This window comes from Bifidobacterium sp. wkB338, from assembly GCF_003688325.1.
GTDB classification, from domain to species: domain Bacteria; phylum Actinomycetota; class Actinomycetes; order Actinomycetales; family Bifidobacteriaceae; genus Bombiscardovia; species Bombiscardovia polysaccharolytica.
Genome location: NZ_NPOR01000020.1, coordinates 1 through 40,824, shown reverse-complemented (window position 1 = coordinate 40,824; position 40,824 = coordinate 1). Strand labels below are relative to the sequence as shown.

General features: G+C 59.7%; 29 protein-coding genes. 16 read left to right on the top strand and 13 right to left on the bottom strand.

Going from position 1 to position 40,824, the window contains the following annotated elements; genetic code table 11:
* Together CI603_RS04640 and CI603_RS04635 are read right to left on the bottom strand one after the other, a co-directional pair.
* On the bottom strand, nucleotides 1–2,630 hold a 2,630-nt coding region (locus CI603_RS04640; RefSeq protein ID WP_183122245.1), incomplete at its 3' end, for an InlB B-repeat-containing protein.
* Nucleotides 2,631–3,259: 629 nt separating this feature from the next.
* Nucleotides 3,260–6,019 carry a phosphoenolpyruvate carboxylase gene (locus CI603_RS04635; RefSeq protein WP_121913229.1) on the bottom strand — a complete coding sequence of 920 codons (2,760 nt, stop codon included), beginning with the start codon at nucleotides 6,017–6,019 and terminating at the stop codon, nucleotides 3,260–3,262.
* A 306-nt stretch (nucleotides 6,020–6,325) separates the two neighbouring features.
* Between CI603_RS04635 and CI603_RS04630 the strand changes: the two genes are divergently transcribed.
* Entirely contained in the window at nucleotides 6,326–8,263 is a 1,938-nt protein-coding gene (locus tag CI603_RS04630; protein WP_395947969.1) for a threonine/serine exporter family protein, read from the top strand.
* On the opposite strand, the gene trpS is transcribed toward CI603_RS04630, so the two are convergent.
* A complete protein-coding gene (gene trpS / locus CI603_RS04625; RefSeq protein ID WP_121913227.1) occupies nucleotides 8,260–9,345 on the bottom strand; it encodes a tryptophan--tRNA ligase in 1,086 nt (361 codons plus the stop codon). The genes CI603_RS04630 and trpS overlap by 4 nt on opposite strands.
* 153 nt (nucleotides 9,346–9,498) lie before the next feature.
* On the opposite strand from trpS, the gene CI603_RS04620 reads away from it, so the two are divergent.
* On the top strand, nucleotides 9,499–9,882 hold the full coding sequence (locus tag CI603_RS04620; RefSeq protein WP_046322133.1) for a DUF3073 domain-containing protein: 384 nt from the start codon (nucleotides 9,499–9,501) through the stop codon (nucleotides 9,880–9,882).
* 27 nt (nucleotides 9,883–9,909) lie between these two features.
* On the opposite strand, the gene CI603_RS04615 is transcribed toward CI603_RS04620, so the two are convergent.
* Both CI603_RS04615 and CI603_RS04610 read right to left on the bottom strand, forming a co-directional pair.
* A complete protein-coding gene (locus CI603_RS04615; protein ID WP_121913226.1) occupies nucleotides 9,910–10,329 on the bottom strand; it encodes a sterol carrier family protein in 420 nt (139 codons plus the stop codon).
* A gap of 133 nt (nucleotides 10,330–10,462) precedes the next feature.
* Nucleotides 10,463–10,693: a hypothetical protein gene (locus CI603_RS04610; RefSeq protein WP_046322139.1), complete on the bottom strand. Its 231-nt coding sequence runs from the start codon at nucleotides 10,691–10,693 to the stop codon at nucleotides 10,463–10,465.
* A gap of 154 nt (nucleotides 10,694–10,847) precedes the next feature.
* On the opposite strand from CI603_RS04610, the gene CI603_RS04605 reads away from it, so the two are divergent.
* Nucleotides 10,848–11,609: a rhomboid family intramembrane serine protease gene (locus tag CI603_RS04605; protein WP_121913225.1), complete on the top strand. Its 762-nt coding sequence runs from the start codon at nucleotides 10,848–10,850 to the stop codon at nucleotides 11,607–11,609.
* 378 nt (nucleotides 11,610–11,987) lie between these two features.
* Here CI603_RS04605 and crgA read toward each other — a convergent pair whose 3' ends face one another.
* Nucleotides 11,988–12,434, bottom strand: a complete 447-nt coding sequence (gene crgA / locus CI603_RS04600) for a cell division protein CrgA (RefSeq protein ID WP_046322141.1) — start codon at nucleotides 12,432–12,434, stop codon at nucleotides 11,988–11,990.
* Nucleotides 12,435–12,524: 90 nt separating this feature from the next.
* Between crgA and CI603_RS04595 the strand changes: the two genes are divergently transcribed.
* Both CI603_RS04595 and CI603_RS04590 read left to right on the top strand, forming a co-directional pair.
* Nucleotides 12,525–13,280, top strand: coding sequence for a DUF881 domain-containing protein (locus tag CI603_RS04595; protein WP_046322142.1), 756 nt, complete (start codon nucleotides 12,525–12,527; stop codon nucleotides 13,278–13,280).
* Nucleotides 13,281–14,396 (top strand): class E sortase, encoded by a 1,116-nt coding sequence (locus CI603_RS04590; protein ID WP_046322144.1) that lies wholly within the window; start codon nucleotides 13,281–13,283, stop codon nucleotides 14,394–14,396.
* Nucleotides 14,397–14,855: 459 nt separating this feature from the next.
* On the opposite strand, the gene pknB is transcribed toward CI603_RS04590, so the two are convergent.
* From pknB to CI603_RS04555, 7 genes are read right to left on the bottom strand one after another with little or no spacing between them, the layout of a single operon-like run.
* Nucleotides 14,856–17,015, bottom strand: a complete 2,160-nt coding sequence (gene pknB, locus CI603_RS04585) for a Stk1 family PASTA domain-containing Ser/Thr kinase (protein ID WP_121913224.1) — start codon at nucleotides 17,013–17,015, stop codon at nucleotides 14,856–14,858.
* Entirely contained in the window at nucleotides 17,012–18,004 is a 993-nt protein-coding gene (locus tag CI603_RS04580) for a serine/threonine-protein kinase (RefSeq protein ID WP_046322149.1), read from the bottom strand. Before CI603_RS04580 ends, pknB begins: the two co-directional genes overlap by 4 nt.
* On the bottom strand, nucleotides 18,001–19,464 hold the full coding sequence (locus CI603_RS04575; RefSeq protein WP_121913223.1) for a penicillin-binding protein 2: 1,464 nt from the start codon (nucleotides 19,462–19,464) through the stop codon (nucleotides 18,001–18,003). The genes CI603_RS04580 and CI603_RS04575 overlap by 4 nt, the downstream gene beginning before the upstream one ends.
* On the bottom strand, nucleotides 19,461–21,002 hold the full coding sequence (locus CI603_RS04570; RefSeq protein WP_121913222.1) for an FtsW/RodA/SpoVE family cell cycle protein: 1,542 nt from the start codon (nucleotides 21,000–21,002) through the stop codon (nucleotides 19,461–19,463). The genes CI603_RS04575 and CI603_RS04570 overlap by 4 nt, the downstream gene beginning before the upstream one ends.
* The gene (locus CI603_RS04565) at nucleotides 20,999–22,573 is read right to left on the bottom strand and encodes a BofC C-terminal domain-containing protein (RefSeq protein ID WP_121913221.1); all 1,575 of its coding nucleotides are present in this window, start codon (nucleotides 22,571–22,573) and stop codon (nucleotides 20,999–21,001) included. The genes CI603_RS04570 and CI603_RS04565 overlap by 4 nt, the downstream gene beginning before the upstream one ends.
* Before the next feature lie 6 nt (nucleotides 22,574–22,579).
* Nucleotides 22,580–23,095: an FHA domain-containing protein gene (locus CI603_RS04560; protein ID WP_395947968.1), complete on the bottom strand. Its 516-nt coding sequence runs from the start codon at nucleotides 23,093–23,095 to the stop codon at nucleotides 22,580–22,582.
* Between the two features lie 36 nt (nucleotides 23,096–23,131).
* Nucleotides 23,132–23,836, bottom strand: coding sequence for a DUF3662 and FHA domain-containing protein (locus CI603_RS04555; protein WP_015021121.1), 705 nt, complete (start codon nucleotides 23,834–23,836; stop codon nucleotides 23,132–23,134).
* A 230-nt stretch (nucleotides 23,837–24,066) separates the two neighbouring features.
* Here CI603_RS04555 and CI603_RS04550 point away from each other — a divergent pair, with 230 nt between their 5' ends.
* From CI603_RS04550 to CI603_RS04500, 11 genes are all read left to right on the top strand, one after another.
* Nucleotides 24,067–26,481: a prolyl oligopeptidase family serine peptidase gene (locus CI603_RS04550; protein ID WP_121913219.1), complete on the top strand. Its 2,415-nt coding sequence runs from the start codon at nucleotides 24,067–24,069 to the stop codon at nucleotides 26,479–26,481.
* Nucleotides 26,482–26,747: 266 nt separating this feature from the next.
* Nucleotides 26,748–27,053: a hypothetical protein gene (locus tag CI603_RS09260; RefSeq protein ID WP_147438282.1), complete on the top strand. Its 306-nt coding sequence runs from the start codon at nucleotides 26,748–26,750 to the stop codon at nucleotides 27,051–27,053.
* Between the two features lie 54 nt (nucleotides 27,054–27,107).
* Nucleotides 27,108–28,514: a chloride channel protein gene (locus CI603_RS04545; protein WP_121913218.1), complete on the top strand. Its 1,407-nt coding sequence runs from the start codon at nucleotides 27,108–27,110 to the stop codon at nucleotides 28,512–28,514.
* Between the two features lie 333 nt (nucleotides 28,515–28,847).
* Nucleotides 28,848–31,445 carry a YhgE/Pip domain-containing protein gene (locus CI603_RS04535; protein ID WP_121913216.1) on the top strand — a complete coding sequence of 866 codons (2,598 nt, stop codon included), beginning with the start codon at nucleotides 28,848–28,850 and terminating at the stop codon, nucleotides 31,443–31,445.
* The gene (locus tag CI603_RS04530; RefSeq protein WP_121913215.1) at nucleotides 31,442–33,775 is read left to right on the top strand and encodes a YhgE/Pip domain-containing protein; all 2,334 of its coding nucleotides are present in this window, start codon (nucleotides 31,442–31,444) and stop codon (nucleotides 33,773–33,775) included. The genes CI603_RS04535 and CI603_RS04530 overlap by 4 nt, the downstream gene beginning before the upstream one ends.
* A 143-nt stretch (nucleotides 33,776–33,918) precedes the next feature.
* Nucleotides 33,919–35,031, top strand: a complete 1,113-nt coding sequence (locus CI603_RS04525) for an alpha/beta fold hydrolase (protein ID WP_121913214.1) — start codon at nucleotides 33,919–33,921, stop codon at nucleotides 35,029–35,031.
* 62 nt (nucleotides 35,032–35,093) lie between these two features.
* Nucleotides 35,094–35,765 carry a YesL family protein gene (locus CI603_RS04520; protein ID WP_121913213.1) on the top strand — a complete coding sequence of 224 codons (672 nt, stop codon included), beginning with the start codon at nucleotides 35,094–35,096 and terminating at the stop codon, nucleotides 35,763–35,765.
* Nucleotides 35,766–36,051: 286 nt separating this feature from the next.
* Nucleotides 36,052–37,668: an extracellular solute-binding protein gene (locus CI603_RS04515; protein ID WP_121913212.1), complete on the top strand. Its 1,617-nt coding sequence runs from the start codon at nucleotides 36,052–36,054 to the stop codon at nucleotides 37,666–37,668.
* Between the two features lie 185 nt (nucleotides 37,669–37,853).
* Nucleotides 37,854–38,744, top strand: a complete 891-nt coding sequence (locus CI603_RS04510; protein ID WP_232350660.1) for a sugar ABC transporter permease — start codon at nucleotides 37,854–37,856, stop codon at nucleotides 38,742–38,744.
* A gap of 45 nt (nucleotides 38,745–38,789) precedes the next feature.
* Nucleotides 38,790–39,740 (top strand): carbohydrate ABC transporter permease, encoded by a 951-nt coding sequence (locus tag CI603_RS04505; protein ID WP_121913231.1) that lies wholly within the window; start codon nucleotides 38,790–38,792, stop codon nucleotides 39,738–39,740.
* Nucleotides 39,741–39,785: 45 nt separating this feature from the next.
* On the top strand, nucleotides 39,786–40,823 hold the full coding sequence (locus CI603_RS04500) for a LacI family DNA-binding transcriptional regulator (protein ID WP_121913210.1): 1,038 nt from the start codon (nucleotides 39,786–39,788) through the stop codon (nucleotides 40,821–40,823).
* Nucleotide 40,824 lies beyond the last annotated feature (1 nt).

Sequence of the window (40,824 nt, the reverse complement as noted above, 5' to 3'; positions counted from 1 at the left end):
GAATGATCTTCTCCGCCGCTGACCTGTATGGCTTTCAGTCCTTTGCTTGCGTCGGTTGGGCTGTCCGGGTCGCGTACGCGTACGGGAACAGACGAATCCGTTCTGGTGTTGTTGCCGAGTCGGCCACTGCCGTTGTTTCCCCAGGCGTACACGTATCCATCGCTGCCCACGGCCAGCGAATGATATCCTCCGCCGCTGACCTGTATGGCTTTCAGTCCTTTGCTTGCGTCGGTTGGGCTGTCCGGGTCGCGTACGCGTACGGGAACAGACGAATTCGAAGAGGCGCCGCTGGTGTTGTTGCCGAGCTGGCCAGTGCTGTTGTTTCCCCAGGCGTACACGTATCCGTCGCTGCCCAGGGCCAGCGAATGATCTTCTCCGCTGTTGACCTGTATGGCTTTCAGTCCTTTGCTTGCGTCGGTTGGGCTGTCCGGGTCGCGTACGCGTACGGGAACAGACGAATTCGAAGAGGCGCCGCTGGTGTTGTTGCCGAGCTGGCCATAGTAGTTCCATCCCCAGGTGTATACGTATCCGTCGCTGCCCAGGGCCAGCGAATGATCTTCTCCGCCGCTGACCTGTATGGCTTTCAGTCCTTTGCTTGCGTTCTCGGGGCTGGCGGGGTCGCGCACCCGGACAGGGACAGGATTCGGATCGAAGAAGTCGCTTCTGGTGTTGTTGCCGAGCTGGCCATGGTAGTTCCATCCCCAGGTGTATACGTATCCGTCGCTGCCTAGGGCGAGTGAATGCTGGCCTCCAGCGCTGACTTGTACATAGGTGAAATCCGACGACACGCCTGCAGGCTTCCTCACCATGACCGGCGTATGTCGGTCGGTGGTCGTCCCGTCGCCGAGCTGGCCATACCTGTTGGCTCCCCAGGCGTAGGCGTTCCCGTCGCTGCCCACAGCCAAGGAAAAACCGTAGGCAGGTTCTTTTCCTCCGCTGACCTGGTTGAATCTGATGCCGTTGGTGCTGTCTGCCGGGGTGATGGTGGTGGCTTCGTTGCCCAGCTGGCTGCCCTTGTCGGGGTTGATGCTCCACGTGTTGTTTCGGCTTTCGGGTGTCCAGTGGGCGGTGAGGGTGAGGTTCTGGGTGACAGGTTTGCTGAAATCGTAGGCGACCTGTCCGGTGAACCAGCCGTCGAACTGGTAGCCTTGGCGAGCCGGGTCGGGGGAGGGGCGCTTGGCCCTGCCGTATGGGTAGGGGACCTGCTGGTCTGCGGGTTTGGGGCTTCCCTCTCCTGCGTCGAAGTGAACCGTAAATGCAGAGCTTCGTTCGGCGTTCCTGGTCAGGGTCTGGTCGACGGTGTAGTTGAGGTTCCTGGTGAAGGGCTGGCTGTCTTGTTTGCCGGTGATGGTGATGGCGGCTGGTCCGGGCTTGTGTGCGGGTATGTCCGTCTGCCAGGTGTCGCCGGTCTTGGTGAGTGTGAGCGGCTGGCTGTCCAGGCTGGCTGATTCCAGTGTGGGCGCCTGGGTGGTGTCGAGCCTGGATGGCTTGCCGGGCTTGCCTTGAGCGTCCATGTTCCACGTGAATATGGCGCCCTTCCTGTTGGTGGCAGTGATCCTGCCGCCGGCTTCGGCGGCCTGCGTGTAGGCTTGGCTGCCGTCGTCCGCCCGGACGGGTTTGCTGCCGGGCTTCCAGGCCCAGAGGCGGCCGTCCGTGCCGGTGATGATGGCCTGGCTGTCGTTGCCGGCGATCCTGCTGGCCTGCACGCCGTCCGGCATGTTGACCTGGGTCATGGCGGTCGTGCTGTCGGCCAGGTACCGGGCCTGCCCGTCTGCGTTAAGGAGGAGGAGCCCTTGGCTGAGTGCTTGGGCTTGGATGATGCGCATGCCCGCTTCCTGCTTGACGCGTGAGGGTTCGGCGTTTCCAATCTTGCCTGCGTCCCATGTCCAGGCCTGCCCGTCTGCGTCCACGATGAGGATCCGCTTGTCGGAGGCGACGGCGGTGACGGCCTGCGCCTGCCCGGGCAGGCTGGCCGTGGCCTTCTGGGTGAATTCCGGGTTCAAGCTCTGGCTGGCGGCATGGCCGGACTGATAGGCGTGGACCTGGCCTTGCCGGTCCACCGCCAGGAGAAGGTCATCGTGCATGCTGATGCTGGTGAACCCGGTGTTCTGATCAGTGTTGAGGATGGTGGGCGTGGCCTGTTGGCTGGTCCAGGTGTAGACCTGCTGGTCGGATCCGAGGGCGGCCTGCAATCGGCTGCCGGCTGCGGCTTGCAGGTAGTGGAACCCTGTGGGGGCATGGGCGGGGAAGGGCGCCTGTTTGGGAGTGTCCTCCTGCGTCCATGTGTAGATGCTGCCGTCGCCGGTCAGGCCGACGGTCTGCTCGCCTGCGTTCTGGATACTGGTGTAGCTGGGCTCCTGCTTGTCGGGCGGGCTGATGGTCAGGTGGGCGCCGGAGGCGGACCCATGGTTCGGGCTCAGTGTCCAGTCCGTGATCCTGGTCCACTGGGCTTTCAGGGTCATATTCCGGAAAACCGGGGTCTGCAGGTCATAGGGCTGGCCGTCAAGCATCCACCCGTCGAACCGGAAACCATCACGCCGGGGATTGTGTTCCGGAGCAGAGACAAGAGTCCCGGTCTTTATGCTCGCCTGGGTTGGCTTGCTCCCGTCGACCGGGTCGAAACGCACCATATGCGAGGCTTGATCATCCGTCTGATCGGATGGCTTGTCTGAAGCGGAGTCTGTGTTTTCTGGTGTGCCCGTCGGCGATGACGATGTTGTAGCGCTCGGCGTGTGGTTCAGCGGCGAGGCGGTTTCCAGAGGCGAGGGTGAAGGCAGGGGAGTATTGGTTGCGTTGCTGGGGAGAGAGGCGGGATTTTGTTCAGCTACGCGAGGGGTCTGACGACCCCCCCCCCCCCCGGAAAATTGGAGCATCCCGCCTGGGCGGATGCGACGCCCAGGCCTGTCAGCAGGCTGATCAGGACGATCGTCATTGCCAACGTGCGACGCAGACGGGAAACCAGATGCATGAAATCAAAACCCCTTCACCAAACACCAAGCGGTGGCAATGCCGCCTGCCTTGCAACATCTTAACGTCATTCCTGTCGGAAAGCCCTACCGCTTGCCTACGCCAGTCCTGCATCCCCGATCGCAGGAACCAATAGCAAAAGCCAGCCGTCTTCCCGACACCCCTGCCTCTCACTCTACCACCCAGCCCACCAACAACACACGACAGTATCGGGGCACTTGAACACGGCGAAGCCCCGCCTCCTGCTGTTTGCAAGAGAACGGGGCCCCATCCTTAATCCGTCAAGAAGAGATCAGCCGGTGTTCTGCAGGCCGGCGGCGACTCCCGAAACAGTGCAGAGAATCAGGTAGATGAAGTCGGCCTGCTGGCTCTTGCTGAGCTCCTCCTTGTCGTTGCGACGACGCAGGGCCCGCAGGGCGCGCACCTGGGTCACCGACAGGGCGTCCACATAGGGAGAGCGGATCCGGATGGCCTGGCCCAGTACGTGACGATGCTGCAGGGGCCACTCGTCGCCTACGATCTGCAGAACCCACTTGCGGGTCAGCTCCATCTCCGAGAGGACCTTCTGGCTCAGGTCGTCCCGGTCTCCCAGGGAGAGGTACATCTTGGCGATGCGCTCGTCGGTCTTGGCCAGGCTCATTTCGATGTTGTCGATGAAGGTGCTGAAGAGCGGCCATTCCTCGTAGGCCTGACGCAGGGTCTCCAGGTCGCCGAACTTCTCGCAGGCGGTGCCCAGGCCGTACCAGGCGGCCAGGTTGATTCGTGCCTGCGCCCAGGAGAAGACCCAGGGTATGGTCCGCAGATCGTCCAGGGACTTGGCGCCCAGACCGCGCTTGGCCGGCCGGGAGCCGATGGGCAGCAGGCCGATTTCGTTCAGAGGCGTCACGATGGAGAACCAGGGGGCGAAGTCCGGCGTGTGCAGCAGGTCCAGGAAGCGCTCGTGGGCGGCCTGGTCCAGCTTGTCGGCCATGTCCGCGTACTTCTCGGTCATGGTGGTGTTGCGCTCCTCCACGCTGGGCGCGGACTGGAGCAGGGTGGCTGCAGCCACGGACTCGATATGGCGGATGGCCAAGACCGGGTTGCCGTAGCGGGCGAAGATGACCTCGCCCTGTTCGGTCAGCTTGAACCGGCAGTTGACCGAGCCCACAGGCTGGGCCAGCACGGCACGGTTGGCAGGGCCGCCGCCACGGCCTACGGCGCCGCCGCGTCCGTGGAAGAGGGTCAGGTCGATGTCATGGCTCTCGGCCCACTTGGCGATGCGCTCCTGGGCGGAGTGCAGGGCCAGGGTCGCTGAGACAGGACCGGCATCCTTGGAGGAGTCGGAGTAGCCCAGCATGACCTCCATCTTGTTGCCGGTCTCCTTGAGTCGGGCCTGGACCTCGGGGATCTTGATGATCTCCTCCAGCACGTCCACCGAATTCTGCAGGTCCTCCAGCTGTTCGAACAGGGGGATCACGTCGATGACCGGCACGTCTTCGGCATGCTCGAAGGCCAGCCGGTTGAGCTCGTAGACGTCCTTGACGTTCTGGGCCGACTTGGTGAAGGAGATGATGTAGCGGCGGGCGGCCTTCTGGCCGTTGCGCTTCTGGATGGCTCCCAGGGCACGGAAGGTGTCGAGCACCTCGTGGGTCATGGGCTGCAGCTCGCCGCGCTCGCCATGCAGGCCGTGCTCGCGGATGTCCTCCAAGGCGCGGGCGTGGACCAGAGAGTGTTGGCGGAACTCCATCTCCACCATGTGGAAGCCGAAGGTCTGGGCCTGCCAGATCAGATCCTGCAGAGGGCCGTAGGCCTGACGGACCGCGCCCGCCTTGGCCAGGGAGTCCTGGACCACGCGCAGGTCGGCGATGAAGTCGTCGCAGTCGGCATACATGAGGTCGGCGTCACGCTGAATGGTGGCCTGCAGACGGTCGGCGATGACCAGGACCACGGCCCGGTGCAGCTCGTTATGTGAGATGGTGGTGGCCCTATCGGTCAGACGCTCGCTCATCTCCTTCTGATGGCTCCACAGGCTCCTCAGCTCGGAGCTGGGAGGGGTGGTGGTCACTTCCATGGTCATATTGCGGCCCACGGTGGTGGTGGCCCTGACCAGTGCCTCAAGCATGTGGTCTGAGAACTTGCGCGCCACCTTGCGAGAGACCTTGGCGGTCACGTTGGGGTTGCCGTCGCGGTCGGAACCGATCCAGCTGCCCGGGTGGAAGAAGGCAGGGCAGACGGGCTTGACCATGCCGGCCTTCTTGCCCAGCATCCAGTCGTCGAAGCGGCGGTAGACCTTGGGAATGGTCTCGAAGAGCGTGGCGTCGAAGATGTCCAAAATAGTGTTGGCCTCTTCGACGGGCGTCGGCTTCTTGGCTGCGATGGGCGAAGTGCGGAAAAGGGCGTCGATCTCGTTGTGCAGCAGACGCTCATTCTCCTCCAGCTCGGAACCGCCCAGGCCGCGGCGAACGGCCAGCAGGTTGGCGATGCGCCGGATCTTGCCCTCCACGGCCTTGCGCCGCGCCTCGGTGGGGTGGGCGGTGAAGACGGGGTGGAACTCCAGCTTCTCCAGCAGCTCCGAGGCCTTGGCCGGGCCCATCTCCTGAAGGAGCTGGCTGTAGGCGCTGGTCATCTCGTTGATGGGGTCGGTGCCCTTGACCTTCAGGTCCACCTTGCCCTCGCGCTCATGCAGGACCTTCACCCGGTAGTTCTCCTCGCAGAGGTTGGCCAGATGGAAGTAGGTGGTCAAAGCGCGGGCCAGCAACTGGGAATCCTTGACTGAGGTGTCGTCGATCAGGGCTACGGCCTTGGACAGGCCATCCTCGTCAGGCACGGGGTCCGAGGGGTGGCGGTTGAAGTGCTCGGCGCTGGCCGTCATCACGTCCTCGCGTAGGGAGTCGAAGCGCTTGAGCAGCTGTTGATCGAATTCCCCCAACACATCCCTGAGCAGCCGCAGGCACAAGGCCATGTCCTCATCCAACGATTGAGGCAGCTTGCGTTCCTCCGGCCCCTTGGTCCCGGTGCCGGATGTGACCAGGGTCGCATCGGCAGCCGTGATTTGCTGATTACTATCTGTCATCAGTCCTCCTTGTCGAATCGCAGGTTGCCCGGTCTTCGGCCATTCCACGGCTCCTCCGCGGTTATTGGTGGTCGGCGTTGCAGGCCCACAGCCTTCGGTTCGATGGCTCGCGGCCCATTCTAGGACGCTTCCGGGTCGAATACGTTTCATGGTCCCATGCGGCGGTGCAAGGGCACGTGACCCGGGTGGAGTATGAATGTGGGTGTGAAATTCAAGAGCAGGAGTTCCAAGGACAGCTATCGCGGCAGGGCCGCAGCCGAGGTCAGACGGGTAAGCAAGTACCACACCCATTCCATCCCACTGGATATGGAGGATATTGAACGCGACTACGACAAGCCCATCGTCGAGGCCTGCATCGCGGCCAAGACCAGCCTGATTGTGCGGGTGGGCATGCTGGAGCTGGGGGCTGGAACGGGAAGCTTCCGCGTGCGCGAGATGATGCACAGGATTGCCTACCCCATGGGCGTGCATGTGCGGGCCGACGTGAACCTGACCGACATCGAGGCCACCTGCACGGATGGTGTGTCTCGGATCACCGAGGTGGTGGACCTGCCCACCACCGGGGTCAACACCGAGCGGATCTGGCTCCTGGAGCACTTCGCGGACTGGCTCAGCGTCAAGTGCGGGCAGGCGGGGACCTACCACGCCATGTCGGTGGTCTCCAGGGAGCTGGTGGACAACCTGGACGAGCCGAACGTCTACGCAGCGGCCCGCAAGGCGGTCAAGGAGGTGCTGGCCCAGGACCAGGATGCGGCCAAGGTGTTCAAGGATGCGGTGGCCACTGCCGTACACAACGAGGACGAGATCAGCCAGAGCCGGATCGATGCGGCGGCCATAGACACCAGGACAGCCGCCGGTCTGGGCACCGTAGGCTCCACGCCTCGGCCGGAGGCCACGCCGACCGCCGCAGCCTCGGGGGATTCCGAAGATTCCAAAGCTGCTTCTGTTTCTGCTGCCTACGCGATTGAGAATTCAGATTCGAGTGCCGCTGGTTGTGCAGCCATTGGATCATCTGCAACCAGCCAAGGGCGCGACTCCGCGTCTGAGCAGCCTGGGCCTGGGCGGCCTGCGTCAGCCCAAGGCCAAGCACATGAAAAGGCCAAGTCTTCCGAGGGTGCGGCACCCTCCGAACAGCCGGTGTCTTCCGACGGGTCTGCATTGCTCAGAGAGGCAACAGACTCCGCAAAGGCTGCATTTTCCGATGAGCCTGCCTCCTCTGACAAATCCGCGTCCCCAAAGCCGCAGGCAAGGGGTGGCATCACGGTCCGGCAGGCGCATGAACGTCTGGACCTGATCGAGCGACGCAAGCCCCTCTACTCGCCCCTCTTCTCAGGCTTCGCTTCGGCCGTGGCCTGCGCGGCCTTCGTCTTCCTGCTGGGCGGCGGTCCCTACGACATGGCCGGGGCTTTTGTCGGCGCTGGCATAGGCCAGTGGGTGCGTCGACAGATGCTGGGCAGGCGGATCAACCAGTTCTTCGCTACCGGGGTGGCGGTCATCATCGCCGCACTGGCTTGCGTCGGCACGCTGAGACTGGTGGGTATCTTCGACCCGGTGGCTCTCAAGCACGACACGGCTTATATCGGCGCCATCCTCTTCGTCATTCCCGGCTTTCCCCTGGTCACCGGCGGCCTGGACATCGCCAAGCTGGACTTCCCTTCGGGGGTGCAGCGCATCACCTACGCCTTCTCGATCATCCTGGTGGCCACACTGGGAGGCTGGGCCGTGGCGCGGATGGTCATGCTCAACCCCCAGGGCTTTGAACCGATGAACCTGAGTCCCATGCTGATGGCCGGACTGCGCATGATTGCAGCATTCTGCGGGGTCTGGGGCTTCTCGGTCCTCTTCAACTCACCCCAGCGCATGGCCCTGGTGGCCGCCGTCATCGGCGCTCTGACCGACACCATGCGCCTGGAGATGCAGGACCTGCTTCATGTCCCTCCGGAGATGGCCGCTTTTCTGGGTGCCTTCCTGGCCGGCATGCTGGCTACGGTCTGGCGCTCCTCGGTCCGTCACGGCCTGCTGCCGCCTCACCTGGGCTATCCAAGAATCAGCCTGACCGTGCCATCCATCGTCATCATGGTGCCCGGCCTGTATATGTACCGGGCCATGTTCTACCTGGGACAGTTCAATACGCTCAACGCCTTGGACTGGGCCTTCCGGGCCTTCATGGTCATCATCTGCCTGCCCATCGGCCTGGTCACGGCTCGGGTGCTGACCGATCGCTCCTGGCGGTACGACGTCTAGTAGCGCATGCCCATGGCCGAGCGGACCTGATCAAGGGTCTCCTCGGCTATCTGGTTGGCCCGCTTGTTGCCCTCGACCAGGATGTCGCGCACGGTGTCCATGTCCTTGGCCAGCTCGGCACGGCGCTCGCGGTGGGGTGCCAGGAACTCGTTGACGGACTTGGTCACGTAGGCCTTGAGGGCGCCCGAGCCGGCATTGCCGATCTCTTCGGCGATATCCTCGGGCTTGCGGTCGGTCACCAGGCCGGCCGTGGTCAGCAGGGCTGAGACCTGCGGGCGGTTCACAGGGTCGAAGGTGATCCTGCGTTCGGAGTCGGTGGGCGACTTGCGGATCAGCTTGGCTGTCTCCTCGGCGGTGGCGCCCAGCATGATGGAGTTGCCATAGGACTTGCTCATCTTGCGTCCATCCAGACCAGGAATCTCAGAGGTGTCAGACAGGATGGCATCAGGTTCTGGGAAGACCGGAGCTTGGCCAGGGTAGCGCTCGTCGAAGCGGCGGGCGATGGTCCGTGTCAGCTCAACATGCGGCAGGTTGTCCTTGCCGATGGGGACCACGTTGGCCTTGCAGAAGAGTATGTCGCAGGCCTGGTGGACCGGATAGGTCAGCAGCAGACCGGTCAGGGCATGGCCGCTGGCCTCCATCTCGGCCTTGACGGTGGGGTTGCGGTGAAGTTCGGCTTCGGTCACCAGCGAGAGGAAGGGCAGCAGCAGCTGGTTCTCTGCAGGGGTGGACGAATGGGTGAAGATCATGGTCTTCTTGGGGTCGATGCCCGCAGCCAGATAGTCAAGCACCAGGTTGAGCACGTTGTCGCGGATATGCTCGGTGGTGTCCCGGTCGGTGATGACCTGGTAGTCGGCGATGACGATGTTGGTGTGCACACCGCGATTCTGCATCTGGACACGTTCGCGGATGGAGCCAAAGTAATGACCCAGGTGGAGCCTTCCGGTCGGGCGGTCGCCGGTCAGCATGGTGTAGCGGCTCGGATTCTTGGCCAGCTCGGCCAGCACCTGGTCGGACCGATGCTTGGCGGCTCTGAAGCTGTCGCTGATCTCGTTGCCTGCCGCTGTGACTTCTTCCTGCATGGTCCCACCCTCGTCGTCGTGCCGAATGTCCTTCTGGGAATTGCTTTTATGGTAAAAGTCCGAGCCGACAAGATGCGTAGGTGGTACTCTCATAAATGATGCAAATTCACATTCAAGTTGCCTAAGTGCACGTTACCTGGCGAAGGGGGTCGGATGGGCCGCGGACGTCAGAAGGCTAAGCAGACGAAAATAGCCCGGAAGCTCAAATATCTGACAACGGACACGGATTACGACGAGCTGGCCAAAGAGCTCAGCAGCAAGGAACCCGGAACCAGGGGCAAAGATCCCTTCAAAATGGTTGAAGAGGAGTACTCCAAACCGGATTCGCGCAAATCGGGGGGCCAGGACCCCGAGGATTCCCCGGACGATGATCTGAGCGATTACGCCCGGTGGGCCGCCGAGGCTGCTGCCAAGGCCACCTCTGGGGAGATGCCGGCTACGCCCAAGCCGCACAAGCGCATACCCATCCCCGTGCCCAGCGCGCTCAAACACCATAAAGATCAGAAGACCGCAGCAAAGGGGTCGTCGAGCAAGTAGCCGACCGCAGAGGTGGCCGACTATTGGTCATACCAGTGGCAGTAGCTCGTGCAGATCGTCGCGCTCGCCCACGGCGCTGATATGCCCGGCGGCGGCTTCTTCACTCCAGCTGGTGATGCCAGCGGCCAGCCGCAACCAGACATCCGGATCCAGTTCGATTACGTCAGGCGGAGTCAGGTTATGCGGGTCGGACGCAGGCCCGTCCAAAATCTTGATGGCTCCCCAGGGGGCTACCCTGACCTCTACGCCGGGACCGGGGGCCTTGATCTCCAGCATGTGCAGGGAATAGCGGACGGCCATGGCCTTGCTGCGCCTATCGGTTTGCGGGGCCACTGTCAGGCGGTTGCCCTCCGGGCCTAAATTGCCTGCAGCCTCCTTGGCCGCATCGCGCCAGGCCAGAAAATCCCGGCGGCCTTCCTCCATGTCTGCTTCCCGTATGGCACTCATAGCTCCATTGTGACGCGCCGCCCCAACAGGTGTGTCCGGCAGGCTGCGATCAAGCCAAAATCAGGCATGAAAAAAGGAACCCGTTGCCCTCACGTTCTTGACGCTGGGTCGGATTCCTTCCCGACCGGAACGGTCAGGCCTGTGCGCCCGCTTGCAGAGGGGCTTCGGGATCCTCAGACCCCTTGTCCTCCTCATCCTTGGCCAGGCCCAGGTCGACTGGCGATGAGCTGTTCTCCCAGGGCTCCTCCCAGGGATCATAATCCGGGTTCTGCTGCTTGTATACGAACAGAGCGACAACGCCGGCCAGCAGCGTGCCGAAGAGCAGTGCAAAGAACTTCCAGCCGTTTGAAGATGAATTCTCCATGTTTGGCTCCTTTCGACGACTTTCGTCGGTCCTGCCCACTTCGACCGACCTAGTCAACATCCTAGTAGAAAGCGGTGAACTGTGGGGCACATCGGTGCCATTGCGGCACGGAAACCGCACACCCCGGGCCGGACGGTCAGGTAAGGTATGGTTCATGGTCAATGGCACGGGCACCGGTTTCACAGGCGGAGGAAACGGTCGGGGGCCGCTGGGATGGGTCCGGCGGCACTGGGGCGACCAGGCTCCGGTGGTGACGATAGCCATCACCCTGATCTGCATAGCGGCCTGGGTCATCCAGATGGTCCTGTATCTGCTGGCTCCGCTTCGCTACCAGCGGCTTTTGCTGGGCTACTGGGCCTTCGTGCCGATCACAGCCATTCATGAGCCCTGGATGTTTGTGACCAACATATTTCTGCACGCCACCAATGTCTCGCATATCCTCTTCAATATGATCACCCTCTGGGTTGTGGGGCCGGTGCTGGAAAATCTGATAGGGCATGGGCGTTTCCTGGCGCTCTATATGATCAGCGGGCTGGGCGGAGACCTGGGGCTGATGGTCTATGCAGTCCTGTCGCCCAATGGCTGGGGCACGTCGGCCATCGGGGCCTCGGGCGCGCTTTTCGGAATTTTTGCCGCCATTCTGGTGGTCTATCGTCGTTTGGGGATTGACATCGTTTCCATGGTGGTCTGGATGGCCATCAACTTCTGCATGCCCCTGTTCGTGCCCGGCATTGCCTGGCAGGACCATGTGGGCGGTTTCATAGTCGGCGGCCTCTTCATGCTGGCCCTGCTGCACATGGGCCGGCCCGGCTCGCGGGTGCATGGCCTGCTCTCCTGGTTGCTGCCCACGCTGATCTTCCTGGTGGTCCTGGTCCTGCTGGCTCTGGGCTGCAACGTGTTCAACCCCATGCGCTGACAATCAGCAGCTGTCTGCTGCTTTACACCTTCCGTGATAGATAAATGACATGGATGTCACCTATCCACATTTGTTGACAATCGTGTGGATAACCTGGGAATAAGTAACCAGAACTGGTGCATATATATCGGCAAAAAGTGGATAAGTAAACACAGAACCCAATCAGCAGTAGGGTTGTGGACAGGTGTCTTAGGCTGTCCACGATAAAGCCGGGCGATTGTGGATAACTTTGGTTTGAGTCTCGAAACAGTGGATGAAATAGGTGGAGCCGGGAAATTGAATCCACACATGCCTGACGCTCAGGGGTGGATGGATATGCAAGAACCCCACATCCGCGCCTGGGCGGTTGCAGGGTTCCTGAAGAGTAAAGCAGCTGGGTCAGTGCCACCACATGGTCATGAGGAAGCCGACCAGCAGGATGCCGAAGCCTACGGCCAGGTTCCAGTTGCCGATGCCGGGGATTGGGAAGACATTGCCCCTGGTGGAAGCGATGTAGTAGACCACGATCCAAATCAGGCCCACTACCATCAGCGTGACGAAGAGAGGCACAAACCAGCGCGGATTGGCCTTGGTGCTTTTGATGGTGTCTTCCACGCGGCGGGTGTTCTCTTCCTGACGCTGCACGATGCGGCGCATCTGCGGAGTCATGTGCTTTTTGTCAACGCTCTCGTTGAGCACGGCCTCCACCTTGTCCATGGACAGGCCGTACTCCTCGTCTTCTGCATCCTCGCCAGCGCCAGCGGTCTTGTTCTCGGCCTCGGCCTGGGTCTTCTTGGCCTCGTCCACCGCCTCGTCCTCGTCATCATGGAGTTGATGCTCTGCCATGAGGTTATTCTCCTTCATTAGATCTACTAAGCCATAGTAGCGGTTAGACTCGAACGTAATACTATCGCAGATGAGGATGAGGGTATGCCTATGACCAGACGGACGGGACGGCACGGAGCGCGCAGGTCCCTGGTCGGCACATTGTCCGTGGCTGTGGTGCTGGCCCTGGTCGGGTACATGCTGACCACCAACATCCGTGTCAACAGGACGGTCACGGTCACCTCGGATACGGCCGGGCTGGTGGAAGAGCGCGAGAACAAGGCTGCGGAGCTGCGCAAGGACATCAATGATATGAGCTCGCAGATCAACGCTCTGAAGACCATCACCGACGACGACAAGGGCAACTCGGACCAGGCCCGTGAGGACCCCGGTTCGGGCACGGTGCTCAAGGCCGTCCAAGGGCCGGGACTGACGGTAACCCTCGATGATTCCCCGCTCTGGAAGCAGAAGGTGGGGTCCGACGGATCGACGGCCAACATCAATGATTACGTCATCCACCAGCAGGATGTGGAGAGTGTGGTCAACGCGCTCTGGGCCGGGGGAGCCGAGTCCATGAGGATCCAGGACCAGCGTGTCCTGCCCACCACGGCCGTGCGATGCGTGGGCAATGTGCTGCTGCTGCACGGTCGAAAGTACTCGCCGCCATATAAAATTTCGGCCATAGGACCAGTCGATCGGATGACCAAGTCCCTGAATGCTTCGCCATCCATCCAGATTTACAAGGAGTACGTGAATACGGTAGGTCTGGGATGGAATGTCGAATCTTCGGGCAATCTGAGATTCCCTGAGACGACGGCTGTCCTGCAGCCACTCCAGTATGCATCTCTAGATGAGAAGGCACGGTAAATGACGACAGAAGACTCGGAGAATGACTGGATGTCGGTTGATAAACCTGCCGACAAGCGACGAAAGTGGCCGGTTGGGATAGCAGAAATCGTGGGGGAGCTGCTGATGACGCTGGCCGTCATCTGTGCCCTCTACGTGGTTTGGCAGCTTTGGTGGACCGGTGTGCAGTCCGAGCATCAGCAGTTGGAGACCCGTGCCTCGACCGCTTGGAGCGACCCGGGATCGGGAGATACCCGAAAGGTGGCCAAGCCTCAGAGCGGAATGCCGCCGGTACAGCCCGAACACGCCTCAGAGGGCGATCTGATGGCCCAGATCTACATTCCTCGTTTTGGACAGCATTGGGAACGCAACGTGGTTCAGGGCACGTCGCCCAGGGATCTGGCCTACGCGGGACTGGGACACTACTCCAATACGCAGATGCCGGGCGAGCTGGGCAACATGGCTATTGCCGGACACCGCGCCGGCTATGGTGAGCCGCTGGGCCATGTGGACCAGCTGCGTGTGGGCGATGCCATCGTCCTGCGCACCAAGGATTACTGGTACGTCTACCACTACACCCGCTACAAGATCGTGGCTGCCAACGAGGTCAGCGTCATCGCCCCCAACCCTTATTCGCCCAACGAGGCTCCAGATCGGCGCATGATTACACTGACCACCTGTGAGCCCAAGTACACCACGGCCACCCACCGCTGGATCAGCTGGGGCGAATTCGGCTACTGGGCCAAGGTATCCGACGGGGTGCCTAAGGAACTGCTTGGTGACCGAGGCAGCAAGGTGGCCTTTGCAGACGACAAGGGCTCGGTCATAGCCAGGGTGGGTTCCCTGCAACCGGTCTTCCTGGTTTTAGTAGCAGCCTATCTGATTATCTACCTGGCGGCCCTGGTCGCATGGCGTTACCCCTTGCTGCGGCAGATTCGCAAGGGCGAGAAGCCACAGCCCATGATCAGCCTCTACGGCTGGCTGCTGCGGCACCAGTCCGGCATAGCTCCGATTCGCTGGCTTCTGCTGATTCTGCTCCTGCTGGCTCTGACCTGTGCCTTGATGGAATGGGGCTTCCCATGGCTGGCCAGCAACGTGCCCTGGCTCAGACAGATATCCAACTACTCCGCCTTCTGATCTAGGCGGCATGGAAAAGCGGCGGGGCCGCAGGATCCAGTGTGATTCTGCGACCCCGCCGCTTATTTATAGTCATGTCTTGCCGGCTGTCAGAAGTAATTGCCAAAGATAAAGGCAAAGGTCTTGTCTACGTCTCTCCAGCGGCCATGGTCCTGATGACGCAGTGTTGCAGCCGATGCGGGTTTGTTGCAATTTGGCGACGCGACTTGGCAAGCGGCCAGTCCGGCAGTTATGGGTCAACCATTATGGATTGGTTGATGGGTCCTGGCGTTTAACGCTTGGAGCTCTGGTCTGTCAGCAGAAGTCATGACTGATGTTTGTGACCGAAAGTCTCGGTTCTCAGCCTAATGACGCGGACTAATAGCCATCGCTCTAATTCATCCCGTATTCACTCTGCCTGGCTCTTTATGACCCAACTATATGACCCGGCGGCAAGGCTGTGGCCGCCGGGTCATACGATCAGTTGGTGGAGCTGACGGTGGTCACAGTTATGGGGGTGTTGTCGTCCACCTTGCTGCCGGCTCCGGGACTTACAGCGGTCACCTTGTCCGTGTCCTTGCCGACAGAAGTGATTCTGTCGGCGCTGACACCGCTGTTGGTCAGCTTCTGCCGGTAGCTGCCCAAGGTCTCGCCCGGGGCGATGACTGGGACGCTGATAGCCGTGGTCAGGGTGATGGTGTCCTTGGACTTGTCGAAGGAGGCGCCTGAGGTGGGATCCTGGCCGGTGACCACGGCGTTGTCGTTGTTGGGGCCGTTGACCTTGATGTTGACCCCCTGGCCCAGGTTGCGCTTGGCTTCGCCCAGGGTCATGTCGATGTAGTAACCCAGCTTCATGCCGCTGCTGACGGTGACTGTAATCATGGCTCCCTGCTGGATGGAGGATCCGGCAGCCGGGTCGGTGCTGATGACCACGTCCTTGGCCACGGTGTTGGAGGCCTGCTCGTGGATGGTGATGTTGAAGTGCAGACTCTGCAGGGTCTTGGTCGCGTCGTCCTTGCTCTTGCCAGACAGGTCAGGCACCTTGGTCATGCCCGAGGAGATGTAGAGCAGGATGCTGGTTCCTTTGGCCACGCTCTGGCCGGCGGCGGGATCCGTGCGGGTCACATGGTCCTTGGGCACGTCTTGGCTGTCTTCTACCGAGGCGGCGGGAGAGGCCTTGAATCCGGCCTTCTCCAGGGTTCTGCGAGCCTCCTGCTGATTCATGCCCTTGACGTCGGGAATGGCCGTATCCTTGGGTCCGGAGGAGAACCAGACGGTCACTGTGGAGCCTTTGGGAGCCATGCTTCCGCCCTTGGGGCTCTGCTTGGTGAAGGTCCCCTTGGGCTCGGCCGAGTCATGGTCCTCCTTCTCCTGGTAATTGAAGCCTGCGGCGGTGACCTTCTCACGGGCGAGAATTCGCGACATCTGAGCATTGATGGTGGGTACCTCGGCCATCTGATGGCGGTTTCGGCTCATATAGGTCACGCCGAGTCCGGCGGCCACCAGAAGCAAGGCTGCCACGATAGCGGCGATGATGATCTTCTTGCGCCGTTTGGACTTCTGCTGGGCCGCCTTGGTGGCCGTGCGCTCAGCTGTGGCGAGATCGGTGGCAGCGGCCGGATTGAGTGGGTCCTGAACAGGGTTGAAGGCCTGGGTGGCGGCCGTCTCCTCTTCGGTCAGCGGCATGGTGGCCGTTTCGGTGCCCTGCTCGGCATCCTTGCGGGCCTTGACGTTGGCCAGGTCGGTCAGCGGGTTGAAGGCGGCAGCCACCGGGGTCCCGCCGTTCATGAAGGCCAGGATGTCGCTCTTGAAGGCGGCGGCCGTGGCGTACCGGTTCTGACGATCCTTGGCCATGGCCTTGGCGCAGATGGAATCCCACATCTTCGGCAGGCCAGGCACGATGGTGCTTGGCGGGGTGGCCACCTCGGTGACATGCTGGTAGGCGATGGCCACGGCCGAATCCCCGTTGAAGGGCGGCCGTCCGGTCAGCATCTCGTAGAGGACGCAGCCGGCCGAGTAGAGGTCGGAACGCATGTCCACGCTCTCGCCGCGGGCCTGTTCGGGGCTCAGGTACTGGGCCGTGCCCACCACGCCCTGGGACTGGGTCATCGTGGCGGCCGAATCGTCCATGGCCCGGGCGATGCCGAAGTCCATGACCTTGACGATGCCCTGCTCCGAGATCATGATGTTGCCGGGCTTGATGTCCCGGTGGATGACCCCCATGTGGTGGGAGTAGTCCAGGGCGCTTAGCATGCCCAGCATGACCTGCTCGCTGTCGCGCTGGCTCAGGGCCCCGTTCTCCTTGAGGATGGACCTCAGGGTCTGCCCCTTGACGTACTCCATGACCAGGTAGGGCACCCGCTCATGGTTGCCCTGGTCGTCGGTCAGTATCTCCTCGCCCGAGTCGTAGATGGAGACGATGTTGGGGTTGTTGAGCAGGGCGACCGAGTGAGCTTCTCGCCGGAACCGCGATAGGAAGACCTCGTCGTTGGCCAGATCGGACCGCATGATCTTGACCGCGACCGTCCTTCCCAGACGCGTGTCCACAGCCTTGTGGACCTCGGCCATGCCACCGCGTCCGATCAGCTGTCCCAGACGGTAACGTCCGTCCGCTAGGGACGGCGGCAGTGTGATGCTCATAGGGTATCCCCTCCGTTCGTCGCTTCAAGGCCGCGCTGTGCGCTTCCTTCTCCATAGTGCCCCCAGAAGGGCCTGAAGATGTCTTTTGCCGCGTGTGGCCTGCTCACAATGCGTCGAGGCATGGGTGCGCGCGGGTCGATGACCTCCGTCTCACCCAGCTGCTGGTCCAGCAGCCGCTGCTCGATCCTGGCCAGCGTGTGCGAGACCACCAGGGCATTTGCCGGGCGGTCTCGCGGGTCCTTGGCCAGCATGGACATGACGAAGTTCATGAGTTGATTGTCCACCGAGTCGGGCAGTGGCGGCACAGGGTCGTTGACGTGTGCTGCGGCGATGTCCACCGGGGTGGCGCCGGTGAAGGGCCGGTGTCCGCAGAGCCCCTCGTAGGCCACCACACCCAGGGAGTAGATGTCGGACTGGGGGGTGGCCTGGAGACCCTGGGCCTGCTCGGGCGAGATGTACTGGGCTGTGCCCACCACCATGCCGTCCTGGGTGATCTGCCCCTGGTTGGTGGAGTAGGAGACCCCGAAATCGGTGATCTTGACCTCGCCGGTGTCGGAGACCATGATGTTGGCCGGCTTGACGTCCCGGTGGATGACCCCGTGGGAGTGGGCCACGTAGAGCCCTCGGGCCGTCTGTATCAGGATGGGCAGCAGCTCGATGGGGTCCAGGGCGCCCCGGTCCCGATAGATGTCTGCCAGGGATTGGCTGGGCACGTATTCCATGATCAGGAATCCGATGCCGTCGTGCTCGTAGTACTCGAAGAGGGCGGCGATGTTGGGGTGGGCCAGGTTGGCGGAATTGTGCGCCTCGGCCCGCAGCCGCAGCAGCTTGGACTCCTCGTTGGTCAGATCCTCGCGCAGGGCCTTGATGGCCACAACTCGTCCCAGTTCGATGTCATAGCCCTTCCAGACTTCGCCCATGCCCCCTTGGGCCAGGCGACGGTCCAGACGGTACCGTCGATGGATGAGCTGTCCTTGTACCAGTTTCACTTGGCAGCCTCCTGCATGATGCGTTTCATAATCGGTCCGGCAATGTCTATGCCATAGGAGGAGATTCCATGCACCACGACGGCTACGGCTACCTTGGGTTTGTCGGCCGGAGCGAATCCTACCATCCACCCGTCATTTGCCGTATTGCCCGTGCCGATCTGGGCTGTGCCGGACTTGGAGGCCACCTGTACGCCTGGAATCTCAAGCTCCGGATAGCTCTTGGTGGTTACTGCCTCCATCATGGTGGTCAGGGCCTTGGCGGTGTCCGATGAGAAGGCCTGTGAGTAGACCGAGGGAGTTGTCTCACTGATGACGCTGAGGTCGCTGGAGCGCACCCGGTCCACCAGGGTCGGTTGCATGAGCTTGCCGCCGTTGGCCACGGCGGCGACCGTCATGGCAGCCTGGAGTGGGGTGGATAGGGTGTCTCCCTGGCCGATGGAAGCTAGGGCGATCCGGTCCTGGGACTGGTCCTCGGGGAATTTGGAGGCCACGGCCTTCATGGGCCGTCCTGTGGAGGTGGTCCCGTCCAGGGTGATGGTGGAGCCGTAGCCGAACTTGCGGGCCTGCGCTGCCAGCGTCTTGCCGCCCAGGGCGACCCCTAGCTGGGAGAAGGCCGTGTTGGATGAGTAGGCCAGGGCATTCTCCAGGCTGATCTTCCCGTTGACCCCGCCGGCCGCTGTAGTGGTGTTGGTCAGATTGTAGTTGGTGCCGGGCAATGTGTATGAGGCCCCGGCCGGCAGTTGGCTATCGGGGTGATACTGGCCGGACTCCAGGGCGGCGGCGGCCACAACCACCTTGAAGGTGGACCCGGGCGGATACAGCTGCGAGGTGGCCCGGTTGAGCATGGGGTTGTCGGAACGGGAGGCCAGCTTCTGGTAGGCCTGGGAGGCATCGCCGCTGTCGTGGGCGGTCAGGTCTTCGGGGTTGTAGCTCGGTGTGCTGACCATGGTCAGGATGCGGCCTGTGGAGGGCTCGATGGCCACCACCGAACCGGACAAGTTGCCCAGCATGGCGTAGGCGGCCTCCTGCATCTTGGGATTGATGGAGGTCTCGATGGAGGCGCCCTTGTTCTGGGTGCCGGTGAAGAGGGACTTGACCCGGTCCATCCACAGGCTGTCCGACTGGCCGCTCAGCAGACGGTCGCGCGAGGCCTCGATTCCTCGGTCTGCCGGGCTGGTGATGGAGTAGTAGCCGGTGATGGGCGAGTAGACGGGCCCCTTGTGGTAGTGCCGCTGGTACTGGAAGGAGTCGTTGATGGGGTCGGACTGGGCCATGACGGCGCCGTCCGAGGTCAGGATGGCTCCCCTGGGTGCCGCATACTCGTGGTACAGGGCACGCAGATTGCGAGGGTCCGAGTTAAGGCTCTCCGCCCGGATCACCATGATGATGGAGCTGGAAAGCCCCAGGATGACGAAGAGGACGATGACGGCGTTGAAGAGTTGACGCAAGGCCTTGTTCACTGTCCACCTCCTCGGACCTGACGGACGGGGATGCGGCCGGTGGCTGGCAGGTCGGTCTCCTCGTCCTGGTCGGTCTGCTCGATCGGCCCGGCATGACGATCATGGGACTCTTGGTCGTCAGAGTCTGAGTCGGGGTCCGAGTCGTCCTGGCTGTTGCGCTTGCTGGTCTCCTGCTGGCGCAGGACGGCCAGAGCCTCGTACTTGAAGGTGTCCGAGCTGACCTCCGGCGCAGGCTTGTTGGCCGCGTTGGAGATGATGATCAACAGGACGGCCAGGATGCAGTTGGCCACCAGACTGGAGCCGCCCGCCGCCATGTAGGGCATGGTCAGTCCGGTCAGGGGGATGACCAGGGTGATGCCGCCCACCACAGTGAAGACCTGGAAGGCCATGGTGAAGACCAGACCGGAGGCCAGGAGCTTGCCGAAGCCATCCTTGATTTTCATGGCCGTGATCATGCCCGAGGCCACGATGACCAGGTAGAGGGCCAGGACCACCAGCAGGCCGCTCAGCCCCAGCTCCTCGCCCACCGATGTGTAGATGAAGTCGGAGTTGGCCAGGGGGGTGATCCAGGGGCGTCCCTGGCCCAGGCCGGTGCCTGTCAGCCCGCCGGCGGCCAGGCCGAAGATGCCGCGTACCAGCTGGCCGGACCCGCCGAAGGCCTTGCTGAATTCAGCATCGCTGAAGGGGTGCAGCCAGGCGTCCACACGGGCGCCCACATGGGCGAAGATCATGGAGGCGGCCACAGCCCCGATGACGAAGAAGACCGCGCCTATGGCAATCCAGCTGGTGCGGCCGGTAGCCACATAGAGCATGGAAACGAACATGGCGAAGTACATCAGCGAGGTGCCCAGATCATGCTGGATGACCAGGACGGCCAGCGAAATAAGCCAGACGATGATAATGGGGCCAAAGTCCTTGATTCGGGGCAGCCGCATGCCCAGGAACTTCTTGCCGCCCACGGCTAGCTGGTCTCGGTGGTCGAACAGGTAGGCGGCGAAGAAGAAGGCCAGGAAGAGCTTGGCGAATTCGCCGGGCTGCAGGGTGTGAGACCCTATGCCTATCCAGATGCGGGCGCCGCCGATCTCGCGGCCGATGCCGGGAAGCATGGGCGATAGGAGCAGGACCAGGCCCACCACCATACTCACATAGGAGAAGCGGCGCAGCAGCCTATAGTCCCTGAGCAGCACCACCAGCAGCCCGCACAGGACCAGGGCCAGACACAGCCAGATCAGCTGGGTGAAGCCCACTCGTGTAGGCTGGCCGATCCGGGCGTTGCGCAGATCTATGCGGGTGATCAGGGTTATGCCCAGGGAGCTCAGGATGACGATGCTGGGCAGGATGGACTGGCTACCGTAAGGCTGAAAAATCTCCAGCAGGACCCAGAGGGCGATGAAGAGGGCGGCGGTGACCGCCAGCAGGGCTGCGTAGTCACCGGGGAAGCGGCCCGCCGCACGGGCGAACATCTGGAAGAATCCGATGAACCCCACCAGCAGGGAGAAGAGCAGAAGGCCTATGCGGCGCAGACGGGTGATGATCATGATTGCTGCCGCCCGCTCTGGTCGGTTTTCGACGGTGAGGGCGAGGCTGAGGGGGAAGTCGTCGCCTGGCTGGATTCGTCCTTGGCTTCCTTGGCCTGCTGGCGTTTGAGGTCGCCGGCCTCCTTCCGGATCAGACGCGCGTGCTCCTTGGCGTCATCCATGCTGGAGACGGTGATGCCCTCTTCCAGTTGGTCACGCCAGGACTGGGGAAGCCCCTTGACGGCGATATCCGTGGTCTGCACCGGGTGGGACAGAGAGAGGGCGAAGGCCTTGGTGGGCACGCCCTGGTAGATGACCACACGGCCCTGGTCCGTGCCCAGATAGTACTGTTCCTGGCTCCAACGATAGGCAGCCGCCGTGCCTCCGGCCAGGGCAAGGATCACCAGGGTGATGATGCCGGCCAGGATCAGCCGAATCCGCCGATGCCGGGCGCGCTGGCGTTTGCGCTGCTCCAGGTGCTCCTTGTGGATGGCGTCGGCCACGTCTGGATCATAGGGATCGGCAGAGTCTGAGCCGTCCTTCTTGTGGACGATGGGGATCTCGCTGGTGTCGGGCACATGCCGTTCGCCGCTCTCCTCGCGGGCAGCCGAGGGCTGGGCGGTGCGGCCGTCGCCATCCTCGTCCTCCTGCTTGTCGGCGTCCCGGTCCTGGGCCAGGTCGGCAGCCCGCTTGGCGGGGGACTCCCGGGACTCGTCACGCAGGCGCGGTGCGGCCGCTACGGGCTCATCCAGGATGTCGGCCAGGGCCTCCAGGTTGGAGCTGGCTGCGCCACCGACCAGAGGAGTCTGATGGGGCAGGTCGAAGGCATCGGCATCCAGGGCCAGCGTGGCATCGGCGATGACTACGGTCACGTTGTCGGTGCTTCCGGCCTTCAGGGCGAAGGTGACCAGCTGCTGGGCGCACTCCGCCTGGTCCGAGACCGAGGACAGCACTTCGGCGATGGTCGAGTCCTCCAGAACGCCGCAGAGACCATCCGAGCAGATCATCCAGCGGTCTGCTGGCAGGGCCTTGGAAATGGAGATGTCCGGGCGGGGGTCGATGTCGAAGTCCCCCAGGACCCGCATGACCACGTTGCGCTGAGGATGGTTGCGGGCCTCGGCCGGGGAGATGCGGCCGGTGTCGATCAGGTGCTGCACGTAGGAGTGGTCCTGGGTCATCCGGATCAGCTTGCCCTCCCGCAGGAGGTAACCCCGGGAGTCCCCGATATGGGCCAGCACCCAGGAGTCGTTGGCCAGAGCCAGGGCCGTGACCGTGGTGCCCATGCCTGACAGCCGGTGTTCGCGCTTGGCCTTGCCCACGATGGCGTCATGGGCCGCGATGACCGAGGTCTCCATCATCCGAGCCAGGGATTGCACGTCCTGTTCCCGGTCGTCGCGTTCGATGTGGGCCAGGGATCGGATGGCTATGGTCGAGGCCGTATCCCCGCCTGCGTGGCCGCCCATGCCGTCGCACATGGCCACCAGGCGCTCGCCGGCGAAGGCCGAATCCTGGTTGTTGCTGCGCACGTACCCCACGTCTGAAACCGCCGTGGAGTAGAGGAACAGCTTTTGGCTCGCATCGTTCCTGGTCATGGGCGGCTACCTCAACTCGAAGGTGGTGGCTCCGATGCGTACAGGAACCTCCGCCGGTAAGATTGTCGGCGCTGTGATTTTCTGCCCCGAGACGACGGTGCCATTGGTGGACCCAAGATCCTCGATGGCCCATCGGCCCGATGCAGGATCCTGGTAAACCCGTGCATGATGGCCGGAGACGAACTCGTCGTCCAGCACCAAGGTGTTCGAGGAGGAGCGGCCCAGGGTGATGGGACGTCCGGACAGCGGCGTGGAGGAGCCGGCCAGAGGTCCGTCGATGACCACCAGCAGGGAGGGCTCGTTGTTTGCATGCTCTGTCTTGCTGACTGGGGCGATAGGCACGGATCTGGCGGCCGCCGGCAGCTTGCGCTGGGCTGCGCGTTCACTGCGTCGGCGGGTATGAGAAGTCTTGGGGCTGAAGGTCTCGATATCTTTGCGGAGTGAACGGACGGCCAGCCAGACGAATACCCATAGCAGAGCCAGGAATCCGTATTTGAGGATGGCGAATGTCAGTTCAGTCAGCATAATGATTCGACCTTACTTCAAGGTCTGGGCGACTTACGAATCCTGTTCCTGCGACGATGCCCAGTAGAGGATGCGGGTACGGCCGATGGTGATGGTATTGCCGTCCAGCAGGGTGGCCGCGGGAACCTGATGTCCCTCTACATAGGTGCCGTTGGTGGACCCCAGATCGCGGGCTACCACGCCCTTGTCGGTGATCTCGATCTGGAGATGTCGGCGGGAGATGCCTGCATCGTCGATGACGATGTCGCAGGAGGATCCACGGCCGATGGTGGTGATGGGGGCGGTCAGCAGGTACTGGCGGCCGTTGATCTCCAGCACCGGGCAGTCCTTGGACTCTTCGGGAGTGGTAACGGGCGCCGCGTTGCCCTGAACCGACTCGGCAGACAGGTGGAAGTCACCCTTGTTCAGGTTGAGGTCCTCTTCGAATATGACCACAACCGGGCCGACGAAGGCATAATGCTGGCTTTCGGCGTACTTGGTCAGGTTATCTGCAAGCTCGTTGGCCAGAGCCTCCGAACCCCACTGCTCGATGCGGTCGAAGTCCGGGGTGGATAGTCTGAATCGATACTCGTTGGGCGCCACAGTGCGGTCGCGACCAACGGGCATGGCCTGTGAGTCTATCTCACGCTCGAGGGCGCTCGACAGGTCGACGGGCTGCAGGTCCTTGGAGCCGAACTTCGAGAAGACACCGTTAACGGCGCCTTCCACGCTCTTCTCGAAACGATCGAGAACGCTCATAGTCATCCCTTTCCATATAACCCTTTCATAGTACGTGACCTTGCCGGAAGGGGGTAATGAGCGGTCGGATGCTTGCAATTTCTCCAATGAACGGGTTCGAACGACCCGCGACCGTCAGGATGACAAATCGGGGTTGAGGCTGATCGAATTCCCCTTTGGCGCTTGGGCGCTTATCATCGTGGCAGACGCATGGTCATGGGGATCATGTCAGAGATATTCGAGGAGCGAGCATGGCCGAAGAGGTGGATCGGGCGATGGAGGCATATCCGCGGGCCAAGGCCCGGACCCTGCGGTTTACGTTGGGTGCGCCGCGGTCGGCCCTGGCGGTGGGGGATGGTTCACGGGCCGTCTTCCTGCGCTCCGACGGGCCTGAGGACCTGGTGACCGGGCTCTGGCTGTCCGTCTTTGACCAGGAAGGCCGCCACCATGAGGTGCTCTTGGCCGACCCCAGGGCCCTGCTGGAGGATGCGGACCAGGAACAGGTGCCAGCCGCTGAGCTGGCCCGCAGGGAGCGCTCGCGAGAAGGCGGCGAGGGCATTGTTGATTACAGCGTGGATGCTGCCGGGGATCGGGTGGTCTTTGCCCTGGGCGGTCGGCTCTGGCTTTCGCTGATAGCCCCTGATGGTCTCACCGCCTCCACACGGGCTCTGAGCTTGGAAGACAGTGATTCGGCTGTGCTTAATCCCGCCATCAGCCCGGACGGCACCATGGTGGCCTATACGACTGGCGACCGTCTAATGGTGGTCACCATCGGGCAGGGTGCCGAGCAGGACCATGAACGGGCTGTCCTGGCCCTGCGCCCCGGCACTGATGATCGGATGCAGCTGGGGCTGGCCGAGTTCGTGGCCGGCGAGGAGATGGATCGCTACCAGGGGTTCTGGTGGTCGCCGGATTCCCGGGCTCTGCTGGTCGAGCACACTGATTCCTCCGATGAGCCGATCTGGTACATCAGCGATCCGGCCAATCCCCAGGTCGGGCCGCGCGCCAGGCGGTATCCCCAGGCTCTGACTACCAACGCCCGCGTTGGGCTGAGCCTGGTCCTCCTGGGCCAGGATGACGCCGACCCCTGGGTGGGCGAGGTGGACTGGGACCATCAGGCCTTCGAATACTTGGCCGTGGTCCGCTGGCAGGAGGGGCATCGGCCCCTGCTGCTGGTTCAGAACCGCCGACAGACCGAGGACAGGATCCTGGATGTGCAGGTGCCGGATGCCCGTCAGGATTTGGACCCGGGGCGGAATATGACCCTGCTTGATCCCGAGGCGGCACCCAAGGTGTCCACCATGGTGCTGCAGGAGCATAGCAACGACCAGTGGATCGACCTGGTGCCCGGGCTGCCGGCCTACCGGCCCCAGGGCGGGCTGGTGGATGCCTTCATCGACACAGAAGCCGACACCACGCGGCTGCGCCTTGACGGAAAGGTCTTCTCCCCAGCGGGTTGCCAGATTCGGCAGGTGCTGTCTGTGGAGGACCACGATGTGCTGGCGGTGGTCTCCACTGACCCCCGCAGTTTCGATCTGATGCGCCTGAGCTATGACGGCTCCATCCATGTGCTCAACCGTCTGCCTGGAGTGTGGACTGCCTCGCGAGCTGGCCATGGCATCGTGGTCAGCGGCCGGACCATGGCTTCGGCGCAGGGACAGGTGCGCCACTGCTATCTGGGGGCTGACGGGGATTTGGACCGCCTGGGCGCTGAAGGGCTGGGCCTGGTGGGCGAAGCTCGCCCCGACAGCAGCGCTAGGCAGACTGGCGAACCTGTACGGCCGGAGCATCAGGATCGTCCTGATCGTCGGGCTGTGGATACAGGTCATATCAATAGCCAGGGGGCTATGAGCGCTGTCCTGGCCGACACCAGCAGCGATCCCGGGTTCACTCCCAACGTGGACTTCGTGCGCATGGGGCAGCACGAGCTGTTCGCAGCCATCGTCAGGCCCTCTGAATCCAGCCCCTACGCCAGCGCCGACAGCCTGCCCGTTCTGCTCAAGCCCTACGGCGGGCCAGGTGCCCAGCAGGTGGTCTTTAACCAGTCCTACTACTGGGAGTCCCAGTGGTGGGCCGATCAGGGCTTCCTGGTCCTGACCGCCGACGGCCGAGGCACGCCTGGTCGTGGTCCTGCCTGGGATCGGGCCATCTTCGAGGACATGGCCCAGGTGACCCTGGATGACCAGCTTGAGGCTCTGGAGGCCCTGCCGGACTTCGCCCCTGAGGCCGACTTGGGGCATGTGGCCATGATCGGCTGGTCCTATGGAGGCTTCCTGTCGGCCCTATCGGTTCTGCGGGCTCCCGACCGGATCCATGCGGCCTGCGCGGGTGCCCCGCCCACAGACTGGACTCTTTATGACACCCACTACACCGAGCGCTATCTAGGTCTGGACCCGGCCGTCTACCGCCGCAACGGGATCATTGATGACGCCCCCTCGCTGCGTCGCCCGCTGATGCTGATCCACGGGTTCGCGGACGACAATGTCTCCGTGGCCAACACCCTGAGGCTCTCCAACGCTCTGATGGCGGCTGGACGCCCCCATACGGTTCTGCCGCTGACTGGCATCACCCACATGACCAACGACCCCACAGTCTCCAGCAACCTGTTGACCCTCCAGCGGGACTTCCTTTACCGGGCCCTAGGGGTGCAGCCAGTCCAGGCTTGATCCGGGCTGACATTCAACGGAAACCAACCAGATGGATATTGATGACTTCTGCTGCTAGTCGCGTAAGGCTAGTGCGAAGATCATGCTGGGTGTCGGCATAAGGACCAGGGGAATGAAGGAGGCCCTGGAGGAGCTGGAGTATCTCAACGGGTAAGATAGGTACAGCCCTGGTTTATCGCTAGGTAGACAATGGGATTGCAGAGCCTATGGGCGTATCCATATGGTGTATCAGCTATGAGATGGATGGCCCTTGGCAGGTGTGCCGTATGAGTCCAGAAGAATATGCGTCAGCAGCGGACTGGACAGCCCAAACTATGAAACTGGCCGAACCTGGTCTCGAACTCGTGATCCGCGGCTCATCCAGTGCCTGCGTGCCTACCTTTGGTAAGTGGGAGAGTACGGTTCTGACCAAGGCCTATGAAAATGTGGACTCCGTCTTCTGTCATGCCTACTGCTATGAGCGTGGCGTTGCCAGCCAGCAGGAGGCGGATCTAAAAGTCCATCAGAGCCTAGGTGCCAAACCTTGGCCGAAAGCCTCTCCACTCCTGGCTTATCGCCCATGGGTTCCATAACTCTAGCGGCCCTACAGCCCCTGGGTCCGGGTATCCGCTAGATTAAGCACTGTGATGAGTGAGCAGGATACAGAGGAGCATGCAGACCGACAAGGCCTGGGGCAGGTCGGCAGCCCGGGTGCGGCTCCAGTACGGCTGACAGGATCAGTCAGACGACTGCTGGGTCTGGCCATCTCAGTTCTGGTGCTGGGCCTGGGAGTAGGGCTGTCCTCAGGTCTGCTCTCCCTCTTTTTTGCGGGATCAGAAAAGCTCATGTTGGGCTTTGTGGAAGGCCCCCATCAGGCCGGGGCCTTCCAGACCCCTGCCTTGCGCCGGTTCATATCGGTCAGTCTGGCCGGTCTGGTCACCGCCATCCTCTGGTGGCTGCTGCGCAACCGTACCCGTCCGGTTCCCTCTGTCAAAAGGGCTGTGAGGGGAGCCGATATGCCTGCCTGGCAGACTGCGACCCATGTGCTCTTACAGATTTTTCTCGTAGCTTCGGGCGGCTCTATCGGTCGTGAGGTGGCCCCCCGGGAGGCCGGGGCCATGCTAGCCACTTACTGGACACGCCTTCTGGGCCGCCTAGGCCTGCGGAAGGCAGACCGGACCATGCTGGTTGCAGCTGCCGCCGGCGCCGGGTTTGCCGGTATCTACATTGCCCCCCTGACCGGCGCCTTCTTCGGTATCGAGGTCCTCCTAGGCCAGGTCAGCATCACGGTGGTCATGGTCAACTTGGGTATGTCCGCCCTGGCTACCCTAGTAGGAGGGGTCATTAAGGGCTTCGGCCCCTATTATGCCCTCCCTAACCAGGCTTTTTCTCCCTGGATGATGGGCCTCTGCCTGCTCATAGGTCCCCTGATGGGGCTAGTGGGAACCGGCTTCCGCAGGCTGACCAGCTGGGCCGAACAGCACCAGAGCACGGGTAATCCTATTCTCTTCCAGCTGCCCGTCGCCTGTATCCTCACCGGCCTGGTTGCCATCTGGATGCCACAGGTCATGGGCAATGGTCGTTCCATGGCCCAAACCGCCATGAACCAGACTTTGCAGGGCATAACGGACGCTCATGCCTTGGTCATGGCCCTGGGGACCCTCTGCCTCTTCGCCTTGGTCAAGGCCGTATTCACCGTGGCCACCATCCGTTCTGGTGCCTCTGGCGGCACCCTGACTCCCTCGATAGCCATCGGGGCCAGTCTCGGGGCCGGGGTGGGCCTGGTGGGTGCCTGGTTTCTACCGGCAGTGCCGGTCTGGCAGTGTGCCCTGATCGGGGCTACTGCCCTCCTGGCAGCCTCTCAGCAGGCCCCCCTGATGGCCTTGGCCATGCTGATGGAGGTCAGTCACCTTCCCATTACCGCCATCATGCCCCTGGGCTTTGCTGTAGCTCTCTCCATTTTGGTTTCACAGGTGCTGTTGAGCCTGAGCCAGAAAGCCGGACATGAGCTAGCGGCCGCACCATGCAACCATACGGTCGGGGGAACAGGCTGACAGGCCATAGGTACCAGGAGTAGGGGATGTTCTTGTCTAAGCTAGGGGGAGGAGCCCTCCCGATGATGCAGGTGCGGGTCGGTTCCTCTGGGAGGGGGCAACTTCACGACCAGCTGACTGGATTCGCTGGTAAGAGAAGATGGCTATACTCAGGCGAGGCATTGGCGGGCAGCTATTTTTGGTCTGTCTCTAGGCAGTCCCAGCTTCAGTCACTGTCGTAGACATACGATAATCGATACTGTAAGGAAGTAAAGGTCCTGTCACTGGTAGGGCCAAATAAGGTAGGGCCTCATCTGTCAGGGTCATACAGGTACCCAGGAGGTGGAGTAGGTCGTGAAAGTTGTCTTACAGATCTTTTCACGGGATCTCCTGCGCCTACTGCGCAACCCAGTGGCCTTAGTGGTCACTATTGGGGTAGCTGTTCTGCCCTCACTCTATGCCTGGTTCAATGTCATTGCTCTCTGGGACCCCTATGCCAACACAGGCAATATTCCCGTGGCTATAGTCAACCTAGACCGGGGGGCTGATTCTCATCTCACCGGTAGGATCAATGCTGGCAGGGAGGTCACTGACGAGTTGCGCAAGAACACCAGCTTAGGCTGGAAATTCATAGATGATCAGCAAGTGGCCATTGATCAGGTTCATGCAGGTGAATCGTACGCAGCTATCATTATTCCCCAGCACTTTAGTCAGGACCTGATCGGGGTTATCAACGGGTCTCATACCAAACCAAAACTGAATTACTACGTCAACGAGAAGAAAAATGCCCTGGTACCTAAGGTCACTGATACTGGAGCTTCTACGATTGATGAGCAGATCAATTCCACCTTTATATCCACGGTCAGTGACACCTTAGCAAATAAGGTGCTGACCAAATATCATGATGCCAAAGGTTCAGCTGATCAAACCCGGCAGTCTGTAGTGGATGACCTGGGTAAGACCATGGATGATGTCCAAGAGATATCAGATTCCCTGGGACGAATTCAGAACACAGTAGGCCAGGCTAAGCAAACGGTGGCTGAGTCCCAAAAGACCCTGGACTCCCTCAATAAGCAGATCAGTTCGGTTCAGAAGGCCCTGTCTGAGACAGATGCCAATTTGGGCACTGTGCGTACAGGATCCCTAGAATTTTCTACTGCCCTCAATCAGGCCCTGTCAGATGGGTCCATGAAGTTGGCGGGTACAGCCAGTGATGTAAGTCAGGCTGCTGGAACCTTGCAGGATGGCTTTAATACGACCCAGGATAAGGTAGATCAGGTTACCTCCAGCCTGGGCCAGATTGTAGACGACAGCGGGAAGGCTATTGACCGCCTGCAAAACGGCTTAAATCAGTCTGGTCTTCAGCCGGGAGACCCCTCGTATGACAGTATTCAGGAACAGCTCAATAAGCTGAAATCCGCGCATGACAACCAAAAAAAGGCCTTGGACGGTTTTACTAAGAATTCGACGCAAATCCTACAAGCAGGCAAGCAGGCAACGAAGGATCTCAGTGGTGCTATTACCGGTTCTGCCCAGGCTGGACTAGGCAGGCTAAACCAGACCAGTAGCGCTCTGACTGGCACACTCATGCCCAACCTGATCACCGGCATAGATGGTCTTTCCACGATGACAGGTACCTTGCAGGGGACCCTCAATGGTCTGACGACCACAGTCTCCCAGTCCAAGAGCCTCCTCGACCAACTTGACAGCACCCTGGACCGGGCTGACTCTACACTTGCCACCACAAGTACCTCCCTGGATGGGGTACACACTGATTTGGACAAAGTGCGTACAGATGTGGCTGCCTTGGGTAGCTCCTCCTCCTGGCATAAGTTGGAAGAGACCCTGAACCTGGACTCCGACTCGTTTGGCAGGACTCTGGCATCGCCGGTTGCGCTCACCACACACACGCTCTATCCCATTCGTAATTATGGCTCTTCCCTTTCCCCCTTCTACACCAATTTGGCTCTGTGGGTAGGGGGTTTCATCCTCATCGCTATCTACAAGCTCGAAGTGGACAAGGAGGGGCTGCGTAAATTTAACGCCACCCAGGCCTACCTAGGACGCTGGCTACTCCTGGTCTTCATCGGTTTCTTCCAGGCGGTAATCGCCACAGGCGGTGACTTGATACTGGGCATTCAGTGCGAACACCCTGCCCTCTTCATGTTGACCGGCGTATTCGCTTCCTTTATCTACATCAATATCATTTATGCCTTAGCTGCCACCTTCCGTCATATTGGTAAGGCACTGGCAGTTGTTATGGTTATCTTGCAGATACCAGGCTCAGCCGGTATGTATCCCATAGAAATGATGCCTAGCTTTTTCAGAAATTTGAGCCCCTGGCTCCCATTCACACACAGTATTGATGCCATGAGGGAGACCATCGGAGGCATGTATGGTTCCCGCTACTGGCTGGATATGCTCACGCTCTTCTGGTACCTGCCTGTAGCGCTCTTTATTGGTTTAGTTGTTCGCAGATATATGCTCAGTCTGAATGCCCTCTTCGACCGGAGGCTGGGTGCTACCGATTTGATGTTGACGGAGAAGAACCAGTCGGCCGGTCGGCCGGTCGGCCTAAGCAGCTTGGTCAAGGCATTCCTGGGTACAGGGGGTGAAGGCGACTTCGAGAATGAGTACAAGCTCCTTATTCGACGGCGGGCACATCGTTTCCTGGCAATTTATCCCCGTCTGATCCGCACCGGGTTGGCCCTGGCCCTGCTCCCCCTCCTCTTCCTCATCCTTCTCTTTAGTGTCGAGGCAAAAATTGTTATGCTCACCCTCTGCATCGTCTCTATTGTGCTGATTGACGCATACCTCATCATTGTGGAATACGTCTGTGACAGGTACGTGAGCTTACTGGGAATGACTCAGGTACCAGGTGGGGGACTACGCTCCCTCCTGCGGCCTGGTGGGGCTCAGTTCGAGACTGCTGATAGCGCTGATCACTCATGAAAAACATATGGAAGATCTTCCGCCGGGACGTGCTCGATGCCACCAATAATGTCATCGCTGTCATCGTGCTGATTGGCCTGATCATCGTGCCAGCCCTTTACGCCTGGTTTAACATCGCTGCCAGCTGGGATCCCTACAGTAATGCCAAGTCAATCAAGGTGGCTGTGGTCAATATGGACACCGGATACAAGTCAGATCTGATCCCGGTCAAGATCAATGTGGGGGAAACAGTAGCCAATACCCTCAAGGCCAACGATCAGCTGGATTGGAACTTTGTGAATCGGGAGTCAGCGCTCGATGGGGTTCGGTCAGGGCAGTATTATGCCGCTATCGTTATCCCCAAGGATTTCAGCGCAGACATGATGACCCTCTTTTCGTCCGATATTAAGCATGCCCAGCTGGGGTATTACCTGAATCAAAAGAAGAATGCTATCGCCCCCACCGTAACCGAGAAGGGGGCGGATACGGTGGCAAGCACTATTGACACCACCTTTGTAAAAACTGTCGGTCAGGTAGGTATTGATCTGGCTAGTCAGGTTTTCGCATACTCGCAGAGTCCACAGGCCCAGCAGTATCTCGATACAGCTACAAGTCACCTCAACGAGATGGCCAGTCGCCTGGATACGGCCTCAGCCCAAGTAGTCGCCTACGGTGGGCTTTTAGACTCTTCAGCCCAGTTAGTGGACTCGACAGGTAAGATTATTGGTCAGTCCGGATCATCCATCACGCAGGCCCGCAAGGCCTTGGGGCAGGGTGTCAAGGGAACGAAGAGTGTTGGTAAGGCCCTGTCAGGGGCTGCTGATTCAGTGAATACTGCTCTAGACCAAACTGGCTCAGCCTATGACGCTATAGCCAAACAGGTTGACGACGCTTTTAGGAATGTTGGTCTTCAATCAGATGCGGTGGCTAATCAGTTGCAAACCTTGAGCGACCAGGTCTCGAACACTACTGCCGGCTATGACAAGGTCATTCAGAACCTACAGGCTGTCAGAGAATCTGTGGAGTCTAACAATGCTCTGACTCCTGATGCTAAGCAGAAGCTCTTGTCTTCGCTGGACAATGCCATCGCCAACGTGCGTTCAGCGCAAGATGCGCAAAAGGACCTGTCTGACAGACTGGGTGCCGCTTCCCAAAGTGTCAAGGATAATAGTGGTTCCCTCCAGTCCAGTCACCAGGACCTGCAGAAAAGTATCGTTCAGGCCAGGAAGTCAGTGGATAAGGTGTCCAAGGATTATCAGGATACTCTGCGGCCCCAATTGCAGGCTTTGGCTGATTCAGTGGATACCGTTGTCAGCCAAACAGGCGGACTGCTTGACGACTTAGATGACAATAACCAGGGTATCAGCTCCCTGTCCAGTTCAGTTTCTTCAGACCTCAAAGGGGCTCAGGATCATCTGCATCATGTCGCAGACAAACTCAGCCAGGCTTCAGGTAAATTGACGGCTCTGAGCGGTCACCTGGCAGATACGATGCAGAGCGATAAGGGCCAGGAGGCAACGGATGCGCGCAAGCTGCTCAGCGGGGATGCGGAGACCCTGGCCTCCCTACTTACCTCGCCGGTGGCCGTCCAGCGCAAGGCCGTCTTTCCTATTGCCAACTATGGCTCGTCTATGGCCCCCTTCTATTCCACCCTTTCCATCTGGGTGGGGGCCACCATCCTGGCTGCCATGATGACGGTGAGTATCTCCGACAGGAAGAAGGCCCGCGTCCTGGGCCTGGACTCTTTGAAGGCATCCTGGCTGCGGGCTGACGCGCTGGATGAAGAAGGCAAACAACCCTGGGGACCTTTTCGACCTGAATCACCTGGTAATGCCCGACGGTTCGGAATGAAACTCTACCAAGAGTATTTCGGACGGTTCCTGGTCTTCGCCGTCATGGCCATCCTGCAGGGGTGCATGGTCTGCCTGGGTGACCTCTTCTATCTGAAGATCCAGTGTGAACACCCCCTCCTCTTCCTCCTGGTAGGTATCCTGGCTGCCTTTGTCTTTATGAACTTGATTTACACCCTGGTGGTCTCCTTCGGCGACGTGGGGAAGGCCCTGGCCGTGATCCTGCTGGTGATGCAGGTGGCCGGTTCAGGTGGCACGGTCCCCAGGGAGGTCCTGCCAGACTTCTTCCAGGCGGTCTACCCCTTCCTGCCTTTCGTTCACGCGATAGCCGCCATGCAGTCGGCCATTGCCGGCGTCTACGGGATGGAATTCTGGCGCGAGATTGGTGCCATCTGCCTCTTCCTGGTTCCCTCTCTCCTGCTGGGTCTGGTTCTGCGCAACCCTGTTATCCGCTTGAACAGTTGGTTTATGAGGAATATGGAAAGCACGAAGCTCATGTAGCTTGTGAGTGAGTGGAAACACCCCCAAGTCCCCTAGGGTTTGAGTTCTCTAACCCCGTTTTAAGGCTTCTGCGGATAAGTAACAAGTGAGGCAAAAGCCGTGTAAAGCTGATCGGGGAAGCCTGACTCCTATAGGCTAGGACTATGAGCGTGGATTTAATTGATGAGCACGTCTACGAGCAGACCATGAAGAATAAGGTCCTGCCCAGCCTGGCCAGGTGCAGCCATGAGGGTTGGATGGACTCCTGCAAGCCCGGGGATAAGGAGAGTTTTCGTTCAGACATACCCAATGAGGACACGGGTGATCCCCACAAGCGGCTACATTACGTCTGCTATTCTGCTTCGGAATTCCAGGATGCCACCCCAACCCATGTGATGGCCCGCTACCGGGGAGCCATCGTCATCTCCCACGGATTTAGCGAATTTGGCAGGAAGTATGAGGAGCTCACCTGGTACTTCCTTATGGCCGGGTACTCAGTCTGCATCCTCGACCACTGGGGACATGGTCTGTCAGGGCGCGGGGTTGATGACCCCAACCTGGTCTGGGTGGACAACTGGGAGCGCTACGTGGCTGACTTGGCTGGCTTTTGCACCCAGGTGGCCCAGACCTATGCCGGTGAGCACCCGGTCTACCTTTATGCCCACTCCATGGGGGCGGCCATCGGGGCGAGAATGCTGGAGCGTTTCCCTGACATCATTGGCAAGGCTGTGCTCTCCTCACCGATGATTGAGCCAAAGACTGGGCATATGCCCCTGGCGGCACTGGCAGCAGCGGACGCAGCCTGTGCAGTAGGCATGGGTGAGAAGCCAGTTCCGGGCTTCCACCCTTTTGACGCCAACTTGGACATGTCCAAATATAAGCATGGCAGTCTGGCCAGGGTTGAATGGGCCCACCAATTGCGGGTAGGGCAGACCTGGTACCAGACCAGCCAGGTGACCTACCAGTGGATCAAGGAAGCGCTTCAGATGTGCCGTGAGCTCATGCGACCGGACCAGTGTGCTCAGGTGGAGGCTCCCATTCTCCTATTCCAGGCTGAGCCTGACAGGTTCGTCCTACCCAAGGCCCAGGAGAAGTTTGCCGCCCAGGTGCGTGACGGTGGCTGTGAGGTCGAGTTGGTCAAGGTGCCTAACAGCATGCATGAGTTATATGAGATGCCCAACGTGGTCCTGGGTCCCTATCTGGACCGGATTTTTAGCTTCTTCGAACAACCTTACGCCCTGCTCAATGATGAGGCCTCCGGGGAGGCGGGCGATTAGTAGGGCCTGGACGACATGGCCCACGTCTAGAGTGGGGACAAACCAAGAATCTGGGAGTGACGATGCATCGTTTTGCAGTGGGCTATGAGTTCGTATGCAGGATCATCATGATGGTTGCGGTGGTTCATCTTGCCTTCCTGACCCATATGCTGCTCGGCCTGGTCCTTGCAGGATTCTTCCCCTCCATTGCTGCCTCCTGCTCGGTCTACAGAACCTGGATCCTGGACCTCCATGACCGCTCTTGGACGGTCAAGCAGACCTGGAAGGCCTTCCACCAGGCCTGGAAGGAGGAATTGGGTCCGGCCAATATCTTCGGCTGGCCACAGTTTCTGGTCTGGGTTCTCCTAATCTGGGAGTACTGGCTGACCATGAGCAACGATATGGGTACGACTGGCCTGGTGGTATCCGGCCTGCTCCTGGTCCTCAACATTGTGTATGGTCTCTTCGTCTGCTTAAGCTGGGTCGTCCGCTCCAATTTTGCTCAGGGTCCTATCTGGGTTGTGAAGACCTCCCTATCCATGGTGATTGCACGCCCCCTCTGCAGCCTCATGCTGGTCCTCCTCCTGCTTATTACCGTCTGGGCCTACTACACCTGGCCCGGTCTCATGGTTGCCTTCGGGCTGGCTGTCCCCATCTTCGCCGATATGATGGCGGTCTATTCCTGGGGCCGGATTCCTGGTATGGATGTCCACGTCCTTGAGCCCAGGGAGTCCAAGAGGCGCAAACAGGGTTAACCCCTGCCTGGTCTGGTGACCTTGGTGGTAGCGAGTAATGATTTTCTGATTCCCGCCCACCATAGGGTCCAGGAGGGGGATACTGCTTGTGCGTTAACTAATTTTATTTTTTCACACACCTGATAAATTCCTAATATCTCAGTATTTTATATCTCTTGTTAACTAGTTACTGCTGAAAGTTGACATAAACTAGTTAACTCTTTTACTATGACCTCGCCAGGAGAAGGATGGGTTGCACAGTCGCCTGATCATCGCTCTTCTGGCATCACCAGTAAAGGAGAGTGTGATGGCACAAAGAGGTGTATGGAAGAGGGTTGTGACTGCCGCTGCCCTATTTGGCATGGTGGTTCCACTGGCTGCCTGTGGTTCTGACAAAGCTGAAAACAGTACCGAGGCTGATGGTAAACCGGTCATAAAAATGATGATCACGCGCTATTCTACCGATACCCCTATGACCAAAATGAAATGGGCTAAGGATGTAGAGGCAGCCTGTGACTGTCATATTCAGTGGGAGGATCTCGCGGATTCTGCTTGGAGTCAGCAGAAGAGCGCCAAATTAGCTTCTGGGGATATAGCGGATGCCTCGATTTTTGCCTTTGACCCAGGGGATGCAGTCAAGTATGACTACTTTGATGATCTGAACGCCAATATGGACAAGATGCCCAATGTACAACGGTTCTTCAAGGACAATACCGTCGCTGAAAAGATGGTGAAAGACAAGGAGGGGCACGTATACGTACTCCCTACAGACCGTGGTAAGAGCTACCGCGTCTCAACGAGCCATTTAATGATTAACAAGAAGTGGCTCGATAAGCTCGGTCTTCAGATGCCTAAAACCTGGGACGAACTGACACAGGTACTTACCGCCTTTAAGACCCAGGATCCCAACGGGAATGGAAAACCTGACGAAATACCCTTCAATATGCGCCGTCTGGACACCGATGGTTTCAAGCTCTGGAACCCCTTTGTCCTGCTCAACTCCACGGGCATTACCACGAGCTTTGCCGGCACCTCGCCTTCCCTACAGGGCTACTATGTCAAGAATGGCAAGGTTGACAGTTTCTTAACGCAACCTGAGTACAAGAAAGTTATTACCTATCTGCACTCACTGATGGAGCAGGGTCTGGTGCCCAAGGATGCCATGACCCGTGACGATGCAGCCACCACGGCGGCCACCACCGGAGACGGGAAGACTGCCCGCTCCGGACTGATCGTCGGCTGGGCAAAGACAGATTTTGAAAAGCTCAAGGATGAATATGTCCCCATGCCGGTGCCTAAGGATAGCGCCGATAGGCCTGACTCTGAAGTTACCTGGGATTACACCCAGGACCTAACCGAATTAAGCAATCACGGTATCGCCGTTTCCAAGAATGCAAAGAACAAGGAGGCTGTCTACAAGGCCATCAACGCCCTCTATAGCCCTAAAATTTCAGTCGCCCAGTACTACGGTGACATTCCTGACTTTGTTGAGGAAAAGGGAGACAAGGTCTACAGGATGAAGGACGGCTGCTATGACGGCAAGATAAAGTGTGCTGCCGTTGCTGACCGGTTTGCAGGATGGATTCCCGACAGTATCAGCGTCGAAAATGACCAAACTGCTGAGGCGCTCCAGGAGGCCGATAAGGCCTATAAGGATACCCTGGCCAACGTCGACCCAGTCAAGGATGTCATGCCTGCCTACGTCCGTATTGACAGTGAGGAGGATCAAACCGCCTTGGGTAACAACAACACCGCTATTCTCAGCTACGCACTGGCACAAACCGCTAAGTGGATCCAAAAGGGCGGGGTCGATGAGGGCTGGGACTCCTATATCAAAAAGCTTGAAGACCCCAGTCTGGGCCTGAAGCAGAACATCCAAATTTGGCAGAAGTATTACGACCAGTACACCAGTGAAGCCAACTAGGAGAGTTCACTGATCGATTGGGGCCACGAGGCGTTTGCCTCTGGCCCCGGACGGAGGGCAGCCCTCGAGGGTCTGAGATCTGGCCTAGTTGGGATCCTTCCCCGTCGCCATTGAATACATCTTGAGTGAATGGAGTGCTCATGAAAGCGAAGCAGGTGGTGGTTCACGAGAATACACCACACGGGATGCGAGGGATCGTGTGGTCCTTCAAACGGTATTGGCAATTGTGGCTGTTGGCCCTTCCCGCGATCTTCTTCGTCGTCCTGTTTGCCTACGTTCCCATGTGGGGAATCCAGCTGGCCTTTAGGAAGTTTGAGCCCAGTAAGGGTATTACGGGCGGCAAGTGGATGGGGCTGTCCTACTTTAAGCAGTTCTTTGCCTCCCCCATGTTTGGCAACATTATGAGGAACACCATAAGCATCAGCCTGTGGACCCTGGTTATGGGCTTTATAGCCCCTATTATCCTGGCCCTCCTGATCAATCAGATAGCCAGCACCAAGATCAAGGGCCTTGTGCAGACCATCACCTATATGCCTCATTTCATATCCACCGTGGTAATTGTGGCCATGCTCAATATTTTCCTGACGCCAGAAACTGGCCTCCTGGGAAAGTTTCTGGGCGATACCAGCCTTTTGGGAGAGCCACAATGGTTCACCCCCATCTACTGGATTAGCGAGGTCTGGCAGCATTGCGGTTGGAATTGTATTATTTACCTGGCCGCGCTCAGCTCAGTGGATGTTGCCCTTTATGAGGCAGCTAAAATCGACGGCGCCGGCAGGATGCAGCTGATTCGCTACGTTGATATTCCCACCATTTTGCCTACCTGTGGAGTCCTGCTGATCATGAACATGGGGTCAGTTCTCTCTGTCGGTTTCGAAAAGGTCTTCCTCATGCAGAACGCGCTCAATTCCTCGGCCTCAGAGGTCATCTCAACCTATACCTACAAGATAGGTATTTTGGGCAGTCAATTTTCCTACTCCACGGCCATCGGACTCTTTAACACCCTTGTCAACTTCTTCTTCCTGATCCTGGCGAATTACATCTCGAAGAGGGTCTCTGACACCAGTATCTTCTAAGGAAGTCACATGGTACAAAAAGCATCAACACCAGTGCAAGCCCCTATGAACCCTCGTGATGCTAACTTGCTCGCTGCCCGCAACAGTGGGGAGCAGGTTCCCTTCAATAAGAAGGTCCACCAGCAGAGGAGTTTTTCAGATTGGATGGTTGATATCGCTATCTGGGTCGTCCTGATCCTGGTGGTTTTGGCCGTCCTCTACCCCCTCTGGTTTGTTGTCATCGCCTCAGTGTCTGACCCCAAGCTGGTGGCCAGCGGGCAGCTGAGCCTACTCCCCAAAGGGCCGACTTTGAAGGGTTATGAAACTATTTTTCATGATGCCCGCATCTGGCATGGCTACGCCAATACCATCCTCTACTCGGTGGGCGGCACCCTGCTGAATATGGTGGTTACCATCCCTGTGGCCTTTGCTCTCTCTAGGAGGGAGTTTAAGGCCCGTCGCCTGATCATGTTCCTCTTTACCTTTACCATGTTCTTCGGTGGGGGACTGATCCCCAGTTACCTGCTCTATAAGCAGCTGGGCATCCTCAACACGGCCTGGGTCTTTATCCTGCCGGGGGCTGTCAGCGTCTACAATGTCATCATCACGCGATCCTTCTTCGATACCTCCATCCCTGAGGAGCTGCATGATGCTGCACAGATTGACGGCATGAGCTACATCGGATACTTCATACGTATTGTGGTTCCGCTGAGTTCGGCCATTATCGCAGTCATCGCCCTCTACTACTTCGTAGGGCACTGGAATGACTACTTTACCGGTCTGATCTACATTACGGATATGAAGAAGTGGCCCCTGCAAAATGTACTCCAACAGATCCTGCTTGCCAATCAGACCCAGTCGAATATTGCCTCCGTTGGCGCCCAACAGGCACAGGAGGCTGCCGAGCAAATCAAATATGGCATCATTATTGTGTCGACACTGCCTCTGTTGGTCCTCTATCCCTTCTTGCAGAAATACTTCAATAAGGGAGTCATGATAGGGGCCATCAAGGGCTAAAATCCACCCATAAGAATCGAAGAAAGGGGGAAGATCGTGGTCACGATGCAGGAAATCGGGGACAGCCTCGGTGTTTCCAAAGCAGCTGTATCGTTAGTGCTCAATGGTAAGGACCAGGGCCGAATCCGCCGGGAAACGGCTCAGGCCATCCGGCAGACTGCCCAGGTCATGGGGTACTCCCCCAAGAAAACCAGTTATTCCAGTGAGAAAAAGACGCGGATTCTGGGATTCATCAGTGATCACATTGCCACTTCCCCCTATGCGGGCAGGCTAATTTTTGGTGCCCAGGAGGCTGCGCGACAGCTGGGTTACATCATCGTCGCGGTCAATACGGATGGGGATGACCAGCTGCAGGCCTCTGAAATTTCAGCCCTGAAAAGCTACGGAGTAGATGGTTTCCTCTATGCCTGTGTCTATAACCAGGTGATCCACTTGCCACAGAGTCTGAACGGGGAGCGGGTGGTGATTGTGGACGCCACTGATACCAGCGGCCATGTTCCCTCTATCATTCCTGATGAGCGACATATAGGCAGAACCGCCACCCGTCACCTGATCGATGTTGGGTGCAAACGTATTGCCTTTATTGGTTCATTTGGCCCCATGCAGGCTCAGCGCGGTCGACTGGCTGGTTACTGCAAGGAACTCACCGAGCACGGCATAGCAGTAGACGATAATCTGATCGTAAATGTAGAAATGGGCCAGGATGGGATGGAAAAGGTGGCCCGCTTGGTAGACCAATATCAGCCCGATGGCTTTTTCTGTTTCAACGATGCCCGAGCCTGGTACGTCTATAGCGCAGCCATGCGGCGCGGGCTCAATGTGGGCCAAGACATCTCAGTAGTTGGAGTGGATAATCACCAGGTTGTTGCTGAAATGATGGCCCCCTCGCTCACAACTATCGAATTGCCGCACTATGAGATGGGGTACTGGGCCACCCTGAAACTCATTTCACTGATTGAGCGGCGCCGGTTAGATGATCTCAAGCTCTTGCCCACTAATGCGCCCATTCCCTCGCTTGATCGCATTCACGCCCAGGTCAAGTGTGTGCTGATTGAGAAGGAATCAGTGGTGGGGCATTCATGAT

What these genes read in the sequence shown, in the direction of transcription:
- CI603_RS04635 (WP_121913229.1), bottom strand. Translation starts at nt 6,019, where the DNA reads ATGACAGATAGTAATCAGCAAATCACGGCTGCCGATGCGACCCTGGTC.
- trpS (WP_121913227.1), bottom strand. Translation starts at nt 9,345, where the DNA reads ATGCAGGAAGAAGTCACAGCGGCAGGCAACGAGATCAGCGACAGCTTC.
- CI603_RS04595 (WP_046322142.1), top strand. Translation starts at nt 12,525, where the DNA reads ATGACCAGACGGACGGGACGGCACGGAGCGCGCAGGTCCCTGGTCGGC.
- CI603_RS04530 (WP_121913215.1), top strand. Translation starts at nt 31,442, where the DNA reads ATGAAAAACATATGGAAGATCTTCCGCCGGGACGTGCTCGATGCCACC.
- CI603_RS04620 (WP_046322133.1), top strand. Translation starts at nt 9,499, where the DNA reads ATGGGCCGCGGACGTCAGAAGGCTAAGCAGACGAAAATAGCCCGGAAG.
- crgA (WP_046322141.1), bottom strand. Translation starts at nt 12,434, where the DNA reads ATGGCAGAGCATCAACTCCATGATGACGAGGACGAGGCGGTGGACGAG.
- CI603_RS04520 (WP_121913213.1), top strand. Translation starts at nt 35,094, where the DNA reads ATGCATCGTTTTGCAGTGGGCTATGAGTTCGTATGCAGGATCATCATG.
- pknB (WP_121913224.1), bottom strand. Translation starts at nt 17,015, where the DNA reads ATGAGCATCACACTGCCGCCGTCCCTAGCGGACGGACGTTACCGTCTG.
- CI603_RS04570 (WP_121913222.1), bottom strand. Translation starts at nt 21,002, where the DNA reads ATGATCATCACCCGTCTGCGCCGCATAGGCCTTCTGCTCTTCTCCCTG.
- CI603_RS04550 (WP_121913219.1), top strand. Translation starts at nt 24,067, where the DNA reads ATGGCCGAAGAGGTGGATCGGGCGATGGAGGCATATCCGCGGGCCAAG.
- CI603_RS04630 (WP_395947969.1), top strand. Translation starts at nt 6,326, where the DNA reads ATGGAGGATATTGAACGCGACTACGACAAGCCCATCGTCGAGGCCTGC.
- CI603_RS04525 (WP_121913214.1), top strand. Translation starts at nt 33,919, where the DNA reads ATGAGCGTGGATTTAATTGATGAGCACGTCTACGAGCAGACCATGAAG.
- CI603_RS04590 (WP_046322144.1), top strand. Translation starts at nt 13,281, where the DNA reads ATGACGACAGAAGACTCGGAGAATGACTGGATGTCGGTTGATAAACCT.
- CI603_RS04555 (WP_015021121.1), bottom strand. Translation starts at nt 23,836, where the DNA reads ATGAGCGTTCTCGATCGTTTCGAGAAGAGCGTGGAAGGCGCCGTTAAC.
- CI603_RS09260 (WP_147438282.1), top strand. Translation starts at nt 26,748, where the DNA reads ATGAGTCCAGAAGAATATGCGTCAGCAGCGGACTGGACAGCCCAAACT.
- CI603_RS04605 (WP_121913225.1), top strand. Translation starts at nt 10,848, where the DNA reads ATGGTCAATGGCACGGGCACCGGTTTCACAGGCGGAGGAAACGGTCGG.
- CI603_RS04610 (WP_046322139.1), bottom strand. Translation starts at nt 10,693, where the DNA reads ATGGAGAATTCATCTTCAAACGGCTGGAAGTTCTTTGCACTGCTCTTC.
- CI603_RS04545 (WP_121913218.1), top strand. Translation starts at nt 27,108, where the DNA reads ATGAGTGAGCAGGATACAGAGGAGCATGCAGACCGACAAGGCCTGGGG.
- CI603_RS04505 (WP_121913231.1), top strand. Translation starts at nt 38,790, where the DNA reads ATGAACCCTCGTGATGCTAACTTGCTCGCTGCCCGCAACAGTGGGGAG.
- CI603_RS04500 (WP_121913210.1), top strand. Translation starts at nt 39,786, where the DNA reads ATGCAGGAAATCGGGGACAGCCTCGGTGTTTCCAAAGCAGCTGTATCG.
- CI603_RS04565 (WP_121913221.1), bottom strand. Translation starts at nt 22,573, where the DNA reads ATGACCAGGAACGATGCGAGCCAAAAGCTGTTCCTCTACTCCACGGCG.
- CI603_RS04515 (WP_121913212.1), top strand. Translation starts at nt 36,052, where the DNA reads ATGGCACAAAGAGGTGTATGGAAGAGGGTTGTGACTGCCGCTGCCCTA.
- CI603_RS04510 (WP_232350660.1), top strand. Translation starts at nt 37,854, where the DNA reads ATGCGAGGGATCGTGTGGTCCTTCAAACGGTATTGGCAATTGTGGCTG.
- CI603_RS04615 (WP_121913226.1), bottom strand. Translation starts at nt 10,329, where the DNA reads ATGAGTGCCATACGGGAAGCAGACATGGAGGAAGGCCGCCGGGATTTT.